Source organism: Myroides sp. LJL115 (genome assembly GCF_054871665.1).
Window position 1 is genome coordinate 1 of record NZ_JBTXLS010000004.1, and the last position, 57,671, is coordinate 57,671.

The following is a 57,671-nucleotide window of genomic DNA, read 5'->3' on the forward strand; positions in this document are numbered from 1 at the left end:
GATACATCTTTGATGGCTAGATAGACTAGTTTTAATAGGGATTCTTCTGTTGTAAAAGCCCCTTTTGTTTTGGTTACTTTTCTCACCTGTCTATGCATCGCTTCAATGGCATTAGTTGTATAGATGGCTTTTCTAATATGAGGATCAAAATCAAAATAAGTAGATAAATGTTCCCAGTTATCTAACCAACCTTTAGCAGCCAAAGGATACTTTGCTGCCCATTTTTCTTCAAATTCTAAAAGGTTATTATAACCTTGTTCTTCATTTATAGCTGTATAAATAGGTTTAAGATCTGCTGCAACTGCCTTCTTATCTTTATGCGGTACAAATCGTAAACTAGTTCTTATTTGATGTACAATACACAGCTGTACTTGTGTTCTTGGAAACACAGCTTGAATGGCTTCAGGAAAGCCTTTTAAGCCATCTACGCAGGCTACAATAATATCTTGAACTCCACGACTTTTTAACTCAGTTAAAACATGTAGCCAGAACTTAGCACCTTCTGTTTCTGCTAGATAAACACCAAGTAACTCTTTTTTCCCTTCTTGATTAATACCTAATATATTATAGGCTGCAGTAGGGGTAACACTCCCTGCTTTTTTTACTTTGTAGAACATACAATCTAGAAATACAAAGGGATAAATAGACTCTAAAGGGCATTCTCTCCAACCCTTCATTGCAGGTAAAACTTTGTCAGTAATACGAGAGATTTCCGTTGCAGAGATCTCCATTGCGTACATTTCCATAATGTAATTGGCAATGTCGCGTGTACCACTTCCTTTAGCGTATAATGTGATTACATTTTCCTCTAACTGATCAGTAATAATAAGCTGACGCTTGGGTAGTATTTGAGGTTCAAAAGTTCCATTACGATCTCTACTTGTTTCTAATTCTATAGGACCAGATTGCATACTTCTTACCGTTTTGGTTGTTTTACCATTACGGCGATTAGCTACGCCTTTTTCCTTCTCTTCCTCTAAATGGTTCGGTTCTCTAGTTCACCTTCTAACATAGCTTCTAGAAAGTACTTTAAAAGGGGGAAAGACACCATCTGGCCATTCATTTTCTTTCCTTGATAAATATCGGCCATAGCCTGTTCTTTGAAACTTTCGAAATCGAATCCGATCTTTTTGTTGTTTGTGTTCATAAGACTAATTTACATTTTTATATGATATAATTAATTTTGTGACACAGTTGGCGGTACACTTTCGAAATAACAAAGTAGTTGACTTTAAACCATAAAAAAACCATTTAAAATACTTAAATGGCTTTATAGTATAAGTTAAAAACTTTTATATTTTATTAATTTCATCCACAGATAAACCTGTTGCTTCTACAATGTCCTCGATAGAAAGTCCCATTTTTTTTAATTTAATAGCTACCATACGCTTCCCAAGTTCTTGTCCTTCTTCTCGTCCTTCTTCTCGCCCTTCTTCTCGCCCTTTAATTAGTGCGCTCTGCTCTCGCTCGCGTGCTTTTCTTTCGTTGGTTAAACGAATATTTGCTTCATCGCGTTTGCGTTTTAAACTTGCTTCATACGAAATCATATCATCCTTATTTAAATTAGCAACTTTTCCTATATCAAATATAAGACCAAATACTCTGATATCCAAACAAGCGGGTATCTTATCGAACTTGCTTAAATTTTTTAGTGTATACATCCATTGATCCATATAACTGTTTATCTGGGACTCTTCTTTTCTGAAATTTGGTAGAACTAAATACTTAAATCCTAGTTTTTCGTAAAAGACATCTTTAGTTTGCTTTTCTATTAGAGCTACATCATAATAATATTTATCCGAGGGTAAACTTTCTAAATCAAATTCAAGTATACCAATAAAATAAACCTCGGGCAACTCATAAGAATCACCTTTTTTCCCACGTTTACCTAATCTATTAATCAAACGAGAGGTATAAAAGATAGTCCGATCCTTAAAAAAATCCTGACTTATTTGCTGCATCTCTATGATAAAATGCTCACCATTTTCTGCTGTGCAATATAAATCAAATACTACTTTGCGATCTAATTCTAAATCTCCATCTAGTTCTACAGATTGATAATGCAAATCTTTTATTACTTTTTCACCTTCAAATAAACTGTTTAAAAAATTTATTAAATTCAACTTATACTCCTCTCTTCCGAAATAATATTTGAATCCCCAGTCGGTATTAAAACTGACATACTTACCTAAATTATTTTTTGCCTTACTCATACCTATAATAGTTAAAACTATAAAAATAAGCACATTACACCCATTATTGAAATATATTTGGATATAAATTATAGCAAAATATTCAGCCGAGTACTTAGATACTAAATACCAATTTCAAACTTGTAAAGAGTGTTGATTACTTGAATCAAGAGAACTTACTGTGCACAATAGACATACCTATGAAGTAGCAGGCTGAAAAAATATTCAGCCGACCTCTCACCTAATCAGGTATAGGGATGGATACCATGAAAGTTCTTAATTTAGAATTTACCTCTAATTGCACTTTTATGAAGTTGTTTAAAGCTATACTAACTTAAGTCTGCGCTGCTTTATACTTTTTAGGCTGTGTCCTATAATCACTTAAGATAACACCCATCTTTTTATATTGCAAAACCTATTTAAGATTGTTACAGTTCTTTTTTTTAAAGATTAACTATACCAAATAAAACTCTTTAGAAAATGTTCCTAATACATTTGTAATTCTCCTCCCTTTTTAAGTGGCTTAATGTAAGACTACACTTGATTAATTTGCAGTATAATATAATGGACCATCTGGGCCTAATGGCAGTCCTAGTAAAATCCAAATAACTAATAGAATAGACCATCCAACTAAAAATACCATCGAATATGGTAACATCGTAGATACAATAGTTCCAATACCTGCACTCTTATTATAACGTTGCATAAAGGCAACAATCAAAGCAAAATAACTCATCATTGGAGAAATAATATTAGTAACACTATCCCCTATTCTATAGGCTACTTGTACAAGCTCTGGGGAATACCCCAATAACATAAACATTGGAATAAATACCGGAGCCATAATAGCCCATTTTGCAGAAGCACTTCCCATAACTAAGTTAATAAGGGCAGATACAAGTACAAACATCAACATTAAAGGGATAGGACCTAATCCTGATTTTTGAAGTGTTCCAGCTCCTTCGATAGCGAAGATAAGACCAAGGTTAGTCCAGTTAAAATAAGCTACAAACTGAGCCGCAAAAAACACCAGTACAATATAAGAGCCAAGAGTCTCCATACTCTTAGACATTCCCTTCATCACATCTGCATCACTCTTTATGCTTTTGGCGCCAATACCATAGGCAATACCTCCAATGGCAGCACCAATAAATAATAAAGAAACGATACTAGACATAAAAGGAGATTTTAAAATACCTCCATCACTCCCTCTTAAATACCCGTGCTCTGGGATTAACCCCCCTAGAATAAATCCAGTGAAAATCAAGGCTGCTATACCCGCGTATAATAACCCTCTTTTTTCTAGACTAGTTAAAGGTTCAATAGGCATAGCTTTTTCATCTCCTGTATATTTTCCTAATCTTGGCACTACTATTTTCTCGGTTACCCAAGTTCCTAAACCAGCAATAACAAAAGTAGAAACAAATAAAAAGTAATAGTTAGCTGCTGGATTCACTATGTAAGTAGGATTGATAATTCTGGCTGCTTCTTCCGATAAACCAGCCAATAATGGATCAATAGTTCCTAAGAGTAAATTGGCACTATATCCACCTGAAACTCCTGCAAAGGCGGCTGCTAAACCAGCAATAGGATTTCTTCCGGCAGCTAAAAATATAATAGCAGCTAAAGGAACAAGAAGTACATATCCTACCTCACTTGCTGTATTAGACAAAATTCCAGCAAATACAATCACAAAAGTAAGTAGTTTGGGAGGAGCTGCTAAAACAATGCGTTTTAATAAAGTACCAATTAAACCGGAGCCCTCAGCAATACCAATACCTAATAAAGAAACAAGCACAGTGCCTAAGGGCGCAAAGTTGGTAAAATTAGTAACCATCTGGGTTAAAATCTTATGAAGTCCCTCGGTACTAACTAAATTAAAGGCCTTAATTTCTTGTTGCGTCCCAGGGTGTATCACCGAGAGGTCAAAGAAACTTGCTATCCATGAAAGCAATATTACCAATAAAGCAAAACCAGCAAATAAGGTTGCTGGATGGGGTAGCATATTCCCCATTCTTTCAACACCAGATAAGAATCTATCTACTAAACTTTTTTTAGACGTACTATCCATTTAATTAATTTTATGTAAAATCGAAAGATAACAAAATTACATAAATAACAATAACCTTATTAAATCACCTATTAAAGTCACTTTATTACAATTATTACACAAATAATTAACAAAAAATCAAATACACATATATGCTTTAGTGGATAAAACCTACATATAAAATAAAACAGAAATAACACCCATAAGCCCTATTTCTGTCTCTTTATGCCAAGCGATCAATTTTTAACTCCTATTAAAAGGATTTGTATATAGCCCTCCCACCTGTTTATTCTAGCCTAAATACAAAAGATCCCCCTTGTAATAAAGTCAATAATAAGGAGCAACCTACAAGGCGACCTTGCTTCTTCAAACTCTATTTTAAAACACAAAAACCTTGTAGTTTTGTTGTAAAACTTGTTTTACAACTTGCATCTTTTGCTCTAAAGCAAAACAATTATTAACAGGACTTTTTTCTAAATACTGTAGTAAAGCCATAAGGGATAAGAAATTATTTTGCTCCATACCTTGTAATAAAAGAACCTGTTTAGAAAAATCCTCCATATCCTCTGAAAATAGAGCCAAGTTTAAATCCTTTAAAAATACCTGGGCAATAAATGCAGGTGTCTGATAATGGGTAATTTTTTTTACTCAAAGCCTGCAATAGTAATTCCATCTTTTTTATAGCATCTAATAATACATCCTTTCATTCCATAAGCCTTATTTTTCTTTAAAGAAGTCTTTATTATAAAAATCTGCGATTTTTTGCATGGTTTTATTAAAATGATCATCCACTTGTGTTGCCTCTTTTTGAGACAAAGAAAAAGGTAGCATATGAGAATATTTAAAAGGATAATCTAGTATATCTACTTTAATACCAATATCTCTAAAAGGTCCTTGAAGCATATTTAAAGCCTCTACCGGCGGGGCTACCTCATCTTTTAATAGATTAATACTATAAATTTGATCTTCCATTTGTCTTAGCCTATCTTCTCTTAGCTCTTGAAAATGATTATACCTTAGCATGGCTTTAAACCAACTTTCCACAGGATGAGACACATCACACTGGTAATGGGCTAGTCTTTCATTAGAAGCAAAATTGGTTGTCAATAACTCGGCAAATACTTTTTGCATTGCTATAGTGGCTTTGGCATCCATAATATACTTGGATACAGGAAACATCCTATCTATGGTCATTCCTCCACAAAAACAAACTAACTTAGAGTTAGTTAAGATTTCTTTAGGATTAGCTAACTTTAAAATAATTGCCAAAAAGGATCCAATGGAATAACCGAATAAATCAATGCTAGCTGTTTTATCCAGGACTTGAAATTTTCCTTGTCTTAAGGCTTCTATCCACTGCAGAAAATCGTAAAAAGTTTGTAAACCAGACCAAAAAAGTCGGCTTGGATCTTCTTGCATTCGCGTAGAAATAGCTGCATTAACATAACTAGTATCCGCATTTTTGGTTACATCTGTTGCTCTTTGATTGGCAACTTCGAACATTAATTTTCGATCTGACCAGTGCAAAGGTGCTCTTTCCATATGAAAACTAATAGGGAAAAACACTACTGCCTTACCTGTTTTTTTAACCAGTTCATATCCCCAAGGTAGATACTTATCCCATCTCTTTTCGTTTAAGCCGTGAAAAAGCACAATAACCTGTGTACTTGGCAAAGGGGATAAGTCCCTCATTACACAAATTGGGAAATCTAGATTTTCTTTGACACTAAAATCTGGCGCATTTAAAGAGTGTTCGGTAGAGAAATCTTTATCCTTTTGCTTAACTTTACTAGTAAAATTCTTTTGATGGGAGGTGCAAAATAACTCTGGTCCTCCTAAAAGTATGCCACTAGCCGATAAGGAGGTAAAATCATACCGCTGAATTTGAATCCCTAAAGAACTACTTACACTTGGGTTAGAAGTAGAATTATACAATTCTTTTAGATGCTGGTATAACTCAAAATAATGCATAACAAATAGAATTAAAAATAAAAAAAGATGATAAGCGCTTTATTATAAAAACCCTTATCACCTTTTTTATTGTGTAAATTATGTATTTATACCTAAAAAAAACAATAATTATAGTTTTTAAAAGGAATCCATTCCATAGCCTAACTTAGTTTTGAGCTGCTAACTTATAGTTTCCTAATAAAGAAGCACCCTCTAGACAGTATTCACGTAAAACACCGCGATCTCCTTCTAGTTCTGTATCAATTGTCAACATATCTTTTTCAAAAAAGAAATTAACCGCTACTCCTTGTAAGGTAGTCTGGTATTGTGTATCACTAACTTTCTTAGCAGTTGTTTGTAAAGAACAGCTTGTTTGGGTATTTTCAGGTGGTGAACTAACCACAATCTGCGCTGTTTGATTATTCTCTCCTTCTAAAACTACCGCTACTTGAACGTAGTTTTCTGGAGTGTTTTGTCCATGCCCATCATGTACAAGTACATAAATAGAAGTATTAGCCATAGTAGCGGCAGCCTCTTGCTGCTCCTGGGCTGGTGTTTCCTTTTTATCTGCACAGCTTACAAAAGCAAATGTTAAACACATTGCTAAGGCTGCCATACCTGAAATTTTCTTAATCATAGTTAAACGGTTTTTATTTACATAAATATAACTATATTTTATAATATTTAGAAAATTATTTCAATATTAAAAAACACAAAACGCCAATAACCTACTTACTTAGCAAATAAATTAACAATAAATCATAATTCCATAATGCTGCACTTTATCTTATTTACTCTTGAGATAAATCACTTTCTATCCCAAAACAAAAAACCCTCCTTTAAAACCAGGGTTTTAAAGGAGGGTTTTCATCTATGTTTAAAATAAGTTACTCTACCAGTAATTCTTAACGGTGATCCGCTCGATATTGCTCGATATCCTTTACCGTTTTAATTAATTCAGGACCAAGTAAACGATAAGAAGAACTTTCTATTAAGAAATTATCCTCGATTCGAATTCCTCCAAAAGAAACAAAATCATTTAAGCGATCGTAATTAATAAACTCACTGTATTTATTCTCCTTACTCCATCTAGAGATTAACTCCGGAATAAAATAAATACCAGGCTCAATAGTTACAACATGTCCTTTTTCAAGTTCTTTCCCTAAGCGAAGAGATTTTAATCCAAACTGTTGGGTTTCCTTTTTCAAAGTATCTGTGTATCCTACATATTGTTCACCTAAGTCTTCCATATCGTGTACATCTAGTCCCATCATATGACCTAGACCACATTGGAAAAACATAGTGTGTGCGTGATTATCTACTGCATCTTGAGCATTACCTTTCATAATACCCATATCTATTAATCCCTCACATAATACCTTACTTGCATGTAAGTGAATATCTTTAAAACTAGTTCCAGGTTTTAACATGGCTTTAGCCTGATTAAAGGATTCTAAAACGATATTGTATACCTGAGCTTGAACTGGTGAGAAAGTATCCGATACGGGAATAGTACGCGTTAAATCCGAAGCATACCCACTAGCAACTTCTGCTCCAGAGTCATTTAATAATAATTCTCCTGGTTTTAAAGTATTTTGTTGGTAGTGATTATGTAAGATCTCTCCATGAATAGTTACAATACTTGGGTAAGCTAACTCACAATTTCTAGAAGCAGCTAAATGAGTTATCGCACTAGAAATCTCATATTCTTTAACTCCTGGTCTAGTCATTCTCATGGCCAAAAGATGCATGTCCACAGAAACAGCCAAAGCTTTTTCTATTTGTTCGATTTCTTGAGGCTCTTTATATTGTCTTTGTTGTACAACTGCTTTAATAAAACTTACTGAAGCTTTTAAATCTTTTATTGGAGTGTGTAATAAATCACTTAATAAAATTTGATTATAGCTTTGGTATGCAGGCAGATAGTGTACCTCTCTATTGGTAGCTATAGCTTTAGAAAGGTAATCTTTTAATTGATTAAAAGGTAAAGTAGTATTTACCCCTGAAAGCAAACTCTTTTGTTCTAAAGTTTGTTGACGTCCCATCCAAACAATTAAATCCATGGACATTTCATCTCCAAATACAATGGTTTTATCTTGATCTAAGTCAATAATAGCTGCCAAATAAGGGGCTGATATACCAAAGTAGTACAAAAAGGTACTATCTTGTCTAAAACGGTAAGTGTTATCTCTGAAGTTAATAGGGTTTTCTATGTTCCCTAGAAAAAGTAAAATACCACCTTGTGGGAAATTCTTTTTTAATGCTTGTCTTCTATTTATATAGGTTTGTGTATCAAACATAATTATGGTGTGTTAGTTAGGCACAAGGTAATAACTTCTTTTTTATTAAAGAAGCATTCTTTTAGATTTTATACCCCTTACCTACTGACTTATACCAAAGTAAATAAGACCAAATGCAGTCTTTTTATTATTGTAAATCCGGCAATACCCCCTTTTAAAATTAAGACGTGATAAACAGCACTTTACTACACCAAGGTTCAAAATATAAATAGCGCAGTGCAAAGCTTAGAAAAAATATTGCTTTGCAAAGAACTCTTTTACCTTTGGATAAAACTCATGTCGCTTACTTACTTCCAGTAAAAAGGTAGAAAACTCTCCTTTAAAGTAATACTTTTCGCCTAAGTGCTTACTTAATTCACTTTCTAAAGCTCTAGCAAAAACTTTCTTTTGCTCGGTGGTAGCTTGTATATACAACTGCTGTACTAATATAAAACAGTGCTGTTTTAAAAAGCGATAATCCTCTACAAAAATACTACTTAAATAAAAAGCTATTTGCTGGGAGTAAACTTTAGAGTCTTTAATTTGATGCACACTTAAGGCATATTTCTCAATATAATTATCGCAAAATATCCCCAACCTTTTACTGTGGTGTACAATACTTTTATCAAAGTCATCTAAGGTATCTAAGAAGGCGCAAAATAATTCATAAGCCACAGGGGAATCGATATGAATAAACATAAAGGTATTAATAGGCTCAATGGCAATTTGCAAGAGATCGATGATCTTTTTAATTTTCATGGCCTCTAGGGTTTTTCGCTTACCTCTTACACTTAAAATAACCCCTTGGGTAATATCTATTACCTTTTCAGGGTCATAGGTTATGTCCTTTTTTGCAAAACTCAAAACAAACTGTTTTTCTAAAGCCTTATTTTTCTTAAACACCTCTAAAACCCATTCTTGAAGGGTATTCTTATCCATACTTTGGAGTAAATCCTGGGTCACAGAGTTTTTTTTCTTAGGGGTTTTCTTAAGGGGTTTAGAAGTAGATTTGGCAATTTTCCCTTGCACTTCTTGACTAGGTTGCTGGGCCACATTAATAGAGCTTAAGTGTTGTAAAACTGCTAAAACATGTATACAATGTGGCTTTTCAATAGGGCAATCACAACTCGAAGTTTGTAATTTTTCTCCTTGTAAAACAACTTGCACATCCCAAGATTCATCTTTATCATCTACAAAGCAGATATAATGTCCCTTTGAGGTTTGTTCTAACTCCCTTAAAGATAATTCTGCACATGCTTTAAGATCTCTTTTTAATGCTCTTCTTAAAATACTATTCATTACCTAGTTCCCTATTTAAGGTATACACCCTATTTATTTAAAAAGCAAAGCTACGAGCAAATAAGCCAAATAAAAAATATCCTTTTTTTTTTATTCCATACCCACCATAAACAAACAGAATCTCCGATGTTATTTAACCCATAAAATCATCCTACGTAGATTAAGCCATAAAATATATAACACTATTACTGTGTCTTGTCTTACTTTTTTAATTATTAGGTAATGCATTTAGAATATCTGCCAAAACGCCCCTGGATAACTCTATTTCATCCTCTAAATTTATTTGCTCACAATCTGAGCTATCATACCAACTATCTTCTTTAAATTTTGCTTTCATTATAGAGCGGAACTTTTGGTTAACCTGTTTAGATATTTGCTCAGCTTCAAAGTATAACTCCTGGGTTAATCCCTTAGATAATTTAGCTCTTAAGTAAAAGGAGGATAAATACAGTTTAGACCAATGATCTAATTCAAAAGAATGTTTACTTGTTATAAATTCTTCATAATATTGTATTGCTTGATCGAATTGCTCTAGAGCCACTAAACACCTAATCTTTAATCTATGTATGGGTAAATAATCTTGTATTTCCAAAGAAAGATTAGCATAAAACAAAGCTCTTTTATACCAGGTTAATTTACAACAAACCAATACAATATCTTCCCCACAAAATACCCATTGATCTAAAGAGCACCTCTGTAGACTTATAAAAACATCCTTATTAAAATATAAATTAAAATTATCCCAAGTACATTTGAAAAAGCTATAAAGTAACTTATAAGCTTTTGTGTGTTCTTCTTGATTTTCAAAGGTAAAATCCTCAAAATAGAAGAGTAATTTCCAAGAGTACTCTAGCATCTGAATTGGCTGATCTTCTCCGAAAGCAAAAGGCTTTATAGGTACATTTAACTCATAAGCGCAACGTATATAATAATAAGCAGCTTGTACGGTAAATTTATTTTTTAATGACATTGCAAAATTTTCACTAGCTAACTCATAATCCTTAGTATCATAATAATAATTCTTTGCCTTATAGTAATAGCCAAAAGCCTGGTCAGGATATTTTTCAATACAATAGTCAGTTGTTGAAAGGCTTTTATCATGGGGTACAGATAATAATATAGGTAATTCACTTTCAATATATAGAATAAGCTCCTCTAAGGCTATCTGAGTTGTATCCTTGAGTTGTTTAAAGGTATTGCTACTTTTTAAATCTACAATAGTAATATACCAAAAATCAACTTCTTTTACACTGAGCCTTAATATATTATCAGTAGCAAAGTACTTCAGCAAACACGACAATAGAGCTTCTATGTGCTTGCTTTCTAAAAAGATATATGCAAAATCCAGATAATGATCCTCTAGCTCAAAGACCAGCTTGTCAGCGTATTTTACAATTGAGCTGGAAATCTCACTTCTACTATAATTACTATAGTCCCTTAATAAAATTAACTTTTGGGCAATTAATTCGGAAACTTCCTTATCCCTCTTACTTCTATCAAATTGATATAAAGCACTATACATTTCCATATCTAAATCAATAGAAGCTAAAGCACCTTGTAATCCTTTACACTTATTGTATAATGTATCTGCTGATTCAACAAAATCACTATTTTCTTTCCATAAATCATTCTCGACTAAATTTTTAAACATGGGAAAAGAGTCCTTTAAAATCATTTCGTGTAAGTTCTTTGCGAATTCCTCTTTATCCACATCTATAAGCTGGAGAACTTCCTTTTTGGCCTGCTGGGAACTCAGAGCGTAAAAACTTAAATTACAACTTAAAAGTCTTTCTTTTGCTTTTTCATTAACAGGATCAAGCTCTAGTATTTTCATATAAATTGGAAGCCTTTTCTTTAGGCCAATTTCAATGATTCTCTCGCCCTGAAAACTACCTAATCTCTCTCTATCGAATAAGGTATAAGATTCAGCTAGAAGATGTAATCCTTCTATGCAGTTAGGCTGTAAATAAAGATACTGGTAGAGTTTAAAAAAATACTCTTGCCAATTTCCTTTAAACTGGATTTCACTTAATGATTGATTTTTCATAACTAATTCCTTTTAAAACAAATAACTTAACTCACTGTTTATAAAGTTACTACATTAAATAACACCATTTACATACAAATAACAAATAGCAAAGAAAAAGCCCTATACTCTGCGTATTTATTCAAATAAATTTTATTTATTTTTCATATATATCATTTTTCAATGCACATTACTACGTATTTTACAAAATAAAAACGACGTATTTAGCGAGATAATTCTACCTTTAGAGAAAATTCTTTGTTAATACGGATAAAATATTTGAGCTAACATTTTCTTAATAGCCTAATAATTAGTACATTTACCCTTAACCTAACTAAACCATATAACACCAAAAATTATGACACTTATACTTACCCGGGTATTTAATTATATCGTAGAGTGGATCCTTACTTTTTTTTAAGTAGATTGACTTTTTGACTTCAAAGTCTATTAAAGACTTCTTTATACTACAGAGCATTTGTATTAATTATATTTATAATTAATACAAATGCTTTTTTATTTTTTGAATCCATAAAAAAAAACTTACTTTAGCACGTAATTTGTAATTAATAGATAACAACACAATGAAACAAGTAACTTTAAACGACATTCACGTAGGTTTAGGAGCAAAAATGGTTCCATTTGCAGGTTTTAATATGCCTGTACAATATGAAGGGGTAAATGCAGAACACGAAACCGTTAGAAACGGTGTTGGAGTATTTGATGTTTCCCATATGGGTATTTTCAAAATTTCTGGTCCTCACGCTTTGGAGTTAATCCAAAAAGTTACTTCCAATGATGCATCTGTTTTAGTAGATGGAAAAGCACAATACTGCTACTTTCCAAATGAAAAAGGTGGAGTAATTGATGACATCATTACTTATAGAGTAAACCACCAAGAGTACTTAATGGTGGTTAATGCTTCAAATATCGATAAAGACTGGGAGTGGATTAACAAGCATAACCAAGTTGGAGCAGTAGTAGAGAACCTTTCAGATGACTATTCTATCTTAGCTATCCAAGGTCCTAAAGCAATTGAGGCTATGCAAAGCTTAACTAGCATCAACTTAAGCGATATTGCATTTTACAATTTTGTAATTGGGGAGTTCGCAGGAGTTCAAGATGTAGTTATATCTGCAACTGGATACACAGGTTCAGGAGGTTTTGAAATCTATGTAAAAAACCAAGATATTTTAAACATCTGGAATAAAGTATTTGAAGCTGGAGAATCTTTTGGAATCAAACCAATTGGATTAGCAGCTCGTGATACTTTACGTCTTGAAATGGGATACTGTTTATACGGTAACGAACTAGATGAAGAGAGATCTCCATTACAAGCTGGTTTAGGATGGGTGACAAAATTCACTAAAGACTTTATTGCTAGTGATATTTTAAAAGCTGAAAAAGAAGCAGGAATCCAAAATAAATTAATTGGATTTGAATTAGTAGGAAAAGGAATTCCAAGAACAGGTTACCCAATTGTAGATGCAGATGGAAACGAAGTAGGTATAGTTACCTCTGGTACAATGTCACCTTCTACAGGGAAAGCAATCGGAATGGGATATGTTCCAACAGCTTTAGCTGCAGTGGATACACCAATTTTTATCCGTATTCGTAAAAATGACGTAGAAGCTAAAGTGGTTAAAACACCTTTCTACAAAAAATAAAATTATCAAATAATAGGGGCTTAAAAATAAGCTCCTATTTTTTTTATGATTTCTATAAATTAAGCTATATTTTTGCAATACTAAAAATTAAGTTAGAATTATTATGGGAAGAGCGTTTGAATTTAGAAAAGGACGTAAGCTAAAACGTTGGTCTGCTATGGCAAAAACGTTTACAAGAATCGGTAAGGACATTGTAATGGCTGTAAAAGAAGGTGGACCTAACCCTGAGACTAATTCACGATTACGTGCGGTGATCCAGAATGCTAAGGCAGCTAATATGCCTAAAGACAATGTGGAGCGTGCTATTAAACGTGCAACAGATAAAGATACTGCCAATTATAAAGAAGTAATGTTTGAAGGATACGGTCCTCATGGTATTGCTGTTTTAATTGAGTGTGCTACAGATAATAACAATAGAACTGTAGCTAACATCCGTAGTTACTTTAACAAATGTAATGGTACTCTAGGGACTTCTGGATCAGTGGAGTTCATGTTTGATCATACTTGTAACTTCCGTATTCCTGCACAAGAGGGAATGGATTTAGAAGAATTCGAATTAGAATTAATTGATTTTGGTATCGATGAAATCTTTGAAGACGAGGATGGAGTAATGATTTATGCACCATTTGAAAGTTTTGGAGCAATTCAAAAAGAATTAGAATCTAGAGATATTGAAATTCTTTCTTCAGGATTTGACCGTATTCCACAGGTAACTAAAGAATTGACAGAGGAGCAACAAGCGGATGTAGACAAATTATTAGAGAAGATCGAAGAAGACGACGATGTTCAAAACGTATTTACTACAATGGCATAATTGCTAACAAAATACTTATCCTATGGGTTATTCTTATTTAAAATAGGAATAACCCATTTTTCATTTCACTACTTGTGCAGCCTTATTTACCTTATGTTATAAAGCCCATGGTAAATAAATCCCTTTATACAACACATATAGACACAGGTTCTTTCATCTACTCTTGGTATTTAATAAGAGGCAATGCCTATAAATAGTGGTATTACCATAGATTTTTGCTACTTTTGTGTAAAATTTTTATACTATGAAATGGGAAGGAAGAAGACAAAGTAATAATGTGAAAGATTCTAGAGGTAAATCATCTGCCGGTAAAACCGCTATCGGAGGAGCCTTATTGGGAATCGTCATTACTTTACTTTATATATTTGGAGGAGACACAGGAGCTAAAATTGCTCCAGTTTTAGAACAAGTTGCACAACAAACCTCCCAGACTACAGCTCTTACTACCACAAGAGAATTAACAGAGCAAGAAAAGCAAATGGGAGAAATGGTAGCAGTAATGTTTGCAGACACCGAAGGTGTATGGCATAAGGTATTCAAAGAAAATGGCATTGTATACAAAGAACCTAAAATGGAAATATTTGAAAACCAAGTACAAACTGCTTGTGGGTCTGCCTCTTGGCAAGTAGGTCCTTTTTATTGCCCAGCAGATCAAACGGTTTATATGGACTTAGGGTTTTTTGAAGAACTTCATACCAAATACGGAGCTCAAAGAGGTAACATGGCTATAGCTTATGTTATTGCCCATGAAGTAGGTCACCATGTACAATACTTACTAGGAACCAATGAAAAGGTTAGAAAACTACAGGCTAACTCCTCTAAAGTTAGAGCCAATGAATTATCTGTAGCTCAAGAATTACAAGCTGATTTTTATGCTGGTCTATGGGCAGGATACATCCAAAAATACTTAGAACCTAAGGATATTACTATTGCCTTAAGTGCTGCCTCTGCTGTTGGTGATGATGCTATTCAACAAAGACATAGCGGTCAAATTACCCCAGAAACCTTTACTCATGGAACAAGTGAGCAAAGACAACAATGGTTTTTAAAAGGATATAACACCAAGGATATCAAACAAGGCAATACTTTTGAATTACTAAACTAAGGATTTGTTTCACCAATTTTAAATCAAGGCTATTATAAAGCAATGTGACTATGACAACTATTGAGCAAAAATTACAAGAGATAAAAGAAAATGGGCTATCTATAAGTCCTAGTCAAATCTTACAATTATCATTTCAGTACTATAAAAGAACCATTTTAAGCAGTGCCTCTGGTCTGATGTTTTTAGGTTTTGCCTTTTCTTTTATACTCAGCACAGTATTGATTCGTTTTGTAAGTAAAGACCCAGAACAAGTAAGTCAGATGTTCTTAAACTTTGACCCATTGAGTTTAACCTCTTCTGAAATGGCTATTTACCTATTAGTGGGTTCTATTGTATCGGCTGTGGCTAGTATATTTGTAGCAGGATTTATATACTCCAATTATAAAGTGAGTGTTTTACAAATGCCTAGAATGTTTGATTTATTTCGTTTTATAATCAAAAAACAAGCCCTAAGCATTTTTATTGCGCAGTTCTCTATGAGTATTATTTTTTCTTCTATTAGTTTTTCTTTACAACTAGTGGGATTAAACTTAGTAGCCCTTGCAATAAATTCTCTAATCAACATTTTACTTGTTTTTGTAGTACCACTAATTATATTTACAGATATGTCGCCATTTAAAGCAATCTCCAATAGTGTAATGGTGGTCAATAAAAAACCTTTTACCTTTATTTTGGTAATACTCTTTAACTACCTTGCTATTTTAATGGTAATCATGCTTTTACTCAGTCTAGGCTTAGGTCCTTTTTTCCTAGTATTGGGTATATTTTTAAGTTTACCTTTTTTATTTAGCACCTATTTTGCTTTATACGCAAGTGCTATTGGAATATTTTCAAATCCCACAGACACAAAACAATAGTGTGTTTGCTCACACTAATTATTATACTAGAAATCACGTATAGCTATAAGATATACGTGATTTTTTAGTCTTTATAGCAATCTGTATTCTGTTTATCCTATGTTAAATGCCATTTTGTCCACAATAACCACAGTACAAGAAGGTTAAATTATTTGCTTATTGCGTATAATTGGAAAATTTAATTACTAAATTACACTAAAATAATGCAAATAATATCTTAATTTTAATAATAAAACAAAAAACAAAACACTACAACCAATTAACAAACAGCTATTTACACTATCCTTAATAAATAACAAAGATAAGTAGGTATTTTTTTGGCATGGCAATTGTTTAACCTAAACTACAATACAGCACCTTAACTAATAAAATTATATTTCATCAATGATAACAAATAAAAAAACTATCCTAGTTGGATTATCCGCCCTTATAATGATTGGAACATTAATCGGTATCAATAGTTGTAATATAGGCACAAGCAAAGATCTTGACCCTAAAGAAAATGCCCTTGCCTTACCTACTATTGTAGTAGACACAGCTACGGCAGTAACGGTAAAGGATTACATTGGGAGCATCGAAGGAAAGGTAAACGTAGAGATACGTCCACAAGTGGAAGGGATCTTAGAGCAAATCTTCGTAGATGAAGGTTCCTTTGTACAAGAAGGACAGCCACTTTTCCAAATTAATAAACAACCTTACCAAGAGGTTTTAAATAATATGATTGCTACGGAAAACGTAGAGAAGGCTAAATTGAAAAATGCTGCCTTGGAGATCGAACGTTTAAAACCACTAATTGACAATGAAGTAATCGCTGAAGTACAATTAGAAACAGCAAAGAGTAACTATGAGATTGCAAAAGCTTCCTTAGCTAAAGCAACTGCTGCAGTAGCAAGTGCACAAATCAACTTGGATTATACTATAATTAAAGCTCCTGTATCTGGATACATTGGTAGAATGCCAAAGCGTATTGGAAACTTGGTTTCTAAAAGTGATAAAGAGCCCTTGACGGTATTATCTGACGTAAGTGAAGTATATGTATACTTTGGTATGAGTGAATCGGATTTCCTTTATTTTAGTAAAGAAAATCATTCAGATACTACAAATTTCGCTGGTTCAAATGCAAGTTTTGAGCGTGAAGTAACTCTTATTCTAGCCGACGGTCACGAATATGCTGAAAAAGGAAAAGTAGATATGATTAATGGACAGGTAAACAGAAATACTGGTTCGATTTCTATTCGTGCTTCTTTTCCAAACTCTAAAGACGTAATGCGTTCTGGTAATACAGGAACCATTAAATTAAAAGAAACTAAACCAAACGTAATTTTAATTCCACAAGAAGTAACTACCTCCATTCAAGATAAAACCTTTGTATACGTTATAGACCAAGATCAAAAAGTAAAATTTCAAGCTATTGAAATTGACGGAGTATCTGGTAAAAACTACATTGTAATAAAAGGATTACAAACGGGAGATCGCGTTATAAAAACGGGATTTGATAAAATTACAGAAGGCATGTTTGTAAAATCAAGCAACTAAGCCACTAAGCTTCTTTTAAAAAAAAAGCTAAAAAGATATACCAACACTTTTTATTAAAGTAAAAAAGCCAATTATGTTAAAAGCGATTATAAACCGCCCCATATTAGCCACTGTAATATCCATCATGTTTGTATTATTGGGGCTTGTTGGACTAACTTTATTACCCATTACCCGTTTCCCTGAAATTGCCCCTCCTAGTGTGCAGGTATCTACCTCCTACCCTGGAGCCAATGCTGAAACGGTAGCCAAGAGTGTCTTATTGCCTATAGAAGAATCCATTAATGGTGTGGATAATATGACCTACATTAGCTCAAAGGCTAGTAACAGTGGAGCAGGAACTATCAGCGTGTTTTTCAAAGCTGGTACTGACCCAGATCAAGCTGCAGTAAATGTAAGTAATAGAGTAAGTAAAGCCTCTGCTGACTTACCTTCTGAGGTAAATGAGAATGGGGTTTCTGTAACTCCACGTCAAAGTGGAAATATTATGACCATCAACTTTTACTCGGATCACCCCGAAGAAATTTACGATGAGACTTTCTTACAGGCCTTTACCCAAATTAATATCAATAGAGAACTACTTCGAGTACCTGGGGTAGCATCCGTAAGTAGAGTTGGAGCTAGAGATTACTCCATGCGTACATGGCTTAATCCAGAAAAACTAGCCCTATATAATTTAGTACCTCAAGATATTATTGCAGCCATTAAAGACCAAAACTTTGAAATTGCACCAGGTAACTTTGGAGAGACCTCGGATGAAGCTTTCGAAACTGCATTAAAACATAAAGGTAGATTTAGCCTACCAGAGGAATATGAAGATATTGTAATTAAAACCAATATTGACGGGTCTGTTCTTATGCTTAAAGACGTAGCAAGAGTAGAATTTGGAGCATCTAACGTTGGAAGTGATAATAGTGTTAATGGCTATCCAGGATTAACCATGAACATTACACAAACGGCTGGCTCTAATGCAAGAGATATTGATATTGCTGTGAGAGAGGTATTAGAAAATGTATCTAAAACCTTCCCTTTAGGTATAAAATATGAAATTACCTATTCGGTAAAAGACCAAATTGACGAATCGATCAACCAGGTAAAACACACTCTTTTTGAAGCTTTTATCTTAGTATTTATCATCGTATATCTGTTCTTACAAGACTTTAGATCTACTATTATCCCCGTTATTGCAATTCCTATCTCCCTAATTGGAACTCTATTTTTCATCTACTTAATGGGCTTCTCTATTAACGTACTGACTATGTTCGCATTAGTGTTATCTATTGGAATTGTAGTGGATGATGCCATTGTGGTGGTCGAGGCCATACATGAGAAAATGCATCAAACCAGTCTTAAGGCTAAAGAAGCTACTTTAGTAACCATGTCGGAGATTACAAGAGCAATTATCTCTATTACTTTAGTAATGTCTGCCGTGTTTTTACCAGTAGGTTTTATGCAAGGTCCAGCAGGTATATTCTATAAGCAGTTTGCCTATACCTTAGCTTTTGCCATTTTAATTAGTGCGGTAAATGCTCTTACTTTGGCTCCTGCATTATGTGCTTTATTTTTAAAGCAGCCACATAATGAAAACCAAGATCTACCTTTAGGTGCCAACGGGGACAAAAAATATATGGATGCTAAAAAGCAAAATACTATTAAGCGCAGTTTAGCTAAGTTTTTCTTTGCATTCAATACCGCATTTGACTCCTTTACCAATACTTATGTAAAGGCTATTAAAAAATTAATCACCAATAAAAAAGTAACCCTTGCAGGGCTTGCTCTTTTTATAGGTGTTGGAGTGGTATTTTTACAAAACACCCCTTCTTCCTTTATTCCAAGAGAAGACGATAGTTTTATTACTTACTCCCTAGCTATGCCAGCTGGAGCCTCTTTAGCTCGTACCAAAGTAGCTCTTGCTAAAGCAGATAGTATCTTAAAACAAAGAGAGGATATAGTTGGGATGACCGCTATTTCAGGATATAATGCTATTGATGGTAATGCCAGTCCATCTTTTGCTGTAGGGTATATTAATTTAAAACCTTATAAAGAAAGAGGTAAGATTAAGGATATTGATGGTGTAATTGAGGATATCTCCAAGGATTTATCTGTAATTAACGAGGCTAGTTTTAACGTATTCCCACGTCCTACAATTTCTGGATTTGGAGATTTCGGAGGAATTGAATTCGTATTACAAGACCGTATGGGAGGTGGATTCGATGAGTTTAGTGATGTTGCCCAACAGGTTATCGCCTCATTAAATGAACGACCTGAAATCAGTACAGCCTTTACTTCCTTTAAAGCCAATTTCCCTCAATACCTAATGGAGATTGATTATGTAAAGGCAAAAACCTTAGGTTTAAGTGTAAAGGACTTAATGAATACCGTTAAGAACTACTACGGACGTATAAAAGCGGGAGATTTTACCCGTTTTGGACGAACCTATAGAGTGTATATGCAAGCCGATGTAAATTTCAGAGAAAACCCGGAGAGTTTTAACTCCATTTTCGTTAGGAATAAAAATGGTGATATGATCCCTGCTAATACAGTAATTAAGCTTAAAAAAGTATTAGGACCTGAGACAGTAACTAGATATAACTTATATAATTCTATTTCTATTAAAACTAATCCTGCACCAGGGTATAGTACTGGAGATGCAATGAAGGCTATTGAAGAGGTGACTCAAGATATGCCAGGAAACTATTCCTATGAATTTACAGGAATGTCATTAGAGGAAAAAGACTCTGGTAGCCAAGCTGCAATTATCTTTGCTTTAAGTATTGTGTTTGTGTACTTTTTATTATGTGCACAATATGAGAGTTACTTACTGCCAATTGCCATCTTATTAAGTGTACCAACGGGTATATTAGGTGTGGCCTTATTTGTGAACCTAGCCGGACTACAAAACAATATTTATGTACAAGTAGGATTAATTATGTTAATTGGACTATTGGCTAAAAACGCCATCTTAATTGTGGAGTTTGCCCTTCAGCAGCGCAAAAATGGTTTATCTATTTTTGACTCAGCTATACAAGGAGCTAAAATGCGTCTACGTCCAATTTTAATGACCTCTTTTGCCTTTGTAGCTGGTTTAATACCTCTTATGTTTACGGTTGGACCATCAGCTCAAGGAAATCACTCTATTAGCTTTAGTGCTGCTGGAGGGATGATATTTGGGGTTGCTGCTGGTATTTTCTTTATTCCTGTACTATACTATGTATTCCAAAACTGGGATGAGAAATTAAAATCAAAATTTACCAACGATTAAATAAACTATATGAAAACAAATACAAAAATTTTACGATATGGTTTATATGCTTTATTTGGTGGCGGCTTGCTTCTAAGTGTAGGATGCGCCCCACAAAGCAACTATAAAAAACCTGTATTAGATATACCTGATCATTATAAAGGGCAAGACACCCTGAGCTCTTCTGTAGACTCTGTGGGAATTGCCTCTATTGAGTGGAAAGAATTTTTTGAAGATGAACAATTAATAGAACTCATAACACAAGGTCTAGCCTTTAACTTTGATTTTAAAATGGCTCTAAATAATTTAGAAATGGCTCAATTACAAGCTAGCCAAGCTAAATTAGAGTGGTTACCATCTATAAACGCAACAATAGCCGGAATAGACTATGCATACCGTTCAGAATTGGTAACCAATACTGCTTCTTCTAAATACTATAAGGACAAAGAAGTCCCAACAAATATGTATTTAAATGGATCTCAACATAAAACTGGACTAGCTTTGAGTTGGGAGTTAGATATTTGGGGGAAAATTAAAAGTAAAAGCGCTATGGCTTTAGCCCAATATTTAAAAACAAATGAGGCTAAAAAAGCAGTCCAAACTGCTCTGATCAGCGATATAGCTACGGGGTATTATAACCTACTTCTACTAGATGCACAAATGGAAGTAGCTCAAAGTAACTACGAGCTTACTAAAAACACTCTACGCATTGTAGAATTACAAAGAGATGCAGGACAAATCACCTCTTTGGCTATTCAACAAACCCGTAACCAAATGCTAGTGGCCAAAGCTCTTATTCCTAAATTGGAACAAGACATTGCTATTCAAGAAAATGCCCTTAGTATATTAACAGGACAACTACCTACCTCTATTAAAAGAGATACAAAGTTGTCTACTGTAAAAAGCAATGAGGCTTTAACCACAGGAATACCCCTTGCTATGTTAAGTCGTAGACCTGATGTACAAAGTGCCCAATATGAATTAGATGCCAGAAATGCAGCCGTAGGAGTAGCACAAACAAGCCGCTACCCTTCTTTAAATATCAATGTAGGGGGAGGAGTTAATGCAATGCTAGGTAAAAACTGGTTCAATATCCCTGGTGCATTATTTGGAGATTTAGCAGCTAATCTTGCCGGTCCTTTATTTAATAAAAAGCGCCTAAAAACTGCCTTTGAAGTTTCTAAAATAGAAAGAGAAAATGCGGAAATAAATCTACAGAAACAAGTATATATTGCTATTACAGAAGTAACCGATGCTCTTACTAATTTACAAACCGTCGAACAGCAAATTCAAATTGCACAAGAGCAAGTAACCACTTCGCGCTTAGGAGTAAAACAATCCAACCTTTTATTCAATAGTGGATTCGCAACCTATATAGAAGTTATTAACGCTCAAAAGAATATGCTTGATAGTGAATTGAGATTAAATGAGTTTAGACAAAAGAAACTTCTCTCAAGAGTTAAACTATATAAATCCCTTGGCGGAGGATGGGATTAATACCTAACCTATTGTCAAATAAAGATATTTTTTGTAGTATTGAGTAACAAATAGCCAAACTCACATACAACAAAACTCACCTAAAGAGGCCTTTTTCAAAGGTCTCTTTTCTTTTTTTACTGATTACCAGTTATTTAACGGTCATTCTTGTCCGATATACAAAAGTAAGGCTACTTCTTCTACTTAATTATTTTCAAAAGCAATTAAAGACAAAACACTCCTTTATAGGAGAAAATAGAAAAATATTTAAAATTTATAATTAATCTAAATAACTAAATCTAAGTTCAATGAGGGGTAAAAACACAGTAGCATCTCCTTGCTAAAAAGAACTCTTTCAAGGAGTAACATCCAGTCTAATAACTATAAGCAAACCTTCTTTTTCAAGAAACACATACAGATTTAAGCCTGTTAAAAAACTAATTAACACCATAACCTATTGCCTTGAAATTACTCTAAGTCAAGCTACTTATACATAGACCATTCTAACTGCCTAAAAAGGATCTTGTGTGCTATTAAGTCAGTCCCACTTACTTATATACCCTAGAGTTTTACTAGAATTAAAAAAGTCCTTTCTCTTTAAAATAAAGAAAAAGGACTCTTATATATTATTGTAAAATAATGCTTATCGAATGCCTTGTTGGTTTAAATAACGGTGGTATTTTGCACTATTGGCATTATGTCCAGCCAAGGTCTTTGCAAACTCATGATATCCCATTCTATCAACACTTGCACAAAAGTAAATATAATCGTGCTGCTCTGGATTTAACACCGCCTCTAAAGAGCTTTTATCTGGCATAGTAATAGGCCCTGGAGGTAGACCACTATTTAAATAAGTGTTATAAGGAGAAACAATTTCCTTGTGCTTGTTTAAAACGCGAAATATTTTGGTATCCCAATCCTCGTTTTCTAACTTATAACTATACACTAAAGTAGGATCGGCCTGAAGTGGCATTCCTATTTTAAGGCGATTTAAGTAAGCTCCAGCAACTTTAGGCCTTTCATCTACTTTTACTGTTTCTTTTTGAACAATAGAAGCCAAAATTGCTACCTCTACAGGTGTAAGCCCTAAAGAATCCGCCTTAGCTCTTCTTTGCTTATTCCAGTAACGCAGGTAATCACCATGTAATTTATTTCTTAGTTTAGTAGGATTAACATTCCAATATACCTCATAGGTATCTGGTAGAAACGCCGCTAAAACATTTTCCTGAGTAAAGCCATTATCCTCCAAGAATTTAGGACTGTAAAAAGCTTGTAGGACTTCCAGAGAATCTGCCTGGATTTGGCTAGAGATACGTTGAGCTAAATTCTCAATGCGCTCTTGGTTATTAAAGGTTAAGCGAACAGGTAAATTGACTCTCAAGGCCTCAATTATATCATAACTATTCATACCATTTCTAAGCTTAAATCTACCCCCACTAACATTATAAGGGTATTGTCTTTGTTCTGCAATTTCTAAAAATCCCTCTTTATCTTGTAAATAAGGAGAAATAACGTTTAAAACGTCGTAAAAATTGTCCGAATCCTTCACGTAAACATACTGCTCCTCATCCCACCCCTGTAAATTTGGAGAGAAAGCCTTTTGGTACCAAAAGTATAAATAACCTAAAAGTCCAAATACTCCTACTACTGATAAGAGAACGACAATATTTTTAATCTTCATTGTTTGTCTAAAATATTAATTGATATAATGCTTCGTCTTTAAATACGTCCTTTGATCTGGTCCACTGCTTTTTTACTCCAACCAATGAAAATCCCTTTTTTTCAAAAAGAGCTAAACTAGCATGGTTGTCCGTGGAAATATTGGCATATAATTGATGCAAATATAAATCTTCTTTTGCGTAATCCATAACCATTTGTAAAGCCATACTTCCATATCCCTTTTGCTTGTCTTTTTCATGTTGGATAACAATACCTACTCCAGCTCTTTGGTTTAATGGACAATAATCAAAAAGATCAATAAGTCCCAGGGTTTTATGGGTTGTAGAACAACAAATAACAAGGCGGAGCTGTTTTGCTGTATAAATATCCATATGAGCGTTCTCCAAGTATTGCTTAATTAAAAATCGACTATAAGGAGTTTGTGTTCCACTTACTTCCCATAGGTTTTTATCGTTTTCCACTTGGTAGATAAATTCTAAGTCTTCGGGCTCTAGAGCTCGTAAAAAGATTGTTTGTCCTTGTATAAACATGGTATTAATTAATATTAACCTCCCCTTTGAATACAAATTCAGCAGGGCCTTTTAAAAATATTTGGGTAAACTCCCCATTATTGTGTTTAAACTCTATTTGTAAATTCCCTCCTAACACGCTTATATCAACACAGGTGGCGTCCGCCTTTTTTAAAGCATACATAGCCAAAGCTACCGCTGTGGCACCTGTTCCACAAGAAAGAGTTTCATCCTCCACTCCTCTTTCATAGGTTCGAATATTAAAGCGATTGGGGCCCTCTTGTTCTACAAAGTTAACATTACTTCCATGGGGCTTATATAACTCGCCTTGGCTTATTCCCTGTCCTTTGGAATACACACTGAAACGATCCAAGTTTCTAACTATAGCAATATGATGTGGACTACCTGTATCCACAAAACTATGCTTTGGATGAATTTCTACTTGAGATACGTCTTTCATTTGCACCTTTACAAGATCTCCTTCAATAGTAGCATTATGCCCCCCATCATTGGCTTGAAAGTTACAACTATGGGAGATTATATCTAAATCTCTTGCAAAGGCAACTGCCGCCCTTGCACCATTGCCACACATACTACTTGGATTGCCATCACAATTGATGTAAATCATTTCAAAGTCACTCTCAGTGATGGTATCGTTTTGAATTAAAATAAGTCCGTCTGCTCCTATACCAAAACGTCTATCGCATAAATGAGCGATTAATTCTTTATTGTTTTTATCAAAGGTATTGTCTCTATTGTCAATTAAAATAAAGTCATTACCTGTAGCTTGGTATTTATAAAATTCCAACATATTTTTAATTACTTTATACTCCTAAAATCTACCTTTTTTCGCAGGTGAACAATTTTTGCTTGTTAACCTTGGGTTAAAGGTAGCACATCTTGATAAATTCTTTAATATTTTTACTCTAATACTTTAAAAACAGATTTATTTATGCGAAATTTCTTTTCCCTATTACTTATTTCTATTTTAAGTGGTGCTTTAACCCTTTTAGGTTACACCTATTTTTTCCAACCTCAAATCTACACTGGTGTTCCTACCCCCACTTTAGAGAGTCAAACTAAAATGGAACTGCCTAATTTTACTACCCCTAGTGATTTTACTCACGTGGCCCAAAGTACAGTAACGGCTGTAGTTCACGTTAAAAATGTTAGTTATACCAAAGCTGGTCCATCGAGTATTTTGGATTACTTTTATGGAACAAACCAAAATAGTAAACCAAAGGCCCAAATTGGAATGGGTTCAGGTGTAATTATAAGCCCTGACGGCTATATCGTAACTAATAATCACGTGATTAACAACGCCTCTGAAATTGAAATCACTTTAAATGACAATACCCAATATAAGGCAGTTTTAATAGGAACAGATAAACAAAGTGATATTGCTTTATTGAAAATTGAACCAAGTAGTGAACTATCCTACTTAATCTTTGGAGACTCAGACAAAATCGAATTAGCCCAATGGGTATTAGCTGTTGGTAATCCTTTTAATTTAACCTCAACGGTAACCGCTGGTATTATCTCGGCTAAAGCGCGTAATCTTTCCCAAAGTGGTATTCAAAGCTTTATACAAACCGATGCAGTAATCAACCCAGGTAACAGTGGGGGAGCCTTAGTAAACAACAAAGGTGAATTAATTGGAATAAACACCCTTATTTCCTCCAATACAGGCTCTTATGTGGGATATGGTTTTGCTGTTCCTTCCAACCTAACCAAAAAAATAGTACAAGATTTAATGCAATTTGGTAATGTGCAACAAGCTATTTTAGGAATAAGCGGGCAAGAACTAAACCAATACTTAGCCAAAGAACTAGATGTGCAAACAACCCAAGGATTTTATATCGCTTCTATTGATCCAAATTCCAATGCCCAAAACCAAGGTTTAAGAGTCGGAGATATTATCACCCATATCGACAACAAGAAAATCACTACTTTTATAGAAATAAAGAACATATTAAGTCACAAAAGTCCACAGGACACCGTCTTAATTACCTATATAAGAGATAATAAACAACACCAAAGTAATCTTACCTTAATTAAACAACCCTTAGAGACCACAACCTATAAAGGCTTTGAATTCCAGGATTTAACTCCAATTGAAAAGCAACAACTTGGTTTAAACTATGGAATAAAAATAAAACAGGTTAATAATGCGGAATACGCAGCATATAAAAACCAACTCCAAGGTAGTATCTTACTGTCTATAAATGACATAACCATAGATTCTTGGCAACAAGCAAAAAGTTTACTTGAGCAATTATCTAACAAGCAAAAGGTTAAACTACATATAATATCTAAAAATGGACAATATCTTAGCTTATTGTTATAAATGTTTTTAAAAAGAAAAGCTTCTTTGAAAAAAGCTATTTTTAACTTTTACACTTGATTAATTCATTTATAATATAGACTTTTGCAATAATTTATACAACACAATCTAATCCATGAAAAATACAAGTTTATACGAAAAGGAATTAGCTTTTCAAGCAGACCGTAGAAAGGCATGTGTAGAATTTATCAAAATCGCTAGCGATTTATGGTATGATAAATCTATCGAGTTATTAATGTTCCGTAATCAATTAATTGACCGTAGCGTTAATGATATCATTAACCTTCACGAATATGCAGCTAAATTCGTAAGTAAACCAATTAATATTTTTGATACAGTTGAAATTGCTAAAGCAATCCAACAAGCTGACTTACCACCATCTAGAATTGATATCGGTAAATTAACTTATGAATATCAATTAGAAGAAAACAATGATGGTAATGCATTATCTTTTGTTGTTAATAAATTAAAAGGTGCTAAAGATACAGAGCAAATCGTTCCTAAAGATGTAGTTCTTTACGGTTTTGGTCGTATTGGACGTTTATTAGCTCGTGAGTTAATGAATAAAATTGGTAAAGGACAACAAATGCGTTTACGTGCTATTGTAACTCGTGATAAAGACGATGCTACTTTACTTGAAAAACGTGCTTCTTTATTAAAATATGACTCTGTTCACGGTGACTTCGAAGGATCTGTAGTTGCAGATCCAGAAAACAAAGCATTAATTATCAATGGACATACTGTTCATATGATTTCTGCTAACTCTCCAGAAGATATTGACTATACTAAATATGATATTGACAACGCTTTAGTTATCGATAACACTGGTGTATTCAAAACAGAAGAAGAATTAGCTCGTCACCTATCTTCAAAAGGTGCTAGCAAAGTATTACTTACTGCTCCTGGAAAAGGTATTCCTAATATCGTACATGGAGTTAACCATACAGAGTACGATCCAGAAACTGTAAATATTTGGTCAGCAGCATCTTGTACTACAAATGCTATTACACCAATATTAAAAGTAATGGAAGATAATTTCGGTGTTATTAAAGGACACTTAGAAACAATCCATGCTTACACAAATGACCAAAACTTAGTAGATAACATGCATAAGAAATACCGTCGTGGTAGAGCTGCTGCATTAAACATGGTTATCACTGAAACTGGTGCAGGTAGCGCAGTTGCTAAAGCTTTGCCAGAATTAGCAGGTAAATTAACTTCTAATGCTATTCGTGTTCCAGTTCCAAATGGTTCATTAGTAGTTTTAAATTTAGATGTAGAGAAAGCTACTTCTTTAGAAGAGTTAAACAAAGTAATGCACAATGCTGCTTTACAAGGGGATTTAGTAGAGCAAATCAAATACTCTATCAACAACGAACTTGTTTCTTCTGATATTGTTGGTACTTCTGCTCCTTCTATCTACGATAGTAAAGCTACTATTGTTTCTGCAGATGGAAAAAGCGTTGTATTATACGTTTGGTACGATAACGAATATGGATATAGCCATCAAGTTATCCGTTTAGCTAAATACATTTCTCAAGTAAGACGTTTTACTTACTACTAGTAGATATACTCTTATTAAAGAGTAAAACAATACAAAAAGCCCCAAACAATGTTTTGGGGCTTTTTTTAAGGCTTACACTTAACCTTTTATGCGATATGTTAAATCCCTACACTAAAGAAAAGACAACTTCACATAGACATACTAAAGGAAATAAATCAAGTACTTTGGGTTTTAAACCCTAAGAATTATTGTTGAATAAGCGAATCTAGGGCTACCCTAAATTTAGCACTATTCCAATCGGCTGCTCTAAATTTCTTCACCACAATATTACTATTTTTATCAATAACAAAAGAGGCGGGAAGGGTTTGAGAATAAAGTACTGCAGGTGGAGCAGCACTATTTGTATAGTAAACAGGTAGATCGTACTGATGTTTATTTTGGAATTTTGCTACAACCTCTGGATCTTCATCTGTTAAAAACAAAAACGCCACTTTATCTTTATAATCGTTATATAAGGCTTGGAAACTTGGTTTTTCTGCTAAACAAGGAGGACACCATGTAGCCCAAAAATTAATAATCACTACTTTATTTTGCAATTGATCTAAGTTGAACTCCTCCCCATTTTGATCGTAAATTTTCCATTGTCCATACTGAAGACTTTGATAATCTTCTTTTTGCTCTAAAGAAGGGCTCATGGCTATCAACCGATTAATCCATACCTTAAACGAAGTACCAACAGGAGTAAATAAAAGCAGTAAAATAACCACAACCCATATTACATTACCTATAATCTTTCTTTTCTTATTTTTTTCTTGCATTCTAACTTTTAAATAATCAATTGATTCTATTCTTTATATACTCTTAGTATTCTATATATTAAAAACACACTATACAATTAAGCGTTTACTTTTTAATTAAAACGAAAAAATTCCCCTTTTTTTCAACTCTTTAAAAGAAAATTTTCCACTTAACCTTGGTCAGTTTCATTTGTATATACCCACAAATATAACACATAATCCAAAGCCAAACCTTAAGTAAAAAGATTAATACTGGCTAAATTATATTTAAAACGCTTTAAAAGCTGTAGTAAATAAAAAAGGATTCAGCTTTTGGCAGAATCCCTTCTTATAGGTTAAACAATATAATATCTACTTAATTACCAGCAGCAATCAAGTTTAGGGCTGAACCAGCCTTAAACCACTCTATCTGGCTTTGGTTATAAGTATGATTTGCTTCGATTATATCTTTACTTCCATCATTATGTACAAACTCTATCTTTAAAGTTTTCCCTGGAGCAAACTCTGTTAAGTCTAAGAAGTTGATTGTATCGTCCTCTTGGATTTTATCATAATCTGCTTCATTTACAAAAGTTAAGGCTAACATCCCTTGTTTTTTAAGGTTGGTCTCATGTATACGTGCAAAAGATTTTACCAATACAGCTCTAACTCCTAAATGACGAGGCTCCATAGCAGCATGCTCACGAGAAGAACCCTCTCCGTAGTTTTGATCTCCTACAACAATAGTAGGAATTCCTGCAGCCTTGTATTCTCTTTGAGTAGCTGGAACTGTACCATACTCTTTAGTAAGTTGGTTTTTAACTGAATTAGTTTTATGGTTAAAAGCATTCTCTGCTCCAATTAACATATTATTGGAGATATTATCTAAATGCCCACGGTAACGCAACCATGGTCCAGCCATAGAAATATGGTCTGTAGTACATTTACCAAATGCCTTAATTAATAATTTTGCACCTTGGATATTCTTACCATCCCAAGGAGCGAAAGGCTCTAATAACTGCAAACGAGAAGAAGTATCCGAAACAACTACCTCCACTGTAGAACCATCCTTAGCCGGAGCTTGGTATCCTGGGTCTTCTACATCAAATCCTTTAGTTGGTAATTCATCTCCGAAAGGAGCTTCCAACTTAACCTGTTCTCCTTTGTCATTTAACAAAGTATCCGTTATAGGGTTGAAGGTTAAGTCTCCTGAAATAGCTAAAGCAGCTACCATTTCTGGAGAAGTAACAAAAGCGTGTGTATTAGGGTTACCATCGGCTCTTTTAGAGAAGTTACGGTTAAAAGAGTGTACAATAGTATTTTTCTCTTCTTTATCAGCTCCTGCTCTATCCCACTGTCCAATACAAGGTCCACAAGCATTGGTAAACACCTTAGTACCCATTTTTTCAAAAATATCGATAATACCATCTCTTTCTATGGTATAGCGAATTTGTTCTGAACCAGGATTAATTCCAAATTCTGCCTTTGGAGTAATACCATGCTTAACAGCTTGTTTTACAATAGAGGCAGCTCTACTCATATCTTCATAAGAAGAGTTAGTACAAGATCCAATTAATCCCCACTCTACTTTTAATGGCCAACCATTTGCAACAGCCTCTTGTTTCATCTTAGATACAGGAGTACCTCTATCTGGAGTAAATGGCCCGTTGATATAAGGTTCTAATTCTGATAAGTTTATTTCAATTAATTGGTCAAAATACTCACCTGGATTATCATATACCTCCTTATCTCCTGTTAAGTGCTCAGCTACCTTATCTGCTGCATCCACTACATCTTGTCTATCTGTTGCACTTAAATAACGGCGCATAGAATCGTCGTAACCAAAAGTTGAAGTGGTTGCACCAATCTCAGCCCCCATATTACAAATGGTTCCCTTTCCAGTACAACTCATTGATTTAGCTCCTTCTCCAAAGTACTCTACAATAGCACCTGTTCCACCTTTAACCGTTAGAATATCTGCTACTCTTAATATTACATCTTTAGGAGAGGTCCATCCGTTTAATTTACCAGTTAACTTAACTCCAATTAATTTAGGAAACTTTAGCTCCCATGCCATTCCTGACATTACATCCACAGCATCAGCTCCTCCAACACCAATGGCAAGCATTCCTAAACCTCCGGCATTAACCGTATGAGAATCCGTTCCAATCATCAAACCTCCTGGAAAAGCATAGTTCTCTAAAACGATTTGATGGATAATTCCAGCACCTGGCTTCCAAAACCCAATGCCGTATTTATTAGATACAGAAGATAAAAAGTTAAAAACCTCAGAAGATTGCTTTTCTGCTACTTTTAAATCCGTAGCAGCGCCAACTTTAGCTTGAATAAGGTGATCACAATGTACCGTAGTAGGAACAGCTACACTTTGCTTTCCAGCATGCATAAACTGCAAAAGTGCCATTTGCGCAGTGGCATCTTGACAAGCAACACGATCTGGTGCAAAGTCTACATAATCCTTACCTCTAACAAAAGCCTTGGATGGAGTCCCATCCCAAAGGTGAGTGTATAAAATTTTCTCTGAAAGGGTTAACGGACGTCCTACAAGCTCACGAGCCTTAGCTACTCGATCCGGCATCTTGTCATACACTTTCTTAATCATTTCAATATCAAAAGCCATAATAAAAAGTTTTTTTAATGTTTTGGGTAATGGTATACAAGTTAGCAAATATTCTACTGTAATACAGACATTAAGTCCTTAAAATAAAGCGTTAGCCCTTTATTTAGAACTAATATATTTAATAAACATATTTGACTCCACTTGTATTGAAAAACACCCTAGTATTTTACCTTCTTTTTACTATTTGAATCTCATACCAAAAGCAATAACACCTCCTACAAAGTAAATAAACACCTTTAGCCCCCTTTTATCTGTTCAAGAAACTGATCTCTTTACTAAACCATAAACAGTCCCCTAAATCCTCTTAGAAGTATTAAAAAAATCTCCCATATACAAAACAAAAAAGGCTGCCCAATTCTGGACAACCTTTAAGTTATATAACTGCTTTATCTCAAAGAAAAAGTCTATTATTTTGTAGTAGAGATTGGAGTAAATTTAGTTAAATTAATTCCTTTTACTGCATCTTTGTACTCTTGAACATTTGGAATCCTACCTAAGATAGCAGATAAAACTACCACTGGAGTAGAAGCAAGTAAAGATTCTCCTTTTTTGCGTTCTGAATCCTCCACTACACGTCCTTGGAATAAACGAGTAGAAGTAGCCATTACAGTATCTCCTTTAGCAGCCTTCTCTTGGTTACCCATACAAAGGTTACAACCAGGGCGCTCTAAGTACATAATATTTTCATATTCTGTACGAGTATTTGTTTTAGGTAAAAGATCGCTGAACTCAAAACCAGAGTATTTTTGTAAAAACTCCCAGTCTCCTTCTTCTTTTAACTCATCAATAATATTGTAAGTTGGAGCTGCAACCACTAAAGGTGCATTAAAAGTAACTGTTCCTTTTTGAGCCTCAATATTCTTAAGCATTTGAGAAACAATTTTTAAATCGTCTTTGTGTACCATACAAGATCCAACAAATCCTAAGTCTACTTTTTTATCTCCTTGGTAGAAAGAAAGCTCTCTAATAGTATCGTGCGTGTAACGCTTAGATACGTCTTCATTATTTACATCTGGGTCAGCAATCATTGGCTCATCAATAATATCTAAGTCAATTACTACCTCAGCATAATATTTAGCATTTTCATCTGGCGTTAAAGCAGGTTTTTCTCCTGATTTAATTTCTTTAATACGCTTGTTTGCTTTATTGATTAAACCTTGTAATACTGCTTTATCATTATCCATTCCTTTATCAATCATGATTTGGATACGACCTTTAGCAATTTCCAAAGATTCCACTAAAGTATCGTCTTGAGAAATACAGATAGAAGCTTTTGCTTTCATTTCTGCAGTCCAGTCTGTAAATGTAAAGGCTTGGTCAGCTAATAAAGTTCCAATATGTACCTCGATGATTCTACCTTGGAAAACGTTTTCTCCATTAAATTGTTGTAACATCTGAGATTGTGTAGCATGTACCACATCACGGAAATCCATGTGTTCTTTCATACTTCCTTTGAAAGTAACTTTTACAGACTCTGGAATTGGCATAGAAGCCTCTCCTGTTGCTAAAGCCAAAGCTACTGTACCTGAATCGGCTCCAAAAGCAACTCCTTTACTCATTCTAGTGTGAGAGTCACCTCCAATGATTATCGCCCATTCATCCACAGTAATATCGTTTAATACTTTATGAATAACGTCAGTCATTGAGTGGTATTCTCCTTTAGGGTCACGAGCAGTAATCAAACCGAAGTCATTCATAAAGCGCATTAACTTAGGAATATTTGCTTGGGCTTTTTTATCCCAAACCGATGCAGTGTGACATCCTGATTGGTAAGCACCATCTACAATTGGTGAAATTACAGTTGCAGCCATAGCTTCTAATTCCTGAGCTGTCATTAATCCTGTAGTATCTTGAGATCCTACAATATTAACCTCTACTCTAACATCCGATCCAGCGTGTAATACTTTACCTGGAGTAACTCCAACAGCATTTTTATTGAAGATTTTTTCCACAGCAGTTAATCCTTGTCCTTCTACAGAAATCTCTTTCGATGGAGCATAAACAAGCGGTGGAGTAATTCCTAATAATTTTGCAGCGAATGTTTGTAACTTCTTACCAAATACAATAGCGTAAGATCCTCCTGCTTTGATAAACTCCATTTTCTGAGGAGTTAAAGCCTTAGAGATATCGATTAACTCAGTATCTTGATTATATAATTTTTTTGTCTTTGTATCAATAGTTAAAACAGTACCTGTTTCTACAGAGTAAACTTGCTCTAAAATAGGCTCGTCTTTCTCATTTCTAAGTACTTCTCCATTAGCATCTGTTTTCTTTACCCAGTTTTTAAGGTCTAAACCAATACCACCAGTAACATCAACTGTTGTTAAGAAAATAGGAGAGATCCCGTTTGTTCCTCCAACAATTGGAGCAATGTTTACAAATGGCACATAAGGGCTAGCTTGTTTTCCAGTCCAAAGAGCTACGTTATTCACTCCTGACATTCTAGAAGAACCAACACCCATTGTTCCTTTTTCTGCAATTAACATTACACTTTTATCTGGATGTAAAGCCTGTAGAGCTCTAATTTGTTTTTGCGCCTCAGGAGTAATCATACACTGTCCGTGTAATTCACGATCCGAACGAGAGTGAGCTTGATTTCCTGGAGATAATAAATCGGTTGAAATATCCCCTTCTCCAGCGATAAAAGTAACTACTTGGATTTTTTCTGCTACATCTGGTAATTCTGTAAAGAATTCTGCTTTAGCATAGCTCTCAATAATATCCTTAGCAATTACATTCCCTTTTTCAAAAGCTTCTTTTAAACGGTCTGTATCTGCATCGTATAAGAATACTTGTGTTTTAAGTACTTTAGCTGCCTTCTCCGCAATAGCAATGTCATTTCCTAATGCAAGGTCTAATAAAACCTCGATAGAAGGTCCACCTTTCATATGTGACAATAACTCAAATGCAAAGTCAGGCGTAATTTCCTCTACTTTTACTTGACCTAAAATGATTTCTTTTAAAAAGCTTGCTTTTGCTCCAGCAGCACTTGTAGTACCTGGTAAAACATTATAGATAAATAAACGTAAAGATTCCTCACGATCTGCGTGATTGATATCTCTAATTTGCTCAATAATCTCGCTTAATAACTCAGCGGTGTCAATTGGCTTAGGATTTAATCCTGTTTTTTTTCTTTCTTCAATTTCGTTGATGTAATCCCTATAAAGGCTCATAATTATTATCTTTTGAATACAAGAAGTTAACTGGTGTTTAAAGATCCGAACCTTTTATTGCCAATCAACCTCTTAAAAATTATACATTTTACTTTTCAGCAAATCCTCAAATGCCAAACTTTCCCTCTACCAAACTATGTTAAAAAAAGAAAGCTTCAAGGTAATTTTCTCTGCCTAAACAAAGAGTAATTACCCCAATCACCTACCAGGTAAACACAGGGTAAAAACAAGGTAGCCTTAGGATTCCCTATTTTTAATCAACGCAAATTTAATCAAAGTAATTCATATTCAAAAATTTTTACTTAAAGCTACAATTCAGAGAATTATTATTTATAAAGATTCTATTTTGATGATAAAAATTCAATGTGTTTAATGTTTTGAGTCCATTTTTTTGATTTCATTTAAAATTTAATGCTTAAAATACCATTTTATAAACTTTAGACTTGTTTTAATAAAAAAATGACATTTTAGATAATTACTAAAATGTCATTTTTGATTATATGGATTATAATATTCTTATTTTTTCATCCAATTATTACGGAATTCGCAATCTCTAAATTCACCTTGAATATTGATATGTACATCTTTTAAGGTCTTAGCTACCCATTTTTGTACTTCCTCGGCTTGTTTTTTGTTTAAAGCCATGGTACGAACCTTAGTATAATCGTTTACAAAGTCTACTTTATGCTCTGCATACTTTTTATTCACTGTTACAATTTTGAAAGATTTTTGATTCATTCTTGGATCAAAACTCATTGTTACAGGAGATACCTCTCCTTGGTTTAAACCAGCTACTAATTGGTATAATTCACGATCCTCCATGTTGTTTAACTCAAAACGAGTTTCCATTGTCATTGGCTCTTTCATTATACCTCCGTTTAAACGGGTATCCTTATCATCCGAAGAAGATGCAGCTGCTTCCTCAAAAGTAATTTCTTTGTTAACTATCTTCTCGCGAATACCAGCAAGTTTTTGTTTAGCCTCCTCTAAGGCTTGATCTGTAGCTACAGGTGCAATTAACACATGGCGAACATCTAAATGTTGTCCTCTAATTTTTTCTAGATAGATAATATGGTAACCGAATTCTGTCTCAAAAGGTGCAGAAATTTCTCCTTCAGCTAAACTAAAAGCAACCTCTTTAAACTCTTTTGCAAAAGGGTCTTTTTTAGTAATAGAATAAAACCCACCATTAGATGAAGAACCTGGATCCTCACTAAATAGTACCGCTTTACTAAAGAAACTAGCTCCATTGTTTAATACATCGTCTCTCATTTCATTAAGACGATCGATTACCTTTTGCTTTTGTTCTTTACTTACCTCTGGTTTAACAACAATTTGAGCAATCTCTACCTCATCTCCTACCATAGGAACTTTGTCCTCTGGAATGCTTAAAAAGAACTGTCTTACTTCCTCTGGAGTAATGGTTACTTTTTTCACAATATGCTGTTGCATATTTTCAGTTAACTTATTTTGCTTTACAATATCAAAGAAATAAGAACGGAATTCCTCTTCACTTGATTTATTATAAAAAGCTAAAATCTTATCCATAGAACCAACTCCTTCGATCATACGGTTAATTTGCTCGGACATAAAAGAAGTAACTTCACTATCTGGCACATCTAAACTATCTTGAACAGCTTGGTGAGCAAATAATTTATCTTCTAAAAGACGCTCAAAAATCTCACAACGAGAAAGGTAATCTACTGGGGCATTTTGAGCTTTTAACTCTAGTAAAGTTTTATCTATTTCTGAATCTAAAATAATATACTTACCAACTACACCAACAACTCCATCAATCTTTCTTTTGCCTTGAGGGGCATTTTGACCATGTGATAGGCCAATAAAAGACAAGGCCATTGCACAAACTATCCACGTGGTGGCTTTAAAAAACTTCATACTTTTTATTGTTTTTTGCATCATTTAAAATATCTTCTTGTATTTGCTTTAACAAAGAAACCTTGCGCTGATTTAAAACCAGTAAACGCAAAGAATTCTTTATATAATCATAAGGAATTTGATCTCCTTTATTTTTCACTTCTTTTACCTTGACAAAATAAGTACTATTTTGATCATCTACCTCAAAAATTGTATTATTTTTTAAGTAACTACTTTTATTCTGAGGATCCAGAAAAGGTAATTTTTGGTATAAGTATTTTACATCTACCCAAACCGAGTCATTTAATCCATAGGATTTCATCTGAAGGGTTTGCTCTGATAAAGAGGCAAACTCATTTGTTTTTGAACTATTGAACTTCTTTTTAATACTGGCATAATTTGCATTGTCCTTTAAAACGTTCACATAGGCCAATTGCACTAACATATCCTCTACCGTCAAAGTCTTTTGGAACTCTTTGTAATAGCTCTCTAAATCGCTTTCTACAACAAGGGTATCGATTTTACTTTGTACCATATTTTCCAAATAGGCTTTAATCTTTAGATCCTTAGCATAGTTATCTACCAAAATATGTATTTGCTCCTGTTCTACTGGAGATAGGTTAAACTCCGCTACATTAGATAATAACTCTTTGGTAGCCCATTTTTCAATAAAACGATTAACCACTACTATACTATCTTTGGAACCTTGCAAATTTTGTCCAAAAACATCCAAGGATTCTTTGGGTAAATACTTGTCCCCTACCCTTGCTAAAGCATCTTGGCCTTGCTGGGTCGTATTAGGAGTAGTACAGGACTGTAAAAAAGCCATCGCTATTAGAAAAACACTGCCTATCCAATAATTTGTTTTTTTCATCCTTTATATGCGTTTTAAGTCAGGTAGATTGATTTTAATGCATCTACAAAAATAGTCAAATACTCTAATGTTACTATTAATATGTAATGCTAATTTCAAAATAAGTGGTTTAGAGCTGGAAAACCTAACATTTTAATATATTATTTAGTTTTAAAAACCACCCAAAACCCCGTTGTATTTAGTTTTACAAAATCCTTATAAAATAAAAACTACCTATTTCAAGGAAATATAGCTACTTTTGTAGACTAAAATTTTTAATAATGAGTTTTTTAAAGGAAATCGATCGCAGAAGGACATTTGGGGTAATTGCGCACCCGGATGCTGGTAAAACAACTTTGACAGAGAAGTTACTTCTTTTTGGTGGAGCTATTCAAGAGGCTGGAGCAGTGAAGAACAATAAAATAAAAAAAGGAGCTACTTCTGACTTTATGGAAATTGAACGCCAAAGAGGGATTTCAGTTGCTACCTCTGTTTTAGCCTTTAATTATAAAGATAAAAAAATAAACATTTTAGATACACCCGGACACAAGGATTTTGCTGAAGATACTTTTAGAACATTAACTGCCGTAGATAGTGTTATTGTAGTAATTGACGTGGCTAAAGGAGTAGAGGAACAAACCGAGAAATTAGTTGAAGTTTGTAGAATGAGAAACATCCCTATGATTGTCTTTATCAATAAATTAGATAGAGAAGGTCGTGATGCTTTTGACTTAATGGATGAAGTAGAGCAAAAACTACAATTAAAAGTAACCCCACTTAGCTTCCCAATTGGAATGGGAGCTGATTTTAAGGGAATCTATAATATATGGGAAAAGAACATCAACCTTTTTAGCGATGATAGTCGTAAAAACATTGATGATGTTATCTCCATTAAAGACATCTACTCTACAGAATTAAATTCCCTTGTTGGAGATAAAAGTGCAAATACTTTAAAAGAAGACTTGGAAATTGTAGAGGGTATCTATCCTGAATTTAATGCTCAAGAATACAAAGATGGGTTACTACAACCTGTATTTTTTGGTTCTGCTTTAAATAACTTCGGAGTAAGAGAGCTTTTGGATTGTTTCATTGAAATTGCACCTTCTCCTACTGCAAAAGAATCTACCACAAGAGTAGTTGAGCCAAGAGAAGATTCTTTCTCAGGTTTTGTATTTAAAATCCACGCTAACATGGATCCAAAGCACAGAGACCGCTTGGCTTTTGTGAAAATTGTCTCTGGAACCTTTGAAAGAAACAAACCTTATTTACACGTTAGACAAGGAAAGAAACTAAAATTCTCTTCTCCTAATGCTTTCTTTGCAGAGAAAAAGGAAATTGTAGATATTTCTTTCGCAGGAGATATCGTAGGTTTACACGATACTGGTAACTTCAAGATTGGAGATACCCTAACCGAAGGAGAAATCATGAGTTTTAAAGGTATTCCTAACTTCTCTCCAGAACACTTCCGTTATATTAACAATGCCGATCCAATGAAATCTAAGCAATTAGAAAAAGGAATCGATCAGTTAATGGACGAAGGAGTTGCTCAGTTATTCACCCTTGAGATGAACGGACGTAAAGTTATTGGAACAGTTGGTGCTCTTCAATACGAAGTAATTCAATACCGTTTAGAGCATGAATATGGAGCAAAGTGTATCTATGAAAACTTCCCTGCTTATAAGGCATGTTGGGTAAGTCCTGATGATCCAAAGAATGAAGAGTTCAAAGAATTCAAGCGTATTAAGCAAAAATTCTTAGCTCATGATAAATCAGGTCAATTAGTATTCTTAGCCGATAGTGAGTTCTCTATCCAAATGACACAAAGTAAATTCCCAAGTGTAAAACTTCGTTTTACTTCAGAAAAAATACAATAATACTTTTGTAATAAGTAATAGATATAAAAGCACCTTAAGTATATTTACTTAGGGTGCTTTTATTTTATTCAAACACCTAGCAACCTTTTAGGTTACTAGAAAATTTTAGTCAACACAATATTCAAAAGTAAGTAGATAACTCTTGCATTGAAGTTATCTTTCTTTTTATACAATACCCCCTTACTTCTTTATCCATTCCCTGGCTTTGTGTTATATTTGTTTTATAGAAAACATTCCTTTTAGCCCCTTATCATGTTAGATAATAGTATTGAATTTGAATTATTAGACAATCAAAGCCCAACTCCTTATAACCTTTTGTTACTAGCAGATGAGACAAAACAGGCAATAGATAAATATGTATTTGACTCCAAAGTCTACCTTGGAAAACAACAAAGGCAAATCATAGGGGTGTTTTGTCTTTACAAAATAGATTCTAGTACAGTGGAGTTAAAAAACATAGCTATAGATACAAAGTTTCAAGGCAAAGGATATGGCTCAGTTTTCATGCAATTCATTAAAGAGTTGTTAAAGGGAAAATATGAAAAATTAATTGTGGGCACACCGGATATTGCCAATCGACAAATTAACTTTTATCAAAAAAATGGCTTTGTAAAAAGTGGTGTACGAAAAAATTTCTTTATCCAAAACTATGATAAGCCGATTGTAGAAAATGGGATACAATTAAAAGATATGGTAATTCTAGAGTGTTGCTTATAAAGACATTGTAATAAGATAGACAATTAATAGGTAGTAAATTACTCTTCTAGTTAGGTAAAAAAAAAAGGGGCTGTCTTCAATTGTGAGACAACCCCTTTTTTTAATATTTCTATAAAAAGGAATTAGATCCCTTTCATTTGCTCTTTCATCATTTTAACCTGGTCCTTTAACATACCTTGCTTGTCTAATTTAACAGCTTCAGATAAAAGTTTAGTTGCCTCAATCTTTCTGCGTTTGGTCATTGCAATACCTGCTAACTGTAATTTAGCCATAGCCAAGTCTTGGTCCATATTAAGACCTAACTCAACGGCTTTTTTCATGTATTTCTCTGATGCATTTAAATTAGTCTGAGAACTCATAATACCAAGCAAGTAGTTATAATAACCGTTTTGTTTGCGTACAAGTGCAGTTTCTGGATCTTTAATTTTCATTAACCATTTTTTTGCTCCTTCGAAATCTTGCTTTCTAAGTTTTAAAAATGCCAATAAAATAAATTCATTCTTGTAATATAACAAGATAACGATTGCCGTTAAAAATAAAAGGAAAATTCCATTCCCTATATTACTCTCAACAAACTGCCAAATAGCTAAAGCAAATAATACTCCAGCGATACCTAATTTAATATATCTGTGAAACATCTATGTATTTTACTAATGTTATAAAAAAGCAAAGTTAATAAAAAAGCCGCATTTTTAAAACAAAAAGCGCTTTGAATTACTTTGCACACTAAACCTAAGGCACTTACCCTAGCCTATGTCTTTAAAAAGGTATAGACTTTTGGATTATTATACTTTTATCTACTAAAATTCCAGAGAAAAGGACCATAGAAAAACCTTGCCCTCGTATTACAAACCTTGTATGTAACCAACGTCAATATGAGTGAAGCACTCCACTATAAAATCCGCCGTAGAATAATCCTGGTCTTTAGAATTTATACTCTTATACCCTACTACTTTTATTCCCGCAGCGTTTGCTGCTTTAATACCGTTAGTACTGTCTTCAATTACAATACACTCTTTATGCTCACTGCATTTTGCCAAGCTAGCAGCATGCACAAAAATAGCTGGATTTGGCTTACTTTTCTCAAAATCCTCCCCACTTACAATATGAGTAAAATAAGGGTATAGGTTAAAACGCTTAAAAACTCGGTTAATAGTACTCTTTGAGGCAGAGGAAGCAACAATTAATTCTAAACCTTGAGCATGTAAATCGTGGATTAACTTCTCTACTCCTTGGATTAATTCTAAATCTGGTTTAGTATCAAAAGCATCATTAAAAATAGCTCTTTTACGCAACACAAGTTCACTTGTATCTATAGCTATAGGGAAAACTTGTTTAATTTTATCGTAAGTATTCTTTGTTGATCCTCCAGTAAAAGAATTATACATCTGTGGAGTCATATCAATCCCTAATTCTTCAAAGTGTTGGTGGTAGGCATAATGATGAACAGGCTCTGTATCTACAATAACACCATCCATATCAAAAATAACTGTACGTATCATTTTAATTTTTTTTTTACAAAAGTAAGCATCCTATAGCTAAATATCCATCTGTTTATCTATTTTTACATTTTTACATGAATAACTATTCTTATACCCTGTATTTTTGAACAATAGCCACGATACTTTACTTAAACAACTGCAAGACCCCTTGACAAAGCATACTGCATTTGCCCAGTTAGTAGAGCTTTATCAAAAAAGATTGTACTTACATATTCGAACTATTGTCTTAAATCACGAGGATACCGACGATGTACTACAGGAGACCTTTATCAAAATCTACCAAAATATAGATTCCTTTAAAGGAGAAAGCCAGTTATTCTCGTGGATGTATCGCATAGCCACAAACCAGAGTCTAGACTTTTTAAAGGCCAAAGCCAAAAAGAATAAAATATCTAACCAAGAAATCAACGAAATTATCCTACAAGACTTACAGCAAGATGAGTATTTTGATTACTCTAATGCCAGTATTCTCTTGCAAAAAGCAGTAAATGCACTTCCGGAAAAACAACAACTGGTCTTTAAAATGAAATATTTTCAAGACATGGATTATCAATCTATGTCCGATATATTACAAACTAGTGTTGGCGCCTTAAAGGCCTCTTACCACCACGCTGTAAAAAAAATAGAACATTTTTTAAAAGACCATTAAACCTTTAGATAAAATAATAGTCTAACAAGAAAAGGTTATAATACATTACCTATGGAAAAAGATCCTTTTAACAACAACCAGCCTTTTAAAATGCCATCACAAGAGTACTTTGATGACTTTTCAAAAAGACTGCTAAATAAAATTGAACAAGACCAAAATGTCCAAAAACCCGCAATAGTAAAGCTTAAAACTAAAAGAAAATACTATTACATGGGCATTGCAGCAAGTATAATGCTTGTTTTGGCACTGCAAATCATCCAGCTAAATAATTCTAAGAATGCTTTTAGCAATGATGAATTACAAGACTATATTCAGTATGATACTCACCTTGGATTATCTACCGAATTTATTAATTCCTTCGATCAAGAAGATATTTTAGAATTAGAAAAAAATATCCGCATTAACAATCAGGAATTAAATGACTACGTACTAACAAATTTAGACCTTGAGTATTACTTAATTGATTAACAATGAATAAAATTATCCTCCTTATAATCGTCTTTTTAGGCTCTTTCCAACTTATAGGGCAAAACAAAGCGGATCAGATTCGCTCCTTGAAAATTGCCCATTTAAGCTCTGTTTTGGATCTAACACCTGAGGAAGCAGAGAAATTTTGGCCTATCTACACCAATTACGATAAAAAAATGCATGAATTACGTCACAATGATATTGTGCGTTTTATAAAAGACTCGGATATATCAGCTATTGAAGATTTGTCCCAAAGTCAGGCAACAACTAAAGTAAATGAGCTTTTAAACTTTGATAGTGATTATTTTACCACTAGAAAACAATTCATTAAAGATGCCCAAAAAGTGATTTCCAATAAGAAGATTTTGACCTTAAAAAAGGCAGAAGATGATTTTAATCGTAGTTTACTCAAAAAGTATAGAGAAAATAAGTAATTTTAAAGTAGAGATACCCTATAAAATAACTTAATATTAATAGTTAATAGCCCGCAAAAACGTATCTTTGTGGGCTATTTTTATAAAATACATTATAATAATGAGACTACACAGAAACCTTGTATTTACAGTAATCGACTCTTTAATGGCAATCTTCAATGAAGGAGAATATGCAGATAAAATGGTTGCTAGAGCTTTGAAAAAAGATAAACGATGGGGATCTACCGACCGTAAATTCGTTGCAGAAACAATTTACGAGATTGTTAGATGGAAAAGACTGTACGCGGAAATCGCCGAGGTAAAAGAACCATATACTAGAGATGATATTTGGCGCATATTCGCAGTATGGGCTGTTTTAAGAGGAATTACTCTTCCAGATTGGAAGTATTTTGAAAATACTCCAGCTCGTCGTATCAAAGGACGCTTTGATGAACTTACTAAAACTAGAAAGTTCAAAGAAGCTATTCCTGATTGGATTGATGAATTAGGAGTAAAAGAATTAGGAGAAGAAACTTGGAGTAAGGAAATTGCTGCTCAAAATCAACCTGCACAGGTTATTTTGCGTGTAAACACCCTTAAAACAACAAGAGAGAAACTACATGCAATCTTAATGGACTTGGATATTGAAACTATTCTACCACAAGATTACCCTGATGCATTAATTTTAAAGGAAAGAGCAAACGTATTTTTAACGGATGCTTTTAAAGAAGGACTTTTTGAAGTACAGGATGCTTCTTCTCAGCTTGTTGCACCGCTTTTAGATGTACAACCAGGTATGCGCGTAGTAGATACTTGTGCTGGTGCAGGAGGAAAAACGCTTCACCTAGCTTCTTTAATGCAAAATAAAGGACAAATTATTGCTATGGATATTTACGAAAGTAAACAAAAGCAATTAAAAATTCGTGCAAAAAGAAATGCTGCTTTCAATATCGAATACCGTATTATTGAGGGAACAAAAACTATTAAAAAATTACACGAAAAAGCAGACCGTGTTCTAATTGATGCTCCATGTAGTGGACTTGGTGTTCTAAAAAGAAACCCAGACAGTAAATGGAAATTACAACCAGAATTTGTAGAAAACATCCGCCAAGTTCAACAACAGGTATTACAAGATTATTCTAAAATCTTAAAACCTGGAGGAAAACTTGTTTATGCTACTTGTTCTATCTTACCATCAGAGAACCAGGATCAAATCCAAAAGTTCTTACAAAGCGAAGCTGGAAAAGATTTCGAATTTGTGGAAGACCACAAAATTCTTTCTCACCAATCTGGTTTTGATGGATTCTATATGGCTTTATTGCACAGAAAAAACAAATAGTTTTTCTTTTTAAACAAATACTAACCTATTAAAATTACCCCTAGATTTTTAAAATGAAAAAAATCTCTTTTATCGTATTGGCTTTAGCTTTAAGCTTTAGCGCTTTTTCTTGCTCTAGTAGCGACCAAGGACATTTAGATGGTATTGAAAAACCTAGTGAACCGAATGAGCCTAGTGAACCGAATGAGCCTAGTGAACCGAATGATTCTACTTACCTTATTCCTGCAGATTTAAAGGAATACTACCAATCAGTAGATTTTTCAAAAAAAGGAGAAGAGTTATTTACAGAATTACACCTTTTAACTAAAGATACTCACACTAGAGAACTTAACTATATGTGGGACCATATTAAAAATACCGACTTAACCCCAGAGGGAAATGAGGTTTATTTACTTTATGGACACAAAGGTGTGACTACGGGTCAACAAGCTTATACAAGAGGAAAAAACAAAAATAGTGGTAACAAAGGGGACTGGAATAGAGAGCACGTTTATGCAAAATCGCTGGCTACTCCAAGATTAATTGGAAGTAATAAATCCCCAGATGCAGGAACAGATGCACATAACTTAAGAGCAAGTGATGTACAATGGAATGCAGCTCGTGGAAATTTAATGTTCATTGATGGAGAGGGATTCTCTGGTAAAGTAGAAAACGGATGGTACCCTGGAGATGAGTGGAAAGGGGATGTAGCTAGAATGATGATGTACATGTATGTTCGCTACCAAGACCAATGCTTGCCTACAGGAGTTGCTATTGGACAAACAAATGAAATGGATCCAAATATGGTTAACATCCTTTTAGAGTGGAATGCAGAAGATCCAGTATCCCAAGTAGAAGTACAAAGAAACGACTACTTAGGAAATTTAGAGAATGAATTTGCTCAAGGGAACAGAAACCCATTTATTGACAATCCTAATTTAGCTACCCAAATTTGGGGTGGACCAAAGGCAGAAAATCTTTGGAACTAAACTAGAGTCAATTAATTATATAATAAAGTCCGTCTTAAAAAAGACGGACTTTATTATTTTATATACCTACCTAATAGTCTACTTAACACCTATTGCCTTCAAACCACTGTTGAAACTCCCCTTGATAAGTAGAACCAATAGGGATAATATGCTGCTGTATAAACAAACGATTTCTCTCTATGCTATCGATCCTTGCTAAGTTTATAATATAGGATTTATGAATGCGCATAAAGTTGTCTCCCTTTAACTTATCTAGTAATCCTTGCATGGTCCCAAGGCTAATTAGTTTTTCATTTTCTAAGTGAATTTGCAAATAATCCTTTAGTCCTTGTACAAATAAAATATCTGAAAGAGCAATCTTCACCCACTTTAAATCTGTTTTAATAAACAAAAAATCTTCTTGCCTTTCTAAGGTTTGTTCTCTTGAGCTTTTCCTATAAAGTTCTTTTAGATCTTTTGGAACTATAAAACTTTCCAATAAGTTTTTCACTTTAGTATAACTGGAAAAAAAACGATTAAAGCTAATAGGCTTTAATAGATAATCTAACACGTTGTGCTTATAGCCTTCTAAAGCATACTCACTATAGGCAGAGGTTATAATATATTTCTGATTACTCCCTAGTATACTCATCACTTGAATCCCTGTTAAGTCAGGCATCTGAATATCAATAAAAACAAGATCTACTGGATTGTCTTGTAAAAAAACAACCCCTTGTAAAGCGCTAGTACTTGAACCTATAAGCTCTAGGGCAGGTATTTTCAATATATATTGTTCTAAAAGAGAAATAGCCTGTGGCTCATCTTCTAAAATATAACAGGTTAACTTCTTCATAGATTAATTTGCATTTCACATGTATACTTATCTTTATCCTTAAGGATAAAGATAGAGTGTTTACTTGGATAAAAAAGAGCTAATCTCTTTTTTACATTCTCTATCCCTACTGCACCTTGGCGATCCTTTTGCTTTTCAATAAAGTGATTCTCTACTTTAAAAACAATCTTTTCTGAACTCTGTTTTAAATAGATTATCGTAGTAAAGTTAGTATCATCTAAGAGTGCGTGTTTATAAATATTTTCGACAAAAGGAATAAATAAAAGCGGACATACTAAAACCGAGCCATCGCAAATATCTGTAGTAAATACTACATTACTTTTCCTAGCAAATCTGAGCTCCTCCAATTCCATATAACTTTGAATATAGGCTATTTCCTTCTCTAATGCGATTTGCTCCTTATGGGAATAATAGGTAACATAACGCATTAATTCACTAAGCTGCTCTATAGCATCTAAAGCTGTATCTTTCTTTTGATATACTAAAGAGTAGATATTATTTAATGTATTAAACATAAAATGAGGGTTAATCTGAGATCGTAAGAAGCTCATTTCTGCTTTATTTTTATTCTCTAAAGCTTGAATGTAATCCTTTTGAACTTGCATATAATGCACATAAAGCCACATTATAATACAACAGAAAACAGAATAGCTACCGTAATATAAATTGTCATAGATATAAAATAAAGAACCAACACCTTTATTATAATTTGTTACACCTATAAACCATAAAAGTAGAAGCTCTTCCACTATAAAGCGAACAATGATAAAACTAGCAAAGGCACATAATACCCCTAATAAAATACGCCCAATATTTTTGGAATAGAAAAATTTAGGGATGACAAAAAAATAATTAATATAGAAGCTAATCATGCAAATTAATGTAAAAAAAACTTCATACCAACGAAAATAGAATACTGACCCCAGATCATCCTGTTTTTTTAGTGTCCAATCAAACTCCAAGTCAAAAGTACTATTAGAGGTCGCTACTAACCCTGCATTTAAAATAAAAAGAATCCAAAACACACTATGAATCCAAATTATGGTAGACTTTGCCATATCTAATTAATAATATTTATATCTCAAATATAAACTAGAACAACCTATTTTACTGCCTATTTTTCGACCAACTATAAATAAACTACGACTAAAGCCCAATTTACCACTTTAAAGCATAAAGTACATTGTTACTTTAAGATGACGCATAAAAGAGGCCTTTGGTCGAAAAAGCAGAATAAACCAGTAGTAGAATAATCATTTTTGAAAAAAACATCATGCGAAATATTATTTTTACTATTGTATTATTACTAAGTAGCTTCTTACTCTCAGCCCAAGAAGTAGTAGTAAAGGGAAACTTTGTAAACCTTCAGCGACAAGGTACAAATTACACCTTAGAAATTATCAATACTTCCAATCTTATAACCTATCCAACCAAAATTGAACAAGACGGAAGATTTCACAAAGCCCTAGAAAAGGGAGAATACCTGTTATTGATCGAACAGAATAATTTATTTTGGCAAAAAAACATTCTTTTAAACAATGATTTGGATCTAGGTAAGATCTTCCTAGATACCGATAACTCACTAGATACCCAATTAGAAAACATCACTATTACAACTAAAGAAAAAATTCTACAACACAGCAAAGACAAGGTCATTTATAATGTGCAAAACAATCCCCTTGCTATAAATTTAAATACCATGGAGGCTATGGAGTTATTACCTGGATTTACTATAAAAAACCAAGAACTACACCTTAGTGGTAAAAGTGGTATAATCTTACTTATCGATGGCAAACAGACCTACTTAAGCCAGGAACAACTAAACCAATACCTTCAAAACACAAGCGCCTCAGATATCAAATCCATTGAGCTTCTGCGCTCCCCTGGGACTAAGTACCAAGCTAGTGGTAATGTAGCAGTGGTGAATATAATTACTAAAAAACCACTTAAACAAACCTATTATGCCAGTTTTCGTGGTAATTATAGAAGATCCGAAAAGTCCTCTCAAAGTTATAACGCTTCTTTAAATTTGAACAAAGATAATTTCCATTTACAAGCTCAAGGCAATCTAGGAGATAGAAGGTTTTTAAGACAATGGAATAACGATATTTTTTATCCTCTGCAAACCTGGGAGTCAAGAAGTAAAACCAACGCTAAAAATTTATTCTACAATTTTCGCATTTTCTCTTCTATGCAACTAAGTTCTTTATGGGAGGTGGGATTACAGTATAGTAATAATTCCTACAATTACAAAGGTATTACTAACGAAAACACAAAAGTAATACAAGATAAAAACCTTATAAAAACACTCACAGGCCCAGGGGCGACAAAGCAGAATTATAGACAAAACATCTTTAGTCTATATACTACTTACACTATAGATACCTTGGGTAGTAAATTATCGGTAGATTTAAGCCAAATCACCAACAATAGTCCAGAGAATAACTCCACAGATAGTTATGTGAATTTCCCCAATCCCCCATACCAGGAACTTTTAATGCAAAGTAGTAGCTATAACAAAAACAAAGTTAACAGCATTGTATTTAAAGTAGACACAGATCTTATTTTTGGTAAAAACTCCCTTTCTTTTGGCGGTCGTTTATGGCATTCTAAAAGCACGAATAAACTAAATGGCATCCTAGAAGATTATACTTTAGAAAATCTACCAATAAAACTAATTAATGACAACTATATTTATAAGGAGAATAATCAAAGTATTTATGGTTCGATGGCCAGAGAATTAACACAAGGTCTCTACTTCAAAGTAGGCCTTAGACTAGAGGCTATGCAAACTAATTCCTTATTACTAACCCAGCAAACACCGCTAAAACAATCCTTTTTTCACTACCTACCTTCTTTATTCTTTTCCTATAAAGATAAGAGCAACAACCAGTGGAGCATCTCCTATGATAGAAGTTTACAACGTCCAAGCTTTGAGAGCCTTAATCCTTCAAGAGTGTATAACACCTATTATTCCTATAATGAGGGCAATCCATTTTTAACTCCTGTTAAAACCCAAAGTATTGCTATTAATAGTGTGATTTCCAATTATAATGCCACTTTATTTTACAATAAGTATAAAAATCTATTTACTCAAGTGCCCCAAATAAACCCAGATACCAATGAAAACAACTTTATATGGATGAATTATTTAAACACCCAACAAATTGGCCTTATTCAAAACTATGCTTTACAGCCCTTACCCTTTTGGCACACCTCTAATGAGCTGAGCTTTAGCTATAATAAGACGCAAATTATACAAAAAACAGATCCAGATACCAAGGGATGGAGTGCCTATGCCTCTAGTTCAAACTCCTTTAATTTAAACTCGAATAAAACCTTAGCCTTCTCTTTTACGTATACTTACTACTTTAAAAGTGTTTACCAAAATTCCCATGAGTCCCCCTATTCTAACTTAGATATGAACTGGAGTTTAAAGCTCTTAAAAAACAAACTTCATATTACTTTAAGAGCTACGGATATTTTCAAGAGTATGCCAAGAAACTATGGACAAAGCAATGGAGTCCCCTTGCTTTTTTTCAATTATTGGGATAGCAGAGCACTTAGTTTTAATGTAATTTACACCATCGACAAAGGCCTTAAAAATAGTAGATCTACCTCTAGAGTAGAACAAGAACTCAATAGAAAATAGAACTTAAAATAGGTCAAAAAAGTGGAATTGTTTTTTTTAACTACTAAATACTTAATAACTTAGCAGCAGAATTAACAATTCCCACTTTAAACTATCGGCTTTATGTTCAGAAAAATACTCTTACCACTTCTTAGTGTTTTTATATTATCTATCCATGGTTGTTCCTCTTCGGACGATACCTTAGTGGAGACTACCCCACCGGTAGAAAAACCTGAGCCTCCTACAGATCCTGTTCTTCCTCCAGAAAAACCTGGAGAAAATAATGCCGATTATATTCCAATAGAACAAGATCAAAAGGCCTACTATAAACAAATAGATTTTACCCTAAGAGGAGTTGCTCTACAAAGTGCGTTACGCGAATTAGTAACTAAAACCCAAACACCCCTTTCTTATACACCAGGTATATGGGAGGCTAGTAAAATAACCGACCAAGATCCAGATAATCCGGATAATGTTTTACTTATTTATGGGTGGCCAAAAGGACAGGAGAAAACCATTTCGGAACTTCGCTCCTTTCCAAAGGATCAAAGGTATACTACTGCCAATGAGCGTTGGAAAAAATGGGAAAGAGAACACGTATATGCCAAAAGTAGAGCTAATCCAACCTTGCAAACAAGTAACTCTACCATGGATCTCACTATTGCTTATGTAGCAGGTAATGATGCCCATAACTTACGCCCAATCAATGGACTGATAAATGAAGAAAGAGGAAATAAGAAATTTGGAGATGCTAAGGGTAACTCTAGGGCTTTAGCAAATGGTATGTGGTATCCTGGAGATGAGTGGAAAGGAGATGTTGCCCGTATGCTTTTATATATGTACCTTAGATATGATCAGCAATGTTTACCAACCAATATTGCTAGTTTACCTTTACTTGTAGACCCTTTAACAGGTCAAAGAGATATGGTGCAATTACTTTTAAAATGGAATGCACAAGACCCGCCTTCTATTATTGAGCTACAAAGAAACCTTTATCATGGTAATAAACAAAACACCTATGCCCAAGGCAATAGAAATCCCTTTATTGACAATCCTCATTTAGCCAATTTAATCTGGGGAGAACAAATAAACTCTGAATTAATTGCCCCAAGTTTATGGGAAAAAATAGAGAGTGAACAATAGTAAGGCTATCTATGCCTGTTTTTTATGTCATTGCATTTTATTACTGAGAAATAAGTTAAGAATTCGATGTTTTTCAAAGCATTTTTTTTAACCTATTAATATACGCATCTTTGCAAAATTAAATTTAATCAAATCTTTTAAGATGTCTAAACATTATATTATTTGTCAAAATTGTAAAACGGAAAATGTAAACCAAGATTACTGTTCGAATTGCAATGAAATAATAAACATTCAACTCAAAAGAGAACTTACTCAAAAAAAGGTGGTAGAGAAAAGAATTCAAGAGGAAATTAATCGCCCACCTACTAAAATTGAAAAAAAGATTCAAGCCCTAGAGAACCACTCCAATATTCTTGTAAGAGGTGTAGTTGGTATAGTAAAGGGAGTATATGTTGTTGTAATGACAATTGGGGCTATTTTTGCCTATATAATCTCCATGATACTAGCTTAAAAACCATTTTATGAATCAAGATAAGTCTTTGCTAAATATATCCTTTAAACAGCTTCTTTGGGCCTTATGTGTCTTTATCGCAACTAGTATTTACATTTGTCAAAGAACAGGTCTACCACTTTATCCTTGGATCAATAATTATGTGAATGACTTTTTAACCCTACCTATTATTTTAAGTATAAGTTTATTTATTGTTAGAAAAATAAAAAGGGATCCCTTACTTACTTTACCTATCTACTTAGTTTTATTAGTAGCTAGTTTCTATAGTGTGTATTTTGAATTTTACCTTCCAAAGGTTACCTCTAGATACACTCAAGACCCTATAGATGTAGCTCTTTATTTTTTTGGAGGACTTGTTTATTATTTTATCAATAAACGCTACTAAAAAAATATGGCCTTATCTTTAATAAAGACAAAGCCATACCTATGTATTTTTCCTAAATTGTATTAAGCGATATTTATTTTTCTATAATCTTAAAAGATCTAATCTACTTTTGTTTTTTCTCAAACATTAGTTCTTTCACTTTTTCCTTGTCTTCTTTTTCTTTGTTTAAGTCAAACATCGTTCCAAAGACTCTATCCCAAAAAGTGTTACTTACCCCAAATCCTAATTCCTCATCCTTATAATGATGAAGATGGTGATTTCTCCACAAAGGCTTCATAAACTTAAATGGTGGGGCAAATGCATGTATAGCATAATGCATAGAAGCATATAGTAAATACCCAATCATAAAGCCAGGAAAGAATCCAAATGTGTATTCCCCTAGAATTAGATATTGTATACCAAAAATAATCCCTGCCAACAATATACTTGGTACTGGCGGCATAAAAAGCCTTTGTTTGTCCCTTGGATAGTGATGGTGATTACCATGAAAAATATAAGCTACTCGAGCTAAACTTTTGTTTTCACTTACCATATGAAACAAATACCTATGGGCTAAGTATTCAAAAAACGTCCAAAAAAGAACTCCTGAAAAAAACAATATTACCAAAGCTAAACCACTTAGATAATAGGTAGAGTATCCTACATATAATATATATGAAAGCAGTGGAATATACATTCCCCAAATAACCAAAGGATTCCCCTTTGTTAGCATCTCTAAATAAGGATTCTCAAATAATCTAGCTTGCCCCTTATTGTTAATTTTTTCGAATTTCATACAAACATTAACTTAACTTTAAGCTAATATATGTTTTTTACCATTCTAAAACAACACTTCCCCATGTAAATCCACTTCCAAAAGCAGCTAAAACTACGATATCTCCTTTTTGAATCTTACCTTGTTCAAAGGCTTGAGTTAAGGCAATTGGAATAGAGGCAGCAGTTGTGTTTCCAAAATACTGAATATTATTAAATATCTGATCATCTCTTAATTCAAACTTTTGCTGAATAAACTGAGAGATTCTCAAATTAGCTTGATGAGGAATAAGCATGTCAATATCCTTTACCTCTAAGTTGTTTGCTTTTAATCCTTCTTTGATTACCTCACTAAAGCGAACTACTGCATTTTTAAAAACAAATTGACCATTCATATGTGGGAAATAACTCTCATCTAAAGGATCATTTTCGGCTAGAATATCACTAACCCATCTACCTCCCATACCAGGAGCAATTAAGGCAAGTTCCTCGGCATATTGCCCCTCTGAGTGAAGATGGGTAGATAAAATTCCACTTTGATCTTCACTGCGCGATAAAACTGCAGCACCAGCACCATCTCCGAAAATAACAGAGACAGCTCTTCCTCTAGTGGTAAAATCTAATCCTTTAGATTGTACTTCAGCACCTACTACTAAGATGTTTTTGTACATCCCTGTTTTAATATATTGATCTGCTACGGATAAAGCATAAACGAATCCTGAGCACTGGGCTCTAATATCTAATGCACCTACAGTATCTAATCCCAATTCTTTTTGTAGAGTAACTCCGGGTCCAGGAAAATAATAATCTGGACTTAATGTAGCAAAAACCACAAAATCAATGTCTTTAGGTTCTACACCTGCACGCTCCATCGCAATTCTTGAAGCTTTCACTCCCATTCTAGAGGTACTGTCCTCTGGTAAAGAAACATGTCTTCTTTCTTGTATACCAGTTCTTTCTCTAATCCACTGATCGTTGGTATCCATAATCTTGGATAAATCATCATTGGTAACTATATTATCTGGAACATAGTAACCCAATCCTGTTATTTTAGATCTATACATTGGTTGAATTTGATTTAATTACCTAACAAAAATAACAATAATTCAATCAAGGTGGCCCTATTTAGGGATTAATTAGGCTTATAAGCAGGTAGATTTCAAATATTTAATCTATATTCGTGCCACTAACCAAACCTATTGTTAATGAAAATAATTAGAACAACAATTTTATCCTTATTCCTAGTAAGCGCCATGTACGCACAAGAAAATGTTACCTACCAGATGCCATCATCTGAGATTTTAGAATTAGCAGAATTCCAAAGAGCCCCAGCTGTTTCTATAGATAAAGACATGCAATATATGTTGCTATCTTATCGCGATACTTACAAAACTTTGGAAGACCTGAATTTAAATGAAATCAAATTAGCTGGACTTCGAATCAATGTAGATGCAAACATTTCTAGCACAACTACATTTGTAACTAACCTTAAAATAGGGCAAATTGGCTCTACAGTAGAGGTTCAAGTAAAAAACTTACCTGCTAACGCTCGTATTAGCAATATCACATGGTCTCCTGATCAAAGTAAAATTGCCTTTACAAACTCTGTAGCTAACGGAACGCAATTGTGGGTAGTAGATGTAAAAACAGCCATTGCAACCCAATTAACCGATGCTACATTAAATGCCAACTTAGGAAATCCAATTTCTTGGTATAATGACAATAAAAGAATCTTAGTTAATGTTATTCCTTCTAATAGAAAACCATTAATTGATACAAGTAAAAATATACCTGCGGGACCAATCGTTTCTGTAAGTGAGGGAGTAGTTTCTTCTAATAGAACTTACCAAGACTTACTTAAAAACAAAGCAGATGAAGCTAACTTTGAAACCTTAGTTACCTCTGAACTTCACACAGTAGATATGCAAGGTAATAGCACTTTGTTTAAAAAAGGAGATTTATACTTAAATCAAAGTTTCTCCCCTGATGGACAATATGTTTTAGTTAGTGTATTACAAAAACCATTCTCTTACCTAGTACCATTAAACCGTTTCCCAATGCAAAGTTCAGTTTATGACTTAGATGGGAACTTAATTAAGGTAGTAAACCAATTGGAGCTGAATGAAATTTCTCCAAAAGGTTTTATGGCTGTTAGAGAAGGAAAAAGAAGCATGAACTGGAGAGCAGACAAAGCAGCTACTTTATACTACGTAGAGGCATTAGATCAAGGAGATCCAAATATCGAGGTAGAATATAGAGACCAACTGTTTTCTTGGGATGCACCATTTAACCAAAATCCACAACCTTTAATTAAATTAAAACAACGTTTCTCAGGAATTGGCTGGGGGAATGAGCACTTAGCAGTAGTATATGAGCAGTGGTTTGACACTCGTAATATCAAAGCTTTCTTATTTGACCCTACTAAAGAAGACTCAGGTGTTTTAATCGAGGATAGAAACTCACAAGATGCCTATAGTGATCCAGGAAATTTTGAATTTACTAGAAACCAATTTGGTAGAAATGTTTTACTTATTAACAATGACAACCTTTACTTAATTGGAAGTGGTTTCACTCCAAAAGGACAATTCCCTTTTATTGATCAGTTCAATACAAAGACTTTAAAAACAAAAAGAATTTATCAGTCTACTTATACCGATAAAGCAGAGAATATCCAAAGTATAGAAGATATTAAAAAAGGACTAGTGCTAGTTTCAATCCAAAGTCCTACAGAATATCCTAACTATTATTTATTAAATATTAATAAGAAAAATAGCTTAACACCAATTACTCACTTCCAAAATCCATTCAAGGCTTTAGAAGGAGTACACAAAGAAATCATTACTTACCAAAGAGAAGATGGTCTTCCACTTTCTGGAACATTATACCTTCCTAAGGGATATGACAAAGAAAATAAAACAGAAAAACTACCGTTATTAATCTGGGCTTACCCAAGAGAATTTAAAGATAGAAATAGTGCTTCACAAGTAACTAATAACTCTAATGCTTTTACCTTCCCTAGCTATGGTTCATTTATCTACTGGGTAAATAAAGGATATGCAGTATTAGATGATGCTTCTTTCCCAATTGTTGGAGAAGGTACACAAGAGCCAAACGATACTTTCGTTGAGCAATTGGTTGCCAATGGTAAAGCGGCTATTGATGCAGTAGACAACCTTGGATACATTGATCGTTCAAGAGTTGGAGTTGGAGGTCACTCTTATGGAGCATTTATGACAGCTAACTTACTTACACATTCTGATTTATTCGCTGTAGGAATCGCGCGTAGTGGGGCTTATAATAGAACTCTTACTCCTTTTGGATTCCAATTAGAGCAAAGAAACTATTGGGAAGCACCTGAGGTGTATACCGATATGTCTCCATTTATGAATGCAGAGAAGATGAAAACTCCAATGTTATTAATCCACGGAGAGGCAGATAACAACTCTGGAACATTCACTCTTCAAACAGAGCGTTATTTCCAAGCTTTAAAAGGATTAGGAGCTCCAGTTAGAATGGTTATCCTACCAAAAGAAAGCCATGGATATGTTGCTAAAGAAAACATCATGCACACTTTATGGGAGCAAGATCAGTTCTTAGAAAAACACCTTAAAAATAAAAAGTAATACAACTTATTAGTTTTATAAATAAAAAGGGGTTGTCTCACAATTGAAGACAGCCCCTTTTTTACTTAATAAATATCGTGATTTACTTAGTATAATTCAATTATTTTATCTGAAATATAAATTATACCTAATAATTTACTCCTGAATGACTGCTAGGTAACCTTTATGAGATAGCCCCTTTTTTATTACAATCAAAAAAAATGTAATCCACAAAAGTAGATTACATTTATTTATATTGGTATACCTAAGGTATTATTGGTATTTCTTTAAAGCTAATTTAATCTGTGTTCCAGGCTCAATATATACTGGACTATCAAAACAAATACTTCTCTCAGGAGTCAAAGCACATTTAACTAAATAGCCGTCTCCTTTGAAGTAGTTATCCTCTATGGTTACATCTAGTTTACCTTTGGTATTACTACGCATTAACTGATGAGGATAGATTAACATTAGTTCATCAATTTGAGGATTTTCCATAAAGTCAGAGAAATACAATTCATTTACCTCTCCAAATAAAGAAGCTACATATTTACTACTTGGATATTCATATACCTCATGAGTAGGTCCTAAATCTACTACTTCCCCTTCTTTTAAGACGATTGTTTGATCTGCAAAGCCTAAAGTATCTAAACTATCATGTGTGGCTACAATACAGCTAATACCTTGTTGTTTTAAATAACTAAAAAGTCCGCGACGAAGCGAACTTCTCTTAGAGTAATCAATATGAGAGAATGGTTCATCTAATAAAAGCAACTCTGGATCACTTGCTAATACTCTAGCAAGAGCTACACGTTGTTGTTGTCCACCACTTAGATTTTTCACCTTTTGATCTGCGTACTTTTGTAAGTCAACAATCTTTAAAAGTTGATCAATACGCTCTTCTTTTTCCTGTAAATTCGTATTAGATAAATGTTTACCTACATTTTCCTTTACTGTTGTATAGGGCATTAAGTCGAAATCCTGAGCTAGGTAATGCATCTTTTCTGCTCCTGGAATTAGATTATAAGCTGGACCAAGTACTGGTTTATTATTCCAATAAATATTACCCTTATCCAAATCCTGCAGACCATAAATAAGTTTTA

44 protein-coding genes and 1 pseudogene (1 of these 45 running past the window's edge) are annotated in these 57,671 nt (G+C 33.8%); 21 read left to right on the forward strand and 24 right to left on the reverse strand.

The annotated features are described in order from the left end of the window. The 9 genes and pseudogenes from ACYSNX_RS01730 to ACYSNX_RS01770 form a co-directional block, all read right to left on the reverse strand. Positions 1 to 1,147: pseudogene (locus ACYSNX_RS01730) on the reverse strand (IS256 family transposase); the annotation flags it as partial. A gap of 145 nt (positions 1,148 to 1,292) precedes the next feature. Then, positions 1,293 to 2,213, reverse strand: coding sequence for an Rpn family recombination-promoting nuclease/putative transposase (locus ACYSNX_RS01735; protein WP_461752968.1), 921 nt, complete (start codon positions 2,211 to 2,213; stop codon positions 1,293 to 1,295). Between the two features lie 523 nt (positions 2,214 to 2,736). Then, on the reverse strand, positions 2,737 to 4,263 hold the full coding sequence (locus tag ACYSNX_RS01740; protein ID WP_461752969.1) for an AbgT family transporter: 1,527 nt from the start codon (positions 4,261 to 4,263) through the stop codon (positions 2,737 to 2,739). A gap of 357 nt (positions 4,264 to 4,620) precedes the next feature. Next, complete coding sequence (locus tag ACYSNX_RS01745) at positions 4,621 to 4,824, reverse strand: hypothetical protein (protein ID WP_461752970.1); 204 nt, start codon at positions 4,822 to 4,824, stop codon at positions 4,621 to 4,623. A 135-nt stretch (positions 4,825 to 4,959) separates the two neighbouring features. After that, complete coding sequence (locus ACYSNX_RS01750; protein WP_461752971.1) at positions 4,960 to 6,213, reverse strand: DUF6051 family protein; 1,254 nt, start codon at positions 6,211 to 6,213, stop codon at positions 4,960 to 4,962. A 145-nt stretch (positions 6,214 to 6,358) separates the two neighbouring features. Next, positions 6,359 to 6,829, reverse strand: coding sequence for a hypothetical protein (locus ACYSNX_RS01755; protein WP_461752972.1), 471 nt, complete (start codon positions 6,827 to 6,829; stop codon positions 6,359 to 6,361). A 268-nt stretch (positions 6,830 to 7,097) separates the two neighbouring features. After that, positions 7,098 to 8,492 (reverse strand): aminopeptidase P family protein, encoded by a 1,395-nt coding sequence (locus ACYSNX_RS01760; protein ID WP_461752973.1) that lies wholly within the window; start codon positions 8,490 to 8,492, stop codon positions 7,098 to 7,100. A gap of 225 nt (positions 8,493 to 8,717) precedes the next feature. Then, complete coding sequence (locus ACYSNX_RS01765) at positions 8,718 to 9,770, reverse strand: SWIM zinc finger family protein (RefSeq protein ID WP_461752974.1); 1,053 nt, start codon at positions 9,768 to 9,770, stop codon at positions 8,718 to 8,720. 208 nt (positions 9,771 to 9,978) lie between these two features. Then, positions 9,979 to 11,817 carry a hypothetical protein gene (locus tag ACYSNX_RS01770; protein WP_461752975.1) on the reverse strand — a complete coding sequence of 613 codons (1,839 nt, stop codon included), beginning with the start codon at positions 11,815 to 11,817 and terminating at the stop codon, positions 9,979 to 9,981. Positions 11,818 to 12,380: 563 nt separating this feature from the next. Here ACYSNX_RS01770 and gcvT point away from each other — a divergent pair. The 7 genes from gcvT (at position 12,381) to ACYSNX_RS01805 (ending at position 22,510) form a co-directional block, all read left to right on the forward strand. Then, positions 12,381 to 13,463, forward strand: a complete 1,083-nt coding sequence (gcvT, locus tag ACYSNX_RS01775) for a glycine cleavage system aminomethyltransferase GcvT (protein WP_461752976.1) — start codon at positions 12,381 to 12,383, stop codon at positions 13,461 to 13,463. A gap of 103 nt (positions 13,464 to 13,566) precedes the next feature. Next, the gene (locus tag ACYSNX_RS01780; protein WP_461752977.1) at positions 13,567 to 14,277 is read left to right on the forward strand and encodes a YebC/PmpR family DNA-binding transcriptional regulator; all 711 of its coding nucleotides are present in this window, start codon (positions 13,567 to 13,569) and stop codon (positions 14,275 to 14,277) included. Positions 14,278 to 14,521: 244 nt separating this feature from the next. After that, positions 14,522 to 15,382: a KPN_02809 family neutral zinc metallopeptidase gene (gene ypfJ, locus ACYSNX_RS01785; protein WP_461752978.1), complete on the forward strand. Its 861-nt coding sequence runs from the start codon at positions 14,522 to 14,524 to the stop codon at positions 15,380 to 15,382. 50 nt (positions 15,383 to 15,432) lie between these two features. Continuing rightward, complete coding sequence (locus ACYSNX_RS01790; protein ID WP_461752979.1) at positions 15,433 to 16,239, forward strand: hypothetical protein; 807 nt, start codon at positions 15,433 to 15,435, stop codon at positions 16,237 to 16,239. A gap of 384 nt (positions 16,240 to 16,623) precedes the next feature. Beyond that, the gene (locus ACYSNX_RS01795) at positions 16,624 to 17,775 is read left to right on the forward strand and encodes an efflux RND transporter periplasmic adaptor subunit (RefSeq protein ID WP_461752980.1); all 1,152 of its coding nucleotides are present in this window, start codon (positions 16,624 to 16,626) and stop codon (positions 17,773 to 17,775) included. 73 nt (positions 17,776 to 17,848) lie between these two features. Beyond that, positions 17,849 to 21,034 (forward strand): efflux RND transporter permease subunit, encoded by a 3,186-nt coding sequence (locus ACYSNX_RS01800; protein WP_461752981.1) that lies wholly within the window; start codon positions 17,849 to 17,851, stop codon positions 21,032 to 21,034. A 9-nt stretch (positions 21,035 to 21,043) separates the two neighbouring features. Continuing rightward, positions 21,044 to 22,510: a TolC family protein gene (locus tag ACYSNX_RS01805; RefSeq protein ID WP_461752982.1), complete on the forward strand. Its 1,467-nt coding sequence runs from the start codon at positions 21,044 to 21,046 to the stop codon at positions 22,508 to 22,510. A 622-nt stretch (positions 22,511 to 23,132) separates the two neighbouring features. Here the strand turns inward: ACYSNX_RS01805 and mltG are convergent. From mltG to dapF, 3 genes are read right to left on the reverse strand one after another with little or no spacing between them, the layout of a single operon-like run. Continuing rightward, positions 23,133 to 24,170: an endolytic transglycosylase MltG gene (gene mltG / locus ACYSNX_RS01810; protein WP_461752983.1), complete on the reverse strand. Its 1,038-nt coding sequence runs from the start codon at positions 24,168 to 24,170 to the stop codon at positions 23,133 to 23,135. Between the two features lie 7 nt (positions 24,171 to 24,177). Further along, positions 24,178 to 24,699 (reverse strand): GNAT family N-acetyltransferase, encoded by a 522-nt coding sequence (locus ACYSNX_RS01815; RefSeq protein WP_461752984.1) that lies wholly within the window; start codon positions 24,697 to 24,699, stop codon positions 24,178 to 24,180. Positions 24,700 to 24,703: 4 nt separating this feature from the next. Next, complete coding sequence (gene dapF / locus ACYSNX_RS01820; protein WP_461752985.1) at positions 24,704 to 25,489, reverse strand: diaminopimelate epimerase; 786 nt, start codon at positions 25,487 to 25,489, stop codon at positions 24,704 to 24,706. Positions 25,490 to 25,630: 141 nt separating this feature from the next. Here dapF and ACYSNX_RS01825 point away from each other — a divergent pair, with 141 nt between their 5' ends. Then, entirely contained in the window at positions 25,631 to 27,025 is a 1,395-nt protein-coding gene (locus ACYSNX_RS01825; RefSeq protein WP_461752986.1) for a trypsin-like peptidase domain-containing protein, read from the forward strand. Between the two features lie 112 nt (positions 27,026 to 27,137). Next, positions 27,138 to 28,586, forward strand: a complete 1,449-nt coding sequence (locus ACYSNX_RS01830; protein ID WP_461752987.1) for a glyceraldehyde-3-phosphate dehydrogenase — start codon at positions 27,138 to 27,140, stop codon at positions 28,584 to 28,586. A gap of 185 nt (positions 28,587 to 28,771) precedes the next feature. On the opposite strand, the gene ACYSNX_RS01835 is transcribed toward ACYSNX_RS01830, so the two are convergent. The 5 genes from ACYSNX_RS01835 to ACYSNX_RS01855 form a co-directional block, all read right to left on the reverse strand. Next, complete coding sequence (locus ACYSNX_RS01835; RefSeq protein WP_461752988.1) at positions 28,772 to 29,344, reverse strand: TlpA family protein disulfide reductase; 573 nt, start codon at positions 29,342 to 29,344, stop codon at positions 28,772 to 28,774. Between the two features lie 334 nt (positions 29,345 to 29,678). Further along, complete coding sequence (locus tag ACYSNX_RS01840) at positions 29,679 to 31,940, reverse strand: aconitate hydratase (protein WP_461752989.1); 2,262 nt, start codon at positions 31,938 to 31,940, stop codon at positions 29,679 to 29,681. Between the two features lie 407 nt (positions 31,941 to 32,347). Then, a complete protein-coding gene (locus ACYSNX_RS01845) occupies positions 32,348 to 35,113 on the reverse strand; it encodes a bifunctional aconitate hydratase 2/2-methylisocitrate dehydratase (protein ID WP_461752990.1) in 2,766 nt (921 codons plus the stop codon). Between the two features lie 516 nt (positions 35,114 to 35,629). Beyond that, positions 35,630 to 37,009, reverse strand: coding sequence for a peptidylprolyl isomerase (locus ACYSNX_RS01850; RefSeq protein ID WP_461752991.1), 1,380 nt, complete (start codon positions 37,007 to 37,009; stop codon positions 35,630 to 35,632). Continuing rightward, complete coding sequence (locus tag ACYSNX_RS01855; protein ID WP_461752992.1) at positions 36,996 to 37,862, reverse strand: hypothetical protein; 867 nt, start codon at positions 37,860 to 37,862, stop codon at positions 36,996 to 36,998. Before ACYSNX_RS01855 ends, ACYSNX_RS01850 begins: the two co-directional genes overlap by 14 nt. A gap of 260 nt (positions 37,863 to 38,122) precedes the next feature. On the opposite strand from ACYSNX_RS01855, the gene ACYSNX_RS01860 reads away from it, so the two are divergent. Beyond that, entirely contained in the window at positions 38,123 to 39,715 is a 1,593-nt protein-coding gene (locus ACYSNX_RS01860; RefSeq protein WP_461752993.1) for a peptide chain release factor 3, read from the forward strand. Positions 39,716 to 39,967: 252 nt separating this feature from the next. Beyond that, on the forward strand, positions 39,968 to 40,432 hold the full coding sequence (locus ACYSNX_RS01865) for a GNAT family N-acetyltransferase (RefSeq protein ID WP_461752994.1): 465 nt from the start codon (positions 39,968 to 39,970) through the stop codon (positions 40,430 to 40,432). A 122-nt stretch (positions 40,433 to 40,554) separates the two neighbouring features. Here the strand turns inward: ACYSNX_RS01865 and ACYSNX_RS01870 are convergent, their stop codons facing one another. Further along, a complete protein-coding gene (locus tag ACYSNX_RS01870) occupies positions 40,555 to 41,070 on the reverse strand; it encodes an HhH-GDP family DNA glycosylase (RefSeq protein WP_461752995.1) in 516 nt (171 codons plus the stop codon). Positions 41,071 to 41,277: 207 nt separating this feature from the next. Beyond that, positions 41,278 to 41,934: an HAD family hydrolase gene (locus tag ACYSNX_RS01875; RefSeq protein ID WP_461752996.1), complete on the reverse strand. Its 657-nt coding sequence runs from the start codon at positions 41,932 to 41,934 to the stop codon at positions 41,278 to 41,280. A 103-nt stretch (positions 41,935 to 42,037) separates the two neighbouring features. Between ACYSNX_RS01875 and ACYSNX_RS01880 the strand changes: the two genes are divergently transcribed. From ACYSNX_RS01880 to ACYSNX_RS01900, 5 genes are all read left to right on the forward strand, one after another. Further along, on the forward strand, positions 42,038 to 42,583 hold the full coding sequence (locus ACYSNX_RS01880; RefSeq protein WP_461752997.1) for an RNA polymerase sigma factor: 546 nt from the start codon (positions 42,038 to 42,040) through the stop codon (positions 42,581 to 42,583). 51 nt (positions 42,584 to 42,634) lie between these two features. Continuing rightward, entirely contained in the window at positions 42,635 to 43,051 is a 417-nt protein-coding gene (locus ACYSNX_RS01885; protein ID WP_461752998.1) for a hypothetical protein, read from the forward strand. A gap of 2 nt (positions 43,052 to 43,053) precedes the next feature. After that, positions 43,054 to 43,485, forward strand: a complete 432-nt coding sequence (locus ACYSNX_RS01890; protein ID WP_461752999.1) for a hypothetical protein — start codon at positions 43,054 to 43,056, stop codon at positions 43,483 to 43,485. A gap of 100 nt (positions 43,486 to 43,585) precedes the next feature. Continuing rightward, entirely contained in the window at positions 43,586 to 44,803 is a 1,218-nt protein-coding gene (locus ACYSNX_RS01895) for an RsmB/NOP family class I SAM-dependent RNA methyltransferase (RefSeq protein ID WP_461753000.1), read from the forward strand. Positions 44,804 to 44,856: 53 nt separating this feature from the next. Beyond that, the gene (locus ACYSNX_RS01900; protein ID WP_461753001.1) at positions 44,857 to 45,771 is read left to right on the forward strand and encodes an endonuclease I family protein; all 915 of its coding nucleotides are present in this window, start codon (positions 44,857 to 44,859) and stop codon (positions 45,769 to 45,771) included. 82 nt (positions 45,772 to 45,853) lie between these two features. On the opposite strand, the gene ACYSNX_RS01905 is transcribed toward ACYSNX_RS01900, so the two are convergent. Continuing rightward, positions 45,854 to 46,603 carry a LytR/AlgR family response regulator transcription factor gene (locus ACYSNX_RS01905; protein ID WP_461753002.1) on the reverse strand — a complete coding sequence of 250 codons (750 nt, stop codon included), beginning with the start codon at positions 46,601 to 46,603 and terminating at the stop codon, positions 45,854 to 45,856. Next, positions 46,600 to 47,661: a sensor histidine kinase gene (locus ACYSNX_RS01910; RefSeq protein ID WP_461753003.1), complete on the reverse strand. Its 1,062-nt coding sequence runs from the start codon at positions 47,659 to 47,661 to the stop codon at positions 46,600 to 46,602. Before ACYSNX_RS01910 ends, ACYSNX_RS01905 begins: the two co-directional genes overlap by 4 nt. A gap of 215 nt (positions 47,662 to 47,876) precedes the next feature. Between ACYSNX_RS01910 and ACYSNX_RS01915 the strand changes: the two genes are divergently transcribed. The 4 genes from ACYSNX_RS01915 (at position 47,877) to ACYSNX_RS01930 (ending at position 52,213) form a co-directional block, all read left to right on the forward strand. Then, entirely contained in the window at positions 47,877 to 50,255 is a 2,379-nt protein-coding gene (locus ACYSNX_RS01915) for a TonB-dependent receptor domain-containing protein (RefSeq protein ID WP_461753004.1), read from the forward strand. A gap of 102 nt (positions 50,256 to 50,357) precedes the next feature. Next, positions 50,358 to 51,377 (forward strand): endonuclease I family protein, encoded by a 1,020-nt coding sequence (locus ACYSNX_RS01920; RefSeq protein ID WP_461753005.1) that lies wholly within the window; start codon positions 50,358 to 50,360, stop codon positions 51,375 to 51,377. A 142-nt stretch (positions 51,378 to 51,519) separates the two neighbouring features. Further along, complete coding sequence (locus ACYSNX_RS01925) at positions 51,520 to 51,828, forward strand: hypothetical protein (RefSeq protein ID WP_461753006.1); 309 nt, start codon at positions 51,520 to 51,522, stop codon at positions 51,826 to 51,828. A 10-nt stretch (positions 51,829 to 51,838) separates the two neighbouring features. Beyond that, complete coding sequence (locus ACYSNX_RS01930; protein ID WP_461753007.1) at positions 51,839 to 52,213, forward strand: hypothetical protein; 375 nt, start codon at positions 51,839 to 51,841, stop codon at positions 52,211 to 52,213. 103 nt (positions 52,214 to 52,316) lie between these two features. On the opposite strand, the gene ACYSNX_RS01935 is transcribed toward ACYSNX_RS01930, so the two are convergent. Both ACYSNX_RS01935 and ACYSNX_RS01940 read right to left on the reverse strand, forming a co-directional pair. Next, positions 52,317 to 52,988, reverse strand: coding sequence for a sterol desaturase family protein (locus ACYSNX_RS01935; RefSeq protein ID WP_461753008.1), 672 nt, complete (start codon positions 52,986 to 52,988; stop codon positions 52,317 to 52,319). A 37-nt stretch (positions 52,989 to 53,025) separates the two neighbouring features. Then, the gene (locus ACYSNX_RS01940) at positions 53,026 to 54,030 is read right to left on the reverse strand and encodes a 3-oxoacyl-ACP synthase III family protein (protein WP_461753009.1); all 1,005 of its coding nucleotides are present in this window, start codon (positions 54,028 to 54,030) and stop codon (positions 53,026 to 53,028) included. 141 nt (positions 54,031 to 54,171) lie between these two features. Here ACYSNX_RS01940 and ACYSNX_RS01945 point away from each other — a divergent pair, with 141 nt between their 5' ends. After that, a complete protein-coding gene (locus tag ACYSNX_RS01945; protein WP_461753010.1) occupies positions 54,172 to 56,589 on the forward strand; it encodes a S9 family peptidase in 2,418 nt (805 codons plus the stop codon). A 252-nt stretch (positions 56,590 to 56,841) separates the two neighbouring features. On the opposite strand, the gene ACYSNX_RS01950 is transcribed toward ACYSNX_RS01945, so the two are convergent. After that, positions 56,842 to 57,671 carry the 3' portion of an ABC transporter ATP-binding protein gene (locus tag ACYSNX_RS01950; RefSeq protein WP_461753011.1) on the reverse strand. 133 nt of this gene lie beyond the right edge of the window, so 830 of the gene's 963 nt are visible here — the last part of the coding sequence; the start codon falls outside the window, past its right edge — the gene reads right to left on this strand; its stop codon occupies positions 56,842 to 56,844.

What these genes read in the sequence shown, in the direction of transcription:
- ACYSNX_RS01735 (WP_461752968.1), bottom strand. Translation starts at nt 2,213, where the DNA reads ATGAGTAAGGCAAAAAATAATTTAGGTAAGTATGTCAGTTTTAATACC.
- ACYSNX_RS01740 (WP_461752969.1), bottom strand. Translation starts at nt 4,263, where the DNA reads ATGGATAGTACGTCTAAAAAAAGTTTAGTAGATAGATTCTTATCTGGT.
- ACYSNX_RS01750 (WP_461752971.1), bottom strand. Translation starts at nt 6,213, where the DNA reads ATGCATTATTTTGAGTTATACCAGCATCTAAAAGAATTGTATAATTCT.
- ACYSNX_RS01755 (WP_461752972.1), bottom strand. Translation starts at nt 6,829, where the DNA reads ATGATTAAGAAAATTTCAGGTATGGCAGCCTTAGCAATGTGTTTAACA.
- ACYSNX_RS01760 (WP_461752973.1), bottom strand. Translation starts at nt 8,492, where the DNA reads ATGTTTGATACACAAACCTATATAAATAGAAGACAAGCATTAAAAAAG.
- ACYSNX_RS01765 (WP_461752974.1), bottom strand. Translation starts at nt 9,770, where the DNA reads ATGAATAGTATTTTAAGAAGAGCATTAAAAAGAGATCTTAAAGCATGT.
- ACYSNX_RS01770 (WP_461752975.1), bottom strand. Translation starts at nt 11,817, where the DNA reads ATGAAAAATCAATCATTAAGTGAAATCCAGTTTAAAGGAAATTGGCAA.
- gcvT (WP_461752976.1), top strand. Translation starts at nt 12,381, where the DNA reads ATGAAACAAGTAACTTTAAACGACATTCACGTAGGTTTAGGAGCAAAA.
- ACYSNX_RS01780 (WP_461752977.1), top strand. Translation starts at nt 13,567, where the DNA reads ATGGGAAGAGCGTTTGAATTTAGAAAAGGACGTAAGCTAAAACGTTGG.
- ypfJ (WP_461752978.1), top strand. Translation starts at nt 14,522, where the DNA reads ATGAAATGGGAAGGAAGAAGACAAAGTAATAATGTGAAAGATTCTAGA.
- ACYSNX_RS01790 (WP_461752979.1), top strand. Translation starts at nt 15,433, where the DNA reads ATGACAACTATTGAGCAAAAATTACAAGAGATAAAAGAAAATGGGCTA.
- ACYSNX_RS01795 (WP_461752980.1), top strand. Translation starts at nt 16,624, where the DNA reads ATGATAACAAATAAAAAAACTATCCTAGTTGGATTATCCGCCCTTATA.
- ACYSNX_RS01800 (WP_461752981.1), top strand. Translation starts at nt 17,849, where the DNA reads ATGTTAAAAGCGATTATAAACCGCCCCATATTAGCCACTGTAATATCC.
- ACYSNX_RS01805 (WP_461752982.1), top strand. Translation starts at nt 21,044, where the DNA reads ATGAAAACAAATACAAAAATTTTACGATATGGTTTATATGCTTTATTT.
- mltG (WP_461752983.1), bottom strand. Translation starts at nt 24,170, where the DNA reads ATGAAGATTAAAAATATTGTCGTTCTCTTATCAGTAGTAGGAGTATTT.
- ACYSNX_RS01815 (WP_461752984.1), bottom strand. Translation starts at nt 24,699, where the DNA reads ATGTTTATACAAGGACAAACAATCTTTTTACGAGCTCTAGAGCCCGAA.
- dapF (WP_461752985.1), bottom strand. Translation starts at nt 25,489, where the DNA reads ATGTTGGAATTTTATAAATACCAAGCTACAGGTAATGACTTTATTTTA.
- ACYSNX_RS01825 (WP_461752986.1), top strand. Translation starts at nt 25,631, where the DNA reads ATGCGAAATTTCTTTTCCCTATTACTTATTTCTATTTTAAGTGGTGCT.
- ACYSNX_RS01830 (WP_461752987.1), top strand. Translation starts at nt 27,138, where the DNA reads ATGAAAAATACAAGTTTATACGAAAAGGAATTAGCTTTTCAAGCAGAC.
- ACYSNX_RS01835 (WP_461752988.1), bottom strand. Translation starts at nt 29,344, where the DNA reads ATGCAAGAAAAAAATAAGAAAAGAAAGATTATAGGTAATGTAATATGG.
- ACYSNX_RS01840 (WP_461752989.1), bottom strand. Translation starts at nt 31,940, where the DNA reads ATGGCTTTTGATATTGAAATGATTAAGAAAGTGTATGACAAGATGCCG.
- ACYSNX_RS01845 (WP_461752990.1), bottom strand. Translation starts at nt 35,113, where the DNA reads ATGAGCCTTTATAGGGATTACATCAACGAAATTGAAGAAAGAAAAAAA.
- ACYSNX_RS01850 (WP_461752991.1), bottom strand. Translation starts at nt 37,009, where the DNA reads ATGAAGTTTTTTAAAGCCACCACGTGGATAGTTTGTGCAATGGCCTTG.
- ACYSNX_RS01855 (WP_461752992.1), bottom strand. Translation starts at nt 37,862, where the DNA reads ATGAAAAAAACAAATTATTGGATAGGCAGTGTTTTTCTAATAGCGATG.
- ACYSNX_RS01860 (WP_461752993.1), top strand. Translation starts at nt 38,123, where the DNA reads ATGAGTTTTTTAAAGGAAATCGATCGCAGAAGGACATTTGGGGTAATT.
- ACYSNX_RS01865 (WP_461752994.1), top strand. Translation starts at nt 39,968, where the DNA reads ATGTTAGATAATAGTATTGAATTTGAATTATTAGACAATCAAAGCCCA.
- ACYSNX_RS01870 (WP_461752995.1), bottom strand. Translation starts at nt 41,070, where the DNA reads ATGTTTCACAGATATATTAAATTAGGTATCGCTGGAGTATTATTTGCT.
- ACYSNX_RS01875 (WP_461752996.1), bottom strand. Translation starts at nt 41,934, where the DNA reads ATGATACGTACAGTTATTTTTGATATGGATGGTGTTATTGTAGATACA.
- ACYSNX_RS01885 (WP_461752998.1), top strand. Translation starts at nt 42,635, where the DNA reads ATGGAAAAAGATCCTTTTAACAACAACCAGCCTTTTAAAATGCCATCA.
- ACYSNX_RS01890 (WP_461752999.1), top strand. Translation starts at nt 43,054, where the DNA reads ATGAATAAAATTATCCTCCTTATAATCGTCTTTTTAGGCTCTTTCCAA.
- ACYSNX_RS01895 (WP_461753000.1), top strand. Translation starts at nt 43,586, where the DNA reads ATGAGACTACACAGAAACCTTGTATTTACAGTAATCGACTCTTTAATG.
- ACYSNX_RS01900 (WP_461753001.1), top strand. Translation starts at nt 44,857, where the DNA reads ATGAAAAAAATCTCTTTTATCGTATTGGCTTTAGCTTTAAGCTTTAGC.
- ACYSNX_RS01905 (WP_461753002.1), bottom strand. Translation starts at nt 46,603, where the DNA reads ATGAAGAAGTTAACCTGTTATATTTTAGAAGATGAGCCACAGGCTATT.
- ACYSNX_RS01910 (WP_461753003.1), bottom strand. Translation starts at nt 47,661, where the DNA reads ATGGCAAAGTCTACCATAATTTGGATTCATAGTGTGTTTTGGATTCTT.
- ACYSNX_RS01915 (WP_461753004.1), top strand. Translation starts at nt 47,877, where the DNA reads ATGCGAAATATTATTTTTACTATTGTATTATTACTAAGTAGCTTCTTA.
- ACYSNX_RS01920 (WP_461753005.1), top strand. Translation starts at nt 50,358, where the DNA reads ATGTTCAGAAAAATACTCTTACCACTTCTTAGTGTTTTTATATTATCT.
- ACYSNX_RS01925 (WP_461753006.1), top strand. Translation starts at nt 51,520, where the DNA reads ATGTCTAAACATTATATTATTTGTCAAAATTGTAAAACGGAAAATGTA.
- ACYSNX_RS01930 (WP_461753007.1), top strand. Translation starts at nt 51,839, where the DNA reads ATGAATCAAGATAAGTCTTTGCTAAATATATCCTTTAAACAGCTTCTT.
- ACYSNX_RS01935 (WP_461753008.1), bottom strand. Translation starts at nt 52,988, where the DNA reads ATGAAATTCGAAAAAATTAACAATAAGGGGCAAGCTAGATTATTTGAG.
- ACYSNX_RS01940 (WP_461753009.1), bottom strand. Translation starts at nt 54,030, where the DNA reads ATGTATAGATCTAAAATAACAGGATTGGGTTACTATGTTCCAGATAAT.
- ACYSNX_RS01945 (WP_461753010.1), top strand. Translation starts at nt 54,172, where the DNA reads ATGAAAATAATTAGAACAACAATTTTATCCTTATTCCTAGTAAGCGCC.